Source organism: Paraburkholderia sp. SIMBA_030, assembly GCF_046535245.1.
Classification (GTDB): Bacteria; Pseudomonadota; Gammaproteobacteria; order Burkholderiales; family Burkholderiaceae; genus Paraburkholderia.
The window spans coordinates 56,773-113,506 of record NZ_JAWRXB010000013.1 but is presented as its reverse complement, the minus strand read 5'-3'; the positions used below and the strand labels follow the sequence as shown (position 1 = coordinate 113,506).

The 56,734-nt window shown below is 61.9% G+C and carries 54 protein-coding genes and 4 pseudogenes (1 of these 58 cut by a window edge); 24 read left to right on the top strand and 34 right to left on the bottom strand.

Translation table 11 applies throughout. The features are described 5' to 3' along the window. Positions 1-999: 999 nt before the first annotated feature. Positions 1,000-1,176 (bottom strand): annotated as a pseudogene (locus SB772_RS22750) (succinylglutamate desuccinylase); the annotation flags it as partial. Positions 1,177-1,502: 326 nt separating this feature from the next. On the opposite strand from SB772_RS22750, the gene SB772_RS22745 reads away from it, so the two are divergent. Next, positions 1,503-2,030, top strand: coding sequence for a phasin family protein (locus SB772_RS22745; protein ID WP_410835457.1), 528 nt, complete (start codon positions 1,503-1,505; stop codon positions 2,028-2,030). Between the two features lie 286 nt (positions 2,031-2,316). Here the strand turns inward: SB772_RS22745 and SB772_RS22740 are convergent, their stop codons facing one another. Together SB772_RS22740 and SB772_RS22735 are read right to left on the bottom strand one after the other, a co-directional pair. Continuing rightward, positions 2,317-2,589, bottom strand: a complete 273-nt coding sequence (locus SB772_RS22740; protein ID WP_410835456.1) for a helix-turn-helix domain-containing protein — start codon at positions 2,587-2,589, stop codon at positions 2,317-2,319. 511 nt (positions 2,590-3,100) lie between these two features. Next, a complete protein-coding gene (locus tag SB772_RS22735) occupies positions 3,101-3,481 on the bottom strand; it encodes a response regulator (RefSeq protein ID WP_410835455.1) in 381 nt (126 codons plus the stop codon). A gap of 266 nt (positions 3,482-3,747) precedes the next feature. Between SB772_RS22735 and SB772_RS22730 the strand changes: the two genes are divergently transcribed. After that, entirely contained in the window at positions 3,748-4,059 is a 312-nt protein-coding gene (locus SB772_RS22730) for a hypothetical protein (RefSeq protein ID WP_410835454.1), read from the top strand. 317 nt (positions 4,060-4,376) lie between these two features. On the opposite strand, the gene SB772_RS22725 is transcribed toward SB772_RS22730, so the two are convergent. After that, a complete protein-coding gene (locus SB772_RS22725; protein WP_410835453.1) occupies positions 4,377-6,005 on the bottom strand; it encodes an acyl-CoA synthetase in 1,629 nt (542 codons plus the stop codon). A gap of 2 nt (positions 6,006-6,007) precedes the next feature. After that, entirely contained in the window at positions 6,008-6,715 is a 708-nt protein-coding gene (locus SB772_RS22720; RefSeq protein WP_410835452.1) for an ABC transporter ATP-binding protein, read from the bottom strand. Positions 6,716-6,775: 60 nt separating this feature from the next. Between SB772_RS22720 and SB772_RS22715 the strand changes: the two are divergent. Then, positions 6,776-7,642, top strand: a pseudogene (locus SB772_RS22715) (LysR family transcriptional regulator); the annotation flags it as partial. 136 nt (positions 7,643-7,778) lie between these two features. Here the strand turns inward: SB772_RS22715 and SB772_RS22710 are convergent. From SB772_RS22710 to SB772_RS22680, 7 genes and pseudogenes are all read right to left on the bottom strand, one after another. Then, positions 7,779-7,955: pseudogene (locus SB772_RS22710) on the bottom strand (rubredoxin); the annotation flags it as partial. Between the two features lie 141 nt (positions 7,956-8,096). Beyond that, positions 8,097-8,447: a hypothetical protein gene (locus SB772_RS22705; RefSeq protein ID WP_410835451.1), complete on the bottom strand. Its 351-nt coding sequence runs from the start codon at positions 8,445-8,447 to the stop codon at positions 8,097-8,099. 53 nt (positions 8,448-8,500) lie between these two features. Continuing rightward, entirely contained in the window at positions 8,501-9,727 is a 1,227-nt protein-coding gene (locus SB772_RS22700) for a Rieske 2Fe-2S domain-containing protein (RefSeq protein ID WP_410835450.1), read from the bottom strand. 189 nt (positions 9,728-9,916) lie between these two features. Further along, the gene (locus SB772_RS22695; protein ID WP_410835449.1) at positions 9,917-11,368 is read right to left on the bottom strand and encodes a glycosyltransferase family 2 protein; all 1,452 of its coding nucleotides are present in this window, start codon (positions 11,366-11,368) and stop codon (positions 9,917-9,919) included. 59 nt (positions 11,369-11,427) lie between these two features. Further along, positions 11,428-12,027, bottom strand: coding sequence for a cytochrome b (locus SB772_RS22690; RefSeq protein ID WP_410835448.1), 600 nt, complete (start codon positions 12,025-12,027; stop codon positions 11,428-11,430). Between the two features lie 325 nt (positions 12,028-12,352). After that, positions 12,353-12,952 carry a uracil-DNA glycosylase family protein gene (locus SB772_RS22685; protein WP_410835447.1) on the bottom strand — a complete coding sequence of 200 codons (600 nt, stop codon included), beginning with the start codon at positions 12,950-12,952 and terminating at the stop codon, positions 12,353-12,355. A gap of 15 nt (positions 12,953-12,967) precedes the next feature. Then, on the bottom strand, positions 12,968-13,510 hold the full coding sequence (locus SB772_RS22680) for a DUF488 family protein (RefSeq protein WP_410835446.1): 543 nt from the start codon (positions 13,508-13,510) through the stop codon (positions 12,968-12,970). Between SB772_RS22680 and SB772_RS22675 the strand changes: the two genes are divergently transcribed. The 4 genes from SB772_RS22675 (at position 13,481) to SB772_RS22660 (ending at position 16,630) form a co-directional block, all read left to right on the top strand. After that, entirely contained in the window at positions 13,481-13,729 is a 249-nt protein-coding gene (locus SB772_RS22675; protein WP_410835445.1) for a hypothetical protein, read from the top strand. The two genes, SB772_RS22680 and SB772_RS22675, sit on opposite strands and share 30 nt — an antisense overlap. 194 nt (positions 13,730-13,923) lie before the next feature. Further along, positions 13,924-14,988, top strand: a complete 1,065-nt coding sequence (locus SB772_RS22670) for a DMT family transporter (RefSeq protein WP_410835444.1) — start codon at positions 13,924-13,926, stop codon at positions 14,986-14,988. Between the two features lie 164 nt (positions 14,989-15,152). Next, positions 15,153-15,359: a DUF3562 domain-containing protein gene (locus SB772_RS22665; protein ID WP_410835443.1), complete on the top strand. Its 207-nt coding sequence runs from the start codon at positions 15,153-15,155 to the stop codon at positions 15,357-15,359. 167 nt (positions 15,360-15,526) lie between these two features. Next, complete coding sequence (locus SB772_RS22660) at positions 15,527-16,630, top strand: NAD(P)/FAD-dependent oxidoreductase (RefSeq protein WP_410835442.1); 1,104 nt, start codon at positions 15,527-15,529, stop codon at positions 16,628-16,630. 30 nt (positions 16,631-16,660) lie between these two features. Here SB772_RS22660 and SB772_RS22655 read toward each other — a convergent pair whose 3' ends face one another. Then, positions 16,661-18,151 carry a PLP-dependent aminotransferase family protein gene (locus SB772_RS22655; RefSeq protein ID WP_410835441.1) on the bottom strand — a complete coding sequence of 497 codons (1,491 nt, stop codon included), beginning with the start codon at positions 18,149-18,151 and terminating at the stop codon, positions 16,661-16,663. Positions 18,152-18,338: 187 nt separating this feature from the next. Between SB772_RS22655 and SB772_RS22650 the strand changes: the two genes are divergently transcribed. After that, positions 18,339-18,800: a GNAT family N-acetyltransferase gene (locus tag SB772_RS22650; RefSeq protein WP_410835440.1), complete on the top strand. Its 462-nt coding sequence runs from the start codon at positions 18,339-18,341 to the stop codon at positions 18,798-18,800. 90 nt (positions 18,801-18,890) lie between these two features. Here SB772_RS22650 and SB772_RS22645 read toward each other — a convergent pair whose 3' ends face one another. From SB772_RS22645 to SB772_RS22580, 14 genes are read right to left on the bottom strand one after another with little or no spacing between them, the layout of a single operon-like run. Further along, complete coding sequence (locus tag SB772_RS22645; protein ID WP_410835439.1) at positions 18,891-20,294, bottom strand: MFS transporter; 1,404 nt, start codon at positions 20,292-20,294, stop codon at positions 18,891-18,893. Between the two features lie 25 nt (positions 20,295-20,319). Then, entirely contained in the window at positions 20,320-21,585 is a 1,266-nt protein-coding gene (locus SB772_RS22640) for an NAD(P)/FAD-dependent oxidoreductase (RefSeq protein WP_410835438.1), read from the bottom strand. Beyond that, the gene (locus SB772_RS22635; protein WP_410835437.1) at positions 21,578-22,543 is read right to left on the bottom strand and encodes a VOC family protein; all 966 of its coding nucleotides are present in this window, start codon (positions 22,541-22,543) and stop codon (positions 21,578-21,580) included. The genes SB772_RS22640 and SB772_RS22635 overlap by 8 nt, the downstream gene beginning before the upstream one ends. A gap of 14 nt (positions 22,544-22,557) precedes the next feature. After that, the gene (locus tag SB772_RS22630; protein ID WP_410835436.1) at positions 22,558-24,048 is read right to left on the bottom strand and encodes an aldehyde dehydrogenase; all 1,491 of its coding nucleotides are present in this window, start codon (positions 24,046-24,048) and stop codon (positions 22,558-22,560) included. Positions 24,049-24,092: 44 nt separating this feature from the next. Beyond that, on the bottom strand, positions 24,093-24,923 hold the full coding sequence (locus SB772_RS22625; protein WP_410835435.1) for an aspartate dehydrogenase: 831 nt from the start codon (positions 24,921-24,923) through the stop codon (positions 24,093-24,095). Further along, complete coding sequence (locus SB772_RS22620; RefSeq protein ID WP_410835434.1) at positions 24,916-26,574, bottom strand: thiamine pyrophosphate-binding protein; 1,659 nt, start codon at positions 26,572-26,574, stop codon at positions 24,916-24,918. The genes SB772_RS22625 and SB772_RS22620 overlap by 8 nt, the downstream gene beginning before the upstream one ends. Further along, positions 26,567-27,364, bottom strand: a complete 798-nt coding sequence (locus SB772_RS22615) for an SDR family oxidoreductase (RefSeq protein ID WP_410835433.1) — start codon at positions 27,362-27,364, stop codon at positions 26,567-26,569. Before SB772_RS22615 ends, SB772_RS22620 begins: the two co-directional genes overlap by 8 nt. After that, positions 27,364-28,236 (bottom strand): IclR family transcriptional regulator, encoded by an 873-nt coding sequence (locus tag SB772_RS22610; protein ID WP_410835432.1) that lies wholly within the window; start codon positions 28,234-28,236, stop codon positions 27,364-27,366. Before SB772_RS22610 ends, SB772_RS22615 begins: the two co-directional genes overlap by 1 nt. Next, a complete protein-coding gene (locus SB772_RS22605) occupies positions 28,237-29,127 on the bottom strand; it encodes an alpha/beta fold hydrolase (protein WP_410835431.1) in 891 nt (296 codons plus the stop codon). It abuts the gene before it with no gap. Positions 29,128-29,163: 36 nt separating this feature from the next. After that, positions 29,164-29,691 (bottom strand): cupin domain-containing protein, encoded by a 528-nt coding sequence (locus tag SB772_RS22600; RefSeq protein ID WP_410835430.1) that lies wholly within the window; start codon positions 29,689-29,691, stop codon positions 29,164-29,166. Positions 29,692-29,717: 26 nt separating this feature from the next. Continuing rightward, on the bottom strand, positions 29,718-30,494 hold the full coding sequence (locus SB772_RS22595) for an SDR family oxidoreductase (protein WP_410835429.1): 777 nt from the start codon (positions 30,492-30,494) through the stop codon (positions 29,718-29,720). Next, a complete protein-coding gene (locus tag SB772_RS22590) occupies positions 30,487-31,575 on the bottom strand; it encodes a Rieske 2Fe-2S domain-containing protein (RefSeq protein ID WP_410835428.1) in 1,089 nt (362 codons plus the stop codon). The genes SB772_RS22595 and SB772_RS22590 overlap by 8 nt, the downstream gene beginning before the upstream one ends. 49 nt (positions 31,576-31,624) lie before the next feature. Then, positions 31,625-31,936: a recombinase-like helix-turn-helix domain-containing protein gene (locus tag SB772_RS22585; protein ID WP_410835427.1), complete on the bottom strand. Its 312-nt coding sequence runs from the start codon at positions 31,934-31,936 to the stop codon at positions 31,625-31,627. A gap of 1 nt (position 31,937) precedes the next feature. Further along, positions 31,938-32,252 carry a non-heme iron oxygenase ferredoxin subunit gene (locus SB772_RS22580; RefSeq protein ID WP_341317331.1) on the bottom strand — a complete coding sequence of 105 codons (315 nt, stop codon included), beginning with the start codon at positions 32,250-32,252 and terminating at the stop codon, positions 31,938-31,940. Between the two features lie 441 nt (positions 32,253-32,693). Between SB772_RS22580 and SB772_RS22575 the strand changes: the two genes are divergently transcribed. After that, a complete protein-coding gene (locus SB772_RS22575; RefSeq protein ID WP_410835426.1) occupies positions 32,694-33,767 on the top strand; it encodes a porin in 1,074 nt (357 codons plus the stop codon). A gap of 79 nt (positions 33,768-33,846) precedes the next feature. Here SB772_RS22575 and SB772_RS22570 read toward each other — a convergent pair whose 3' ends face one another. Further along, entirely contained in the window at positions 33,847-34,818 is a 972-nt protein-coding gene (locus SB772_RS22570; RefSeq protein WP_410835425.1) for an IclR family transcriptional regulator, read from the bottom strand. Between the two features lie 236 nt (positions 34,819-35,054). Between SB772_RS22570 and SB772_RS22565 the strand changes: the two genes are divergently transcribed. The 7 genes from SB772_RS22565 (at position 35,055) to SB772_RS22535 (ending at position 40,609) form a co-directional block, all read left to right on the top strand. After that, positions 35,055-35,342, top strand: a complete 288-nt coding sequence (locus tag SB772_RS22565; protein ID WP_410835424.1) for a hypothetical protein — start codon at positions 35,055-35,057, stop codon at positions 35,340-35,342. Positions 35,343-35,453: 111 nt separating this feature from the next. Further along, positions 35,454-37,142, top strand: a complete 1,689-nt coding sequence (locus SB772_RS22560) for an acid phosphatase (protein ID WP_410835423.1) — start codon at positions 35,454-35,456, stop codon at positions 37,140-37,142. Between the two features lie 156 nt (positions 37,143-37,298). Further along, positions 37,299-37,658, top strand: a complete 360-nt coding sequence (locus SB772_RS22555) for a DUF3564 domain-containing protein (protein WP_410835422.1) — start codon at positions 37,299-37,301, stop codon at positions 37,656-37,658. Between the two features lie 337 nt (positions 37,659-37,995). Then, the gene (locus SB772_RS22550; protein ID WP_410835421.1) at positions 37,996-38,745 is read left to right on the top strand and encodes a DNA/RNA non-specific endonuclease; all 750 of its coding nucleotides are present in this window, start codon (positions 37,996-37,998) and stop codon (positions 38,743-38,745) included. After that, positions 38,738-38,998, top strand: a complete 261-nt coding sequence (locus tag SB772_RS22545; RefSeq protein ID WP_341317324.1) for a hypothetical protein — start codon at positions 38,738-38,740, stop codon at positions 38,996-38,998. Before SB772_RS22550 ends, SB772_RS22545 begins: the two co-directional genes overlap by 8 nt. A 328-nt stretch (positions 38,999-39,326) precedes the next feature. Beyond that, the gene (locus SB772_RS22540; RefSeq protein ID WP_410835420.1) at positions 39,327-39,704 is read left to right on the top strand and encodes a hypothetical protein; all 378 of its coding nucleotides are present in this window, start codon (positions 39,327-39,329) and stop codon (positions 39,702-39,704) included. Between the two features lie 365 nt (positions 39,705-40,069). Further along, entirely contained in the window at positions 40,070-40,609 is a 540-nt protein-coding gene (locus tag SB772_RS22535) for a DUF962 domain-containing protein (protein ID WP_410835419.1), read from the top strand. A gap of 36 nt (positions 40,610-40,645) precedes the next feature. Here the strand turns inward: SB772_RS22535 and rarD are convergent, their stop codons facing one another. Further along, the gene (gene rarD, locus SB772_RS22530) at positions 40,646-41,542 is read right to left on the bottom strand and encodes an EamA family transporter RarD (protein WP_410835418.1); all 897 of its coding nucleotides are present in this window, start codon (positions 41,540-41,542) and stop codon (positions 40,646-40,648) included. Positions 41,543-42,025: 483 nt separating this feature from the next. Here rarD and egtD point away from each other — a divergent pair, with 483 nt between their 5' ends. Beyond that, the gene (gene egtD / locus SB772_RS22525) at positions 42,026-43,006 is read left to right on the top strand and encodes an L-histidine N(alpha)-methyltransferase (protein WP_410835417.1); all 981 of its coding nucleotides are present in this window, start codon (positions 42,026-42,028) and stop codon (positions 43,004-43,006) included. Positions 43,007-43,109: 103 nt separating this feature from the next. Here egtD and SB772_RS22520 read toward each other — a convergent pair whose 3' ends face one another. Then, entirely contained in the window at positions 43,110-43,403 is a 294-nt protein-coding gene (locus SB772_RS22520; protein WP_410835416.1) for an acylphosphatase, read from the bottom strand. Positions 43,404-43,648: 245 nt separating this feature from the next. Here SB772_RS22520 and hpnA point away from each other — a divergent pair, with 245 nt between their 5' ends. After that, complete coding sequence (gene hpnA / locus SB772_RS22515) at positions 43,649-44,659, top strand: hopanoid-associated sugar epimerase (protein WP_410835415.1); 1,011 nt, start codon at positions 43,649-43,651, stop codon at positions 44,657-44,659. A gap of 137 nt (positions 44,660-44,796) precedes the next feature. Next, a complete protein-coding gene (locus SB772_RS22510; RefSeq protein WP_410835414.1) occupies positions 44,797-45,348 on the top strand; it encodes a hypothetical protein in 552 nt (183 codons plus the stop codon). Between the two features lie 96 nt (positions 45,349-45,444). Here the strand turns inward: SB772_RS22510 and SB772_RS22505 are convergent, their stop codons facing one another. Together SB772_RS22505 and SB772_RS22500 are read right to left on the bottom strand one after the other, a co-directional pair. After that, positions 45,445-46,617 carry a glycosyltransferase gene (locus SB772_RS22505; RefSeq protein ID WP_410835413.1) on the bottom strand — a complete coding sequence of 391 codons (1,173 nt, stop codon included), beginning with the start codon at positions 46,615-46,617 and terminating at the stop codon, positions 45,445-45,447. Between the two features lie 95 nt (positions 46,618-46,712). After that, positions 46,713-46,865 (bottom strand): annotated as a pseudogene (locus tag SB772_RS22500) (squalene/phytoene synthase family protein); the annotation flags it as partial. Between the two features lie 333 nt (positions 46,866-47,198). Here SB772_RS22500 and ispH point away from each other — a divergent pair. Continuing rightward, positions 47,199-48,143 (top strand): 4-hydroxy-3-methylbut-2-enyl diphosphate reductase, encoded by a 945-nt coding sequence (ispH, locus tag SB772_RS22495; protein ID WP_410835412.1) that lies wholly within the window; start codon positions 47,199-47,201, stop codon positions 48,141-48,143. Between the two features lie 10 nt (positions 48,144-48,153). Then, positions 48,154-49,305, top strand: a complete 1,152-nt coding sequence (gene hpnH / locus SB772_RS22490) for an adenosyl-hopene transferase HpnH (RefSeq protein WP_410835411.1) — start codon at positions 48,154-48,156, stop codon at positions 49,303-49,305. 145 nt (positions 49,306-49,450) lie between these two features. Here the strand turns inward: hpnH and SB772_RS22485 are convergent, their stop codons facing one another. Then, on the bottom strand, positions 49,451-50,056 hold the full coding sequence (locus SB772_RS22485; protein ID WP_410835410.1) for a phospholipid-binding protein MlaC: 606 nt from the start codon (positions 50,054-50,056) through the stop codon (positions 49,451-49,453). Between the two features lie 204 nt (positions 50,057-50,260). Between SB772_RS22485 and SB772_RS22480 the strand changes: the two genes are divergently transcribed. Both SB772_RS22480 and SB772_RS22475 read left to right on the top strand, forming a co-directional pair. Next, complete coding sequence (locus SB772_RS22480; protein ID WP_410835409.1) at positions 50,261-52,876, top strand: MMPL family transporter; 2,616 nt, start codon at positions 50,261-50,263, stop codon at positions 52,874-52,876. Positions 52,877-52,878: 2 nt separating this feature from the next. Next, positions 52,879-53,766 (top strand): VacJ family lipoprotein, encoded by an 888-nt coding sequence (locus SB772_RS22475; RefSeq protein WP_410835408.1) that lies wholly within the window; start codon positions 52,879-52,881, stop codon positions 53,764-53,766. Positions 53,767-54,059: 293 nt separating this feature from the next. Here SB772_RS22475 and SB772_RS22470 read toward each other — a convergent pair whose 3' ends face one another. Then, positions 54,060-54,188: a hypothetical protein gene (locus SB772_RS22470; RefSeq protein WP_410835407.1), complete on the bottom strand. Its 129-nt coding sequence runs from the start codon at positions 54,186-54,188 to the stop codon at positions 54,060-54,062. A gap of 291 nt (positions 54,189-54,479) precedes the next feature. Between SB772_RS22470 and SB772_RS22465 the strand changes: the two genes are divergently transcribed. Next, positions 54,480-56,734 carry the 5' portion of an RHS repeat domain-containing protein gene (locus tag SB772_RS22465; protein ID WP_410835588.1) on the top strand. Its footprint extends 79 nt past the window's final position, so the window shows 2,255 of its 2,334 coding nt (coding positions 1-2,255); it begins with the start codon at positions 54,480-54,482; the stop codon falls past the right edge of the window.

The window sequence follows — 56,734 nt, the reverse complement described above, 5'->3', positions numbered from 1 at the left end:
TCGTCATATTCCAGGCGAAGTGTAAGATCGTAGAATGGTTTGGTGTCAGGGCCATGCTGCGTGATCGCAGTAAGAGCCGGCCCGACCGGTCATAGCTCAACGTTCGGATGAACCCCGTCTTGGTAACCTCTGAGAGCAGAACACCTTGCGTAGAGTACGTCTCGGTGGCTTCTGTCACTAGGTCAGTGAGCGTCCAGCCCGCACCATTCTGCGTCAGTGCAAGGCCGCTAAAGCTCTTCGTTCGCCAAGAGTCATTCACCCAGCTGAACGTTAGCGGCTCCCGTTTGCGCGGTATGCAATGACGTTGCCGGAACCACCCGCTGCTCCATGCCGCCCGGTGTATTGCTCGTTACATCAAGGCGGCAGGTCTTCGTACCTGGCGTTGCGCCGGACTTTGAGTAGAGCGTGAAGCAATCGTCCGCGCTCGCCCCGAATGCGCAAAGCAATAACATGAACGCGACTAGTAGACGGGTAAGGCTACCCGTTGGCCGACGAGACGGATTTTTTGTTTTCGTGAATCTCCCTGCTGTAGCACATCGTTAGAAATGCGTAATAATTCGATACTGGACGAAGGAGCTGAAAACCAGAATAAGAGAATTCTGAAATGCACAGGTATGCAACACATCTTCACAAATGCGTGCGATCAGGAAAATTCTCGCAGGACCGGTGTTTGATCTGCGCGTCGATACCGCCTGTGAAGTCAGAAGATTGATTGACGCCTGAGCCGAGCAACATTTGCCCGAAGCCCAAGGGCGAAGTGTCATCGCGTTGGATGGATTTCGCATCATGCCTAGACCGACCGGCCAAAGCTAAATGGATGCCGACTGACTCTCGTCTCGTCGGCACATAAAAAGCGCGAATTGCTCACGCCTTGTTCTTGCTGCGGTGTGATGGCCGCAAGTGGTCGTTAGTGTCGTGCTGCAATCGCTTGCGTGCCTGCGTTTGACTCGCCTGCGAGGCACACAGACAACAAGCGCCGCGTAGGCAAAAACAAAAAACTCATGCCCCCAACAAAACCCCAGTCCGAAACCCCCGCGCACCAGTCAAACGCCCCAACGGCGCGCCAGCCGTAACAAACCGAATAGCACGCCGCATATAAAACACACCTTCGGTTTGACTACAGACAGTAGTCGTCTCATCAGTCAATGGATCGACAATATCAAACAGCCCTTGCCCACGCAGAATGGCGGAATTTCACGGCGCCGGCGATTTTTGTATTGTTGCGTGCGTTTTCGTTGGTCAGGATAATACTGTATATATTGTTTATGTTGCCGCCGGCCGGCACCGCAGCACGCGTTTTCGTAGCAACGTTGAGCGGGACCTCGCGGCTAACCGCGCCTGCTGTTACTGAACACGTCGCGTGAGGAGCGGCCCATGCCGGACAAGTGCAAAAAGCTACAACAGAAAAAGAACGCGGATGCTTGGTGGCATTAGCTGCCACGCATCGTTGCATTGCAAGAACCAGAGTCAACAACCCACAGTTCTGACACGGAGGCACACAGATGATTGCACAGGTCCCTGAACAGTTCATTGCGGGACAGAAAGCAGGTGTGGACGCGCTCTTTGGCTTCCTGAATGCCGTCTATCCGGGCGTTGAAAAGCTGGTCGATTTGAATGTACAGGCGGCGAAAGCCTCGCTGGCCGAAAACCATGCGGTCCTGGCCGAGGCCGTATCTGCCAAAGACCCTCAGTCGTTGCTCGAGTTGCAGAGGCGACAGACCACGTTGACGAACGAGAAGGCGCAGGCCTACTGGCGGCACGTCAATGAAGTTGTCACCGAGACCAGAAGTCAGCTACTCGCGCAGAGCCAGAAGCAGGTGAACGAGTACGTTCGTGAAACTCAAGCGCTCGCAGACAATCTCGGCAAAAACGCGCCAATGCAAAGCGGCACGTTTGCTGCATTCTGGTCGAAGAGCTTCGAAGCGATGCGAGATGCGGGAGCCGCGTTCCAGCAGCAGTCCATGGGGGCGAGTAGGGAAGCCGTGGAAGTCATCGACAAGGCCCGCAAGGTCGTCACGGCCAAGGCGTAAAACTCGAGGCCGCACCTTGGAGGATGCCAGCTTTCGAACGGTAACGCTTCGGGTGTGAAAAAGCCGGCGCGAGGTGCGCCGGCTCTCCGACGCCACTTCACTTTTAGCTTCATTGCCCCATCAACCCGGCTGACGAGCCGACGACCGAGCGGACAGAAAAGCACGGGCACAGTCGTACCGGATTGAATCGATGGTCCGCGCGGTGGCGCGTCGGGCACATCCGGCGTATCGCGTACGGACGCACGGCACGCCGACCCTATGCGCCGCCGTTGTCACGTAATGCGGACTAGGCGTCCTGAGTCTGCCCGGTGCAAAGCCAGTGAACGTCGAGATTGAGGTCGGCGGCAAGACGCATGCAGGCGTCCAGTGGCGGCACGGTGATTCCATGTCGCCAGTAGTCCACGTGGTTTTTGCTTACGCCCAGCGCGGTTGCTGCGCGCGCCGAACTCAGGCCGTTCCGTTTGAACGCCCTGTCAAGGCGGGCGGCCAACGCCCGTCTCAGGCGGTCGTTCTCGATGCTACGCTCAAGGTGGCCGCTGGCGGCATCCTGGTTCATCATATTGACATCTCTCAGTACTGTTTTTTAATCGCCGCCGGGCAATTCGCGGCGTCGAGTCACGCTACTTGTCCCTCATGACGGCCTTGTGACTTTGCATGGCAACGGCCAGTCAAGTGGTGGTGAATGCGATGAACGGTTGAGTGCTCCTGACAAAGGGACATCAAGGGAGGCGTTCGTCGCTGATGGATAGGGCTGGTCGTCCCACGCAGGCCCTTCTTCCCTTCCGGAAATCCGGTTTCAGCAATACCTATCGTCCGTTGCACATACAACGTTTTTTAACAGCCGAAATTGCAATGAACAATAGGAACTTGCGGGAAGTGACGCCATGCCAATCAGGCGTCAACTTTTCGATAAGTCCGGACACCACCGCTGGCAATCCAACAATGACATTTGTGGTAGCTACCATCGCCGCGTTGCCTAAAACAACGGCTTGCGCGATAGGGCGTTGAGGTAACTGTCGTCTTGCACGGTTGGATGCAACTATGATGAGGCGCGACGATGTGCTGCGTGTCTAGGCCGCCAGTAGAAAGCTCACATCGCTTCTGCTACGGGCGTCTTCGATGACCTGCATGAGTGCTTCGGAGGAGAACGGCTTCTGCAGACAGACATCGAAAAGCCGGACAACGTCCTCCTGGCTGTCAGCGTCTCCCGTCATGGAAACGACGAAAGGCCCGGGGTGAACCGGCGATTCCTTCAGCGACAGTGCCACAGCGCTGCCTTTGATGCCGGGCAGGTTCTCGTCAAGGAAAGTGAGTTCAAAGGCGCCGGTACGAAGCAGCTTCAGCGCGGTTTCGCCATCATAGGCCACGACAGCCCGGTGGCCGTAGCATTCCAGCAGAAAAGCCAGACTGTCCGCAACAATTTCATTATCGTCAACGACGAGCACGTTCATTCAATGTTCCTATTACGGGAAGTTCGCGGCTCTGCCATGAATGCTTCTTTTGTAATACGTATTATCAAATGGCGTTACCTATCCGTTTGGTCTGCAGACTAATTTTTAATTATAATCGTCCATGCGTTTGGCAGGCATTTAATACCGCTCAGTTCGACCGCTTTTCCCGGGAACGCCCAGCAGAGTGCGTCATGGACTCAAGCTTTATGTTTGCCCGGCCGACGCGAGAATGGCCGCGAGGGCCTGCATGTCAATCGCTTGGAGAGATGGTGGTCAAAGCCCGCAGAAAGCGCAGCATCGTGGTCTGCCCGCGACGCGTCTCCGGTGAGCGCGATGAGCCTTGCCTGCCGGAGACCCGGCCTGCGCCGGAGTTCCGCAGCGAGGGCAAAGCCGTCGACCGGAGGCGTGACTCGAATCGGGTGGACGACGAAGCTACGCACCAGACGGCTGATGAGCAGAGCGACGTTCCCGGCATAGAGCCGGACGAGGACATTCCGGACGAAGAAACGCCTGCCGAACCTTCTCCTGGCGACGTACCGCCAAACGAGGAAGCGCCTCAAGGCGATGCACTTAAATGAAAGCAGTAATGGCCCTACCGACTTGAGGCAAGCTCCTTTCCAGCAACGGCTGCGGTGCCTCCGTACAGAGGCACCGCGGTTATTATTTTGCGCGCCGCGCCCGAGTGATATTTCTGGCGGAGTCGAATGCGAGGGAAGCTCGGCAACGCGGGGGCGGCGAGGACACGCAACGTCACGCAAAATCAAGCACTTGACCGCAGTCATGCGCAGTCGCGCGCACGCCCGCCGCACTGGTGTCTGCCAGAAATCTGCCAGACGTGACACCCGCCGCCCGCGCCGGCGGGCAACGCCGACTGCCCGTCGCCCGGCAGCTACAGTTAGGGAGTTCGCAACTCCCGCCGGATTATCTTTCCTGTTGAGGTCATTGGAAGCGAATCGATGTATTCGACGAGCCGTGGGTACTCGTGTGCAGCCAGACGCATGCGCACGTGGTCCTGCAATTCCCGGGTCAGCTTCGCCGAAGCGGTGAATCCGTCGGCTAGAACAACGAATGCCTTCACCACCTCGGTGCGTGCGGGGTCCGGCACGCCAATAACCGCTACCAGCTTCACGGCCGGATGACCGAGCAAACAGTCCTCAATCGGTCCTGGCCCAATACGGTATCCAGCGCTCGTGATTACGTCGTCGTTGCGACCCACGTAGTGGATGAATCCGTCCCCATCCATGCAACCAAGGTCGCCTGTCAGCAGGTACGCTCCCGCGAACTTCTCGGCGGTAGCCGACGGATTGTTCCAGTAGCCAAGAAACATCACGGGGACCGGCGAACGAACCGCAATGTTTCCAACCGCGGCTGTCGGTACGGGCACGCCCTGGTCGTCCACTATCCGGATGTCATGACCTGGCACGGCCCGCCCGATTGCTCCCGGCCGGGCCGCGAACCAGGCGCCGCAGGAGGACACGACCATATTGCATTCGGTCTGGCCATAGAACTTGTTCATGGTCACGCCCAAAGCTTCCCGGCCCCACCCTAGGAGTTCGACGCCCAACGATTCCCCGCCGCTTGCGACCGAACGCAGATGCAATTGCCAGCGGTCTAAAGGCGCCTTTTCGGCACGCAGCATCTTCAGCGCCGTCGGTGGCAGGAAAACATGCGTGACCCCATGACGGCTCATCAAATCGAAGGCAGACGCCGCATCGAACTTGCTGAAGCGGCGTGAGAGCACCGGCACGCCGTGGTGCAGGGCGGGCAGCAGTACATCGAGCAACCCGCCAATCCATGCCCAGTCGGCTGGAGTCCAGAAAAGGTCGGCTCTCCTGATACTTCCACCGTGTGACATCTCCACGCCGGGCAAATGGCCCAACAGAACGCGGTGGGCATGCAGTGCGCCTTTGGGCTTCCCGGTAGTTCCTGATGTATAGATGATGACCGCCGGGTCATCGGCGCTGGTCTCCACGGGCTCGAAAGCGTCGGACTCTGCATCAATTGCGTCGTCAAAGTTTTCGGTACCCTCAACTGCCGTGACGCCCGAACCGGAATCGGTGACCAGGACGGTCACCAATGCTGGCAGCTTCTGCCTGATGGCGGCAATTTTTGCTGCTCCCCCGCTATCGGTGACGAGCACGCTGGCTCCGCTATCGCGCAGGCGGTACTCCAACGCTTCCTCTCCGAACAATGCGAAGAGCGGAACGGAAATCGCGCCTGCCTTGAAGGCGGCAATATGGGCAAACGCGGTTTGCGGCGACTGGGCGAGGAGGATTGCGACGCGACTTCCTTCCGTGACACCGCGCTTTCGCAGGCAGTTCGCGGTCTGATTGCTTCTGCGCCGGAGTTCGCCGAAGGAGACGCGGGTGATGTGCCCGTTGCCGTGCTCGTGAATCAGCGCCGGCTGCTGCGGGTCGAGCGCCGCCCACTTATCGCACACATCCACCCCAATGTTGTACTTTCCGGGAATGTTCCAGCGAAATTCCTTAACTGCAGATTCGTAACTGGTGTCTGCGCGCAGCATGGTCAAACTCCCAGGTACTGCCGCTGCAGGTCGGCATCGTTGATTAGCTGTTCCGGGTCACAGTCGAACACAACACGACCTTTGTCAACCAGTCGGCAATGCGCGCCCATGCGGGCAACAAACTCCAGATTCTGTTCAACCACAATGACCGCGATGCCCTCGCGTTCATTGATTTTCCGGACAGTCGCAGCTATCTGGTCAACGACTGAAGGTTGTATCCCTTCGGATGGCTCGTCGAGAAGCAGCAACGATGGGCGCGTGATGAGTGCCCGTGCCAGAGCCAGAATCTGTTGCTGGCCGCCGCTTAGCGAATCTCCACGCTCGTCGGCTTTTTCGCGAAGCATCGGAAATCCGGAAAGCAGCCCGTCAACCGCTTCGCGCCAGTCGCTGCGCTTCGTGCCGAACGCCGCCGCTTTCAGGTTGTCGAGCACCGACAAGGATGGAAAGATGTCACGGCCCTGGGGAACGTATGCAATTCCCCGGTGGGCGCGCTTGTGCATTGGCATGTCTCGTATCGAAGAGCCGCCGAAGAGAATCTCGCCTTGCTGCACCGGGATGGCTCCAACGATGGCACGCAAGAGCGTCGTTTTTCCAACTCCGTTTCGCCCAAGGATGGAAATCATCCGCCCCTGCTCGAGCTCCAGGTCGAGACCGTGCAACACAGGCGTCTGCCCGTACCCGGCGCGAAGGTTCTTCAGTTCAAGCAACATGCCCATGTCCTTGTCGCCCCAGATAGATGTCGAGAATCCGCTCGTCGCGTCGCAGTTCTTCAAGCGACCCGGAGCCGCGAACTCGCGCGCATGGAACAAAGCATCGGCTTTGCGTTGTTCGAACGCGTGCATGCGCGTCTGCGTCCCACGATGTCCGCGTTGACGCTATTCGACGAGATCAAGCGTGCGTATATCGGACTCGAGCGCGTCGCCTCGACAGCGGCAAGCCTGCGCGAATTTCAGGGCGGACAGCTCTCGATCATCGCGTTGCCCGCGTTTGCGCATTCGATCCTGCCCGGCGCGTCCAGACGATTCCACGAAGCGAAGCCCGGTGTGAGCCTGTCGATCGCGACGCAGGAGTCGCCGTTTCTCGAAGAGTGGCTGACCGCGCAGCGCTACGATCTCGGCCTGACAGAACACGGCGCACCGCCGGCCGGCACGCTTCTCACGCCGTTGCTCGAAGTGGACGAAGTCTGTGTGCTGCCCGACGCGCATCCGCTGCTCGCGAAGCGCGCGATTGAACTGAAGGATTTCGCGAATCAGCCTTTCATCAGCTTGTCGTCGAACGATCCATATCGGATTCAGGTCGACGAAGCCTTCGCGCAAGCGGGCATCTCACGCCGACAGATGATCGAGACGCCCACCGCCGTTTCCGTTTGCAGTTTCGTACGGCAGGGCCTTGGTTTGGCTATTGTCAATCCGCTCACCGCTCTCGATTTCGTGGGCCGTAATTTGCATATCCGGCCGCTCGCCGTGTCGTTTCCGTTTCGCGTGAGCGTGGTACATCCGGAGCACCGTCCGAGCCATCCGCTGGCCGGCGCGTTCGTCGAGGCGTTGCAGAGCGAGGCGGACGCACTGCGGCTACAGTTGAAGAATCACACTCACGCTCGGCGCACGTCGGGCGCTCGAACGCAGAAACGCGTCTGAACTGGCGCGCACGAAGCTGGACTTCATACGTGGCGACGTTGATGCGTGGAAAGCCACAACAGTTGGGGCGGATTTTCCGGAAGGCGCAGGCTAACGCTGATTTGTCCCCGGCACCAAGCCAAGCCGTCGATCGACCTCAAAACTCGACCAACGCAAAATCGACCTTGCCCACGTCGCACAAAGGGCAACGCCAGTCGGCCGGGACATCCGCCCAGCGTGTGCCGGGCGCGATGCCCTCGTCGGGCAAGCCGGCGGCTTCGTCGTAGACCCAGCCGCAGATCACGCAGACCCACTGCTTGAAGTCGTCCGCCGATGGGTTTTCTACCACTGCGTGCGGCGCATCTGCTCTCTGCAAGGCCGGCGTCTCATCGTACATGGCAAATCGAAATTCGATGGAGCCGGCGGCGAGCGCCGGCGTTAGCGCGGATGCGTGAAACGAAGTCTTGCGGCGGGATTAAACCAGATGGTCCAGCAGGATAGCGGCGATCAGAGCCGCGCCGCCGATGAGGCCCAACAATTGGAGCAATGTGATGGATTTACGCGAAGAAGCGGGAATTTGTTGGGAGATGGGGGATTTGGAAGCAGTCACGTGGCGTTCTTGATTACGGAAAAAACGAAATAGTACATGGGGCGGGAGCTCGCGCATGTCGATTTGCGCAAACCAAAGTGCATTAGCGCCATTATCGCTTCTCGAACCGGCTGGATTCGCTACCCTTCGGAGATGGACAAATTCCTTTATGACCTGGAATAGCCGATGGTCCCGCGCGTTGCACGTGTCGTTATAGCCGGTGCCGGCGGCGCGCAATTCATCGTCGCCGACGATCGTACGATCCTGCGCGGCGTCAAAAAATTCGAATATCAGGTATTCGACAATGGATTGCCGTGACGCGAATCCCAGAACCGAATCACCGACGTATCGCCTGTGCCGCCCCCCACCACGTGGTCCGGCGCGCCGCTCTCCCGCAACAACGCGCGCAGTTCGTTGATAACCGGAAACACTTCGTGATTCCAGTCCGCGCCCTGCTTGTCGTGCGCGCGCTGTTCGGCTTCGACGATCTCGCGGTCTTCCTTGAAAATGCGTTCGGTGAACCACACCAGCAGCGGCCACGCGAGATTCAGCACGCCCGGAATGCCCGGCTTGCGGATCGACAGCAAACCAAACGTGCGGTTGGTGCGCTGCTCGCGATCGAGCGGCACGTAGACGATCCATAACTCCATCACCATCGTCTGATCGGACGTGCGGATTTGCAGCGTCTGATACGGGTAGCCGGTGCGGATCGTCATCACGTCCTTGTCGTTGTCGCCCCCGGTCTTGCGGCTCTGGCCGAATACGATCGCTTCGCCGATCGGCTGCTGGCCAGCCATGCGTGCAAACGTGTAATCGACTTCGACCCAGCCCTCGCCACGCCGGCGAGCCACCGAACGCGCGCGCATCTGTCCCATTTGCCGGCGATGCAGGAACTGATGGTTCATGTCCATCAGGTTCTCGTGCATGAACGAATAGTGGCAGCTCACCGCGCGGCCGAACCGGCGCGTCTTGTACTTCTTGTCCGATACCGAACCGAGAGCCGGCAACGGATGCGCTTCAGCCAGAGCGGCATCGCCGGGAAACACGAAAATCAGGCCTTCGACTTCGCGGCACGGATACGAACGCACGCCGTTCGGCAGACGCTCGCGGCCCAGATACGGCACGTCGATGCACTTGCCGGAGCAGTCGTACGTCCAGCCGTGATAGCAGCAGCGGATCGACTCACCGTCCACCACGCCCTGATGCAACGGCACCTGACGGTGCGCGCAGCGGTCCTCCAATGCGAACACCGCGCCCGATTCCGTGCGCACCAGCACGATCGGTTCGCCCGCGAACGTCACGCCGTGCGCCTTGCCACGTTTTACCTCGTTCGACCACGCCAGCGGATACCAGTAGTCGGGATGAATGCCGACGCGGCGCAGATCGCGCACTGGTGCGTCGTCGGCGGCATGATTGGACGCGTGCGCATTCACAGCTGCATGCGCGGCTGGATCAGCAGCCGGCGGATCAACGAGCACATCGACGGTGTCTTGTTCGAACGGGGGAACAGCCTGCATAGGTGGAGTCTCCGTGCACGAGCGGAAAGAGCGTCACCGCCCTGCAAATAGCGGCCGACGTCGTCGCACAGTCTACTCGAACCAGCAGGGGGTGGGCCCGCCGACCACCCTTATATACCGCTCGCCGCCGCGCCTCGCCGCAATCGCGCCAGGCTGACGCTCTGGCGCGTCGACGATGGCTATCCGCCGCTAACTTTCGTCGCGCGCCACGAGGCCGGAGCGGCGTTGCACGCCCCACGAGCGTCCGCCGCGCAGGAAATGCAGCCAACCGAGCAGTGCGCCGACATGACGCACCAGCTGGAACGTGAACGGCTCGGCGATCGCCGCGAGGACAGCCATCCGCACACTCGAGCCAGTGCGCTCGCCGGTCCAGCGGCGGTACAGGTGGATGCACCACAGATAAAACGCGAGATCGATCGCGGTTTTCAGGCCGATCACGCTGAAAATCGACACGACGATCGCGCCATGCCCGCCGAACAGAAACGCGAGCAGCAGCGCGAACGCAGTCAGTCCGTAGATGGGCTGCATCGTGTCGATCGCCTTGACCGGCAGCATCAGCATGCCGAGCGTGCCGTAGCGCGGATTGCCGGTCATGTCGCGGTTCCAGTACTGCGTCTGCAGGAAGCCCGCGAACCAGCGGCGGCGCTGCCGCAGGAAACTGCTGAGGTGGCCTGGCGCGTCGGTATGCGCATGCGCGTTGCCGACCACGCGCACGTCCCAGTCGAGGCCGTGATCGACCGAATAGCGGCGCAGCCGATGAATCAGTTCGTAGTCTTCCACCAGACATTGCGGATCGAAGCCGCCCACGTCGACCAGCGCGTCACGCCTGAACGACGCGAACGCGCCCGAGATCAGCAGAAGACTGTCGGCGCGCATCCACGCAAAACGGGCGATGAAGTTGCGCATGTACTCGTAGGTCTGAAACCACTGGAATACGCGGCCCGAAACCGACGTGCCGCAGACCGGCACCAGAATGCCCGCCGCCGCGACCAGCTTCGATTCTCCGGCGAAGGCGGCGCGCATCGCGTAGGTGGCGTCGTCGTCGAGCAGCGTGTCGGCGTCGACGGTCATCACCGTGTCGGTCGTCATGACCGTGATCGCGGCGTTCAGTGCGCGCGCCTTGCCCGCGTGCGGCACACGCAGCCAGTAGAGATTCGGGTAAAGCGAGCTCGGCGCGCTCAGTACGCCTTCGGCTGCGGCAATCAGCCCAAAGCGCTCGGTAAGCAGTTCGCCGGTGTGATCGGTGGAACCGTCGTCGGCGATCACGATTTGCGCCGGACCGTGCGTTTGACGCAAAAGCGCGGCGAGCGTGACCGGCAACACCACCGCCTCGTTATGCGACGCGACGATCACGCCCATGCTCGGCAAATCGCGCTGGTCGAATTCAGGTTCGAGCGGCGGCGTGGGACGCATCAGCGGCAGCGTTTTCAACGTGACAAACGCGAGCAGCAAGGTGTCGTACACCACGTACGCAATACCGGTCGACCACGCCACCACGCCTTGCAGAAAGAACGCGCGCGCGAACAGCAACAGCCACAACGCGACGACGCCGGCATGAATCAGCGTGCTCGACAGCGTAGCGGGACGCGGCAGAATGCGCGGCGATGCGAGAGCGAGCGCCTGTTCGAGAGTTTTCTTCAAAATAACGGCTGAGTCGGTCGAGAGTGCGGTTAAAAGATTGGGCGTGTTGGCCGCGGCGCTTACGGCACCATGCGCTTGAAAACCGACTTGCGATCGATCCATTGGTGTTTCAACGCGCCGCCGATATGCATCGCCAGCAACGCATACAGCGCGTAACCGAGCCACGTATGCAACGCGCCGAAGCGGTCGTGCAAGGTCTCCTTGAGCGTCGGATCGAGACTCATCACGTAGCCGACGCGCGGCCACGGAAACAGGTTGAACAGGCGCATGGGGTGCGTCGCTGCGTCTTTCCAGGCCGAATCGTGCAGCCAGCCGGACAGCGGCAGCGCGATCATCAGCAGATACAGCAGGAAATGCGCGACGTGCGCGGCGATCTTTTCCCACGACGGAAATTGGCGCGGTAACGGCGGCGGCTTGTGCGACACGCGCCACAAGATACGCATGAGCGCGAGACCGAGTACCGTGATGCCGATCGATTTGTGCGTATCGATTACCGGACGCACCCAGTCGTCGGGCAATGAGTCCGCGCTCAGGCCGAGCACGACGTTGCCGATCATCAGCAGCGCGATCAGCCAGTGCAGCAGCATCGCCGTGCGGGTGTAGCGCGACGGCAGGAGTGTGCTGGTCGAATCGGCGTGGGTGTCGGCGTGGGTGTTCATCAATGGGTTCCGTCGGCAAGAAGGCGTTTTTTGAAAGCTGTTTGAAATGAGCCATGCCGACGCATCGTTGATTGCTCCGCCGGCATGAGCCAAACGTATTAGTGTGCCGTTTTATTCCGTCAAACGCTTAAGTGGATATTTCGGTTTATTTCGTCGACGCGCGGCGCAACGCCGGGGCGATAGCCCGCCAGCCGCTGATCTGCCGCCGCTGCGGGAACCGCCACGCCGCCCAGGCAGTCAACCGCGTAACGCGCGGCCGGATGCTTATGCGACGCCGAGTCTGGGGACTTGAAAGCGGCGGCGGAGTCAATGAACCTCGGCGGAATCATCCGTTCAGCGCCGCCCGCACCCGCTCCCGCAGCGTCCGCAACATCTCCGCTTCGAACCACGAATTGCGCTTGAACCACGCGATATTGCGCGGCGATGGATGCGGCAACGGCATGACGTTGGGGCCATACTCGCGCCAGCGCAGCAGCGTATCGGTCAAGGTGGGCCCGAACCCGTCGCCCAGACCGAAGCGTTGCGCATATTGGCCGATCAGCAACGTGAGCCGTACGTCGCGCAACTGCGCGAGCAAGGTCTCATGCCAATGCGCGGCACACTCGGGCCGCGGCGGCAAATCCCCGCTTGTACCTTTGCCCGGATAGCAGAAACCCATCGGCACGATCGCGAATTTCGACTTGTCGTAGAAAGTCTCATCCTCGACATCGAGCCAGTTGCGCAGGCGCGCACCGCTCGCATCGCTCCATGGAATGCCCGAAGCATGCACGCGCGCGCCGGGCGCCTGGCCGATGATCAGGATGCGCGCATCCGCGGACGCCACGACGACTGGCCGCGGCGCATGCGGCAGCATCGGCGCGCAGATCGTACAGGCGCGGATCTCGCGCAGCAGCGTATTCAGTGAAGCGGATTTTCTGGCGTTCATGCAATGGCGCGGAGATCAGGACTCGGTTTCCGGTGGATAGATCAACGTGCCGTCGGGTTGCGCTTGCGCGCCCGGCGTCATCGTTGCGGGGTTGGTGTGGTGCGCATTCATGATGTGCAACACCGTCTCGCCGCGCAGCAACAAATAGTCGGTGATGATACGCCGGTGGCAACGCCACCATACCGCTTCCGAACACATGATCGCGCAACGGCGGCGGTGGCCGAGGTCGAGCAGGCGTGCGAGGCCTTCCTGAAATGCGGCCGTCGTCGCGTAGTCGGCATAGTTGCGAAACGCGGGATGCGTCCAGTAACCGTTCGGCGACGGCGCATCGCCTTTGTGATGGCTGCGGCGGCCACCAAGCTCGCTCAGGTGAAGGTAGTCGATACGCGCAGGCGCGAGCAAGCCCGGCAGCGTATCGCGATTGAATTGCGGATTGGTGCGCGAGCGTGGAATGCTGCGCACGTCTACCAGCATTTCGATCTCCGATGCTTCGAGCAAATGGATGAACTCGCGCAGCGTGCGCGTGGAATGACCGATCGTGAAAAACGGAAGCGTCATCGTGAGTCCACCCGGGTGTTGGCGGCGATGCCGTACGTTTACGCCGCACACGGTGCCTGGTCAACCACAGCGCTGCTGTCGATCGCTTTGTGGCGCAACCGCTGGCGCTTCAACCGACGCATGCCGCAGCAGATCACGCCATCGAGTAGCCGGCCGCCTTCGCAGCTTTATCAGCGCGATGCCGGTCAGGTTTTCCACCATGAGTCGATTCGAGAATAGAAGTCCGGAGTGTGGCGCCCTCGAAGACTATCTGGCGCGGGACAGTTTTCGGTGTTATGGCCGTCGAGCCTGCAGTTGTCGCCGAAACTGCGGGCCTTCGTGGATTTTCTGTCGGCGCGGTTATTTGCCGAGGCGCCGGCGGGCGGATAGCGCTATCGTGTCGGCAACGCTCGCTTCGACCGGATTTCCAATTCATGTCTACCCGCTTTAACGCAGCTTTCACCGCGTTGCTCGCCGCCGCGCTGTTCGGCGCAACCACGCCGCTCGCCAAGGCGCTGCTCGGTTCGTTGTCGCCGTTTTTACTCGCCGGCCTGTTCTACCTCGGCAGCGGCACCGGCCTTGCCGTCGTGATCCTGATGCGCCGGCTGCAAAGCCATGCCCGCGGGCGGCAAGTCAGCCACGACCGCTTCCCTTTACGCGAAGTCCCATGGCTCGCCGGCGCGATCGCGGCTGGCGGCGTCGCCGGTCCGGCGCTGTTGATGCTCGGTTTGCAAACGACGCCCGCAGCCACCGGTTCGCTGCTGCTGAATCTCGAAGGCGTATTCACCGCGCTGATCGCATGGGTCGTGTTTCGCGAGAACGTCGACATGCAGGTGTTCCTCGGCATGGCCGCGATCGTCGCGGGCGGGGTCGTGTTGTCGTGGCAGCCGGGCGCCGCCGGCCTGCCGCCCGGCACCCTGCTGCTGGCTGCCGCGTGTGCCTGCTGGGCCATCGACAACAATCTCACACGCAAAGTATCGGCTAACGATGCCATGTTCATTGCGTGCGTCAAAGGGCTCGTGGCCGGTTCGGTGAATGTCGCGCTCGCGCTCACCCTCGGCGCCGCATGGCCGAAGGCCGCAACCATCGCGCTTGCCATGCTGACGGGTTTCGCCGGCTATGGCGTGAGCCTCGTGCTGTTCGTCGTCGCGTTGCGCAATCTCGGCACCGCGCGCACCGGCGCTTATTTCTCGGTCGCGCCGCTATTCGGCGTGACCTTGTCGTGGGTACTGTGGCCCGAACTGCCGCCACTCATGTTCTGGGTCGCGGCGGCGTTGATGACGCTGGGCGTCTGGCTGCACATCCGCGAACGTCATGAACATCCGCACACTCATGACGCGCTGGACCACACGCATCGTCATCGCCACGACGCGCATCATCAGCACGAACACGATTTTGCGTGGGATGGCAAAGAGCCGCACACCCACCCGCATCGCCATGCACCAATAACGCACGCGCACGCGCATTTCCCTGATATTCATCATCGACATACACATTGATTTCTCGCATGATGCCTCGACGCGGGAACGTGCGGTACCGCAAGACAAAAATCTCTGTGGCCCAGATCATGCGATAGACCGATTCAATTGGCATCAACGCGAATCACGTCCTCTAATGAAACTCCCGTCATCCGCGGTTCATCTTGCCTACTCCGGAGAGATTCATGCCCCACCAGCCCGAGCCCAATGTCGACGAAGTGGTGAAAAACATCGCGGAAGAAACCGATACGCCCACCGAAACAGTCTTGAAGATGTACGCCGATACGTTGGCCGACTATCGAACCGACGCGCGCGTCTTCGATTACGTGCCGCTTTTCGCGGCGAAAAAAGTCCGCGACCAGCTGCGGCATTCGTCTAATCGAAAACATTGATACGCTGGCGCGCGGAGACCACCGGCTGCTTTACACCCTGCTTTCAATCGCTCTGCGCGAGGCGCAAGCCTCGCTGGTTTGCGCAAGCTGATTCGCACAAACACGCACCGACTTAATTTTCACGCTGCTAGACTCTGAACCCAATGCACCGATTTGGGGGAGCAGTTATGCGGGTGACAATCGTAGGCGCGGGTATCGCGGGCTTGAGCACGGCATGGGCGCTCGCGAAGCTGGGACATGACGTTACACTGATCGAGCAAGGCGCGATTCCCAATCCGCTGGCCGCATCGGGCGACCGGCACCGGATGATCCGTCGCGCATATGGCGACGCCGACGGCTACGCGCACACCATCGCTGAAGCGTTCGATAGTTGGGATCTGCTGTGGAACGACCTGGGCGTTTCGCACTATGCCAACTGCGGCGTGCTCGGCATTTCGCAATACGCGGGCGACGGTGCCGAAATGTTCCGCGCCGGCCTCGACCGGATGGAATTCGAATACGAGCGGCTCGACGCACGCGAAGCGGCCGAACGATATCCGTTTCTCGACCCCGCTACCTTTCGCTACGCTTACCTCGACCATGACGGCGGCGCGCTTTTCAGCGAACGCATAGCACGCGATGTCAAAGCGTGGCTCAGGATGAGCGGCGCCGAGATTCGCATGCATGCAAAAGCGCTCGCCGTCGATCCGGCTACGGCGTCCGTGCGACTCGAAGACGGCAGCACCGTTCGCGGCGACAAGCTCGTGGTCACCGCGGGCGCCTGGACCTTGCAGTTGTTCCCCGCCCTCGCTGAAAAGCTGATGACTTATCGCAACACGGTCGCCTATATGGAGCCGCCCGCGGACTTGCGGGACGCGTGGGCGAACGCGCCGGCGATTGTCGATATCGGCGGCGCCAGCGCCGGTTACGTGCTGCCGCCGCTCGACGGCGTCGGTCTGAAGTTCGGCGCGGGCGTGCACAAGACGCTTGCCGCCGACCCCGACGCCAATCGCGTTGCCGCGCCCGGCGAAGGCGACAGGTTGCGCCGGCTATTCTCGCCGCCGTTCGGCCGCATCGACGAATATACGGTCACCGAAGTCAAGACTTGCGCGTACACGTTCACCGCGGATAGCCGTTTCTTTTCGCAGCGTATCGGCAATACGCTGGTCGTCTCGGCATGCTCGGGCCATGGCTATAAATTCGGCGCGGCGGTCGGGCAGCGTATCGCGCAAGCGCTGCATTCGGACGACGACGCCATGCTCGCGCGCTGGCTCAGAGCGGAAATGGCATAGCGACCGCTCGTCACAACGAACAACGCCGCGCTAGCGCCGCGTACGTTCGCGATCCAGTCCACGCACCACGGCAGCGAGGCGCGCCACCAGTGCATCGGCTTCGTCCGGCTTGATGCCCGCGTAGCCGAGCATAAAGCCGTTGTAGTGCGCGGCCTCATTTGCGCGCGGTTGGCAGAACGCGCTGAGCGCCGCGATATGCAAGCCGTGCGCGCGCGTGGCCGCGCTCACGTCCTGATCGCGCAGCGGCGCGTCGAGCCGCACCGTCAGATGCATGCCGCCGCGATCGGACGAGATCGTCACCAGATCGCCCATGTGCCGCTCGATCGCGTCGACCAACGCCGCGCGGCGTTGCTGATAGAGCCGCCGCATGCGCCGCAGATGCCGCGCATATTTCCCGCTATCGATGAAATCCGCCAACGCGATCTGTTCCGCCACGCGACCCTGCCGGGCGATCTCGCTGAGCGCCTCGTCCACCTCGGCGACCAGATGCGCCGGCACGATCATGAAGCCCATTCGCAGCGCTGGAAACATCGTCTTGCTGAAGGTGCCGAGGTAGATCACCGGCGTATCGGCCGCGAGCCCCTGGATCGACGGCAACGGCGGACCGCTGTGGCGCAGTTCGCTGTCGTAGTCGTCTTCGATGATCCACGCGCCGCGCGCCACCGCGTTCTCGATGACCGACCAGCGCCGCTCCAGGCTCAACACACTGCCAAGCGGATATTGATGCGACGGCGTGATGTACAGCAGGCGCGGCGGCGTCTGCTGCCAGTGATCCGGTGTAGGCGCGATGCCGGCGGCGTCGACGGGAATCGGCACCAGTCGCAAACCGGCGGCCTGAAACGCGGCCTTCGCGCCGTGATAACCGGGATCTTCGACCCACACGCGATCGCCGGGATCGGCCAGCATGCATGCGCACAGATCGAGGCTCGCCTGGGTGCCCGCGGTGATGAACACCTGTTCAGGCGAACAACGCACACCGCGCGACACGCGCACATATTCGGCAATCGAGCGGCGTAAGGCGGGATGTCCGGAATTGTTGCCGTAGCCGAGTTCGCCCGGTTCGACCGAGCGCCACGCGCGTTCCATCGAAGCGCGCCATTGCCCGAGCGGAAATTCATCGAGGGCGGGCACGCCGGGACGAAACGGCGTGGGGTCGTCCGGGCTGCTGCGCTCGCGCGGCAACCCGGTGACACGATGCGACAGACGGTTCGCAGGTGCGTGTACGCCGCCGCTGGCCGTGGTGATCGACGCACCCGCGCCGCTCACCATGCTAACGAAGGAGCCATGCCGGCTCGTGGTGATGAAGCCTTCTTCGGTCAGCCGTTCGTAGGCGTACAGCACCGAATTTCGCGCGATGGCGAGTTGCTCGGCGAGCGCACGCGTCGGCACGAGCTTACTGCCGTGGCGGATGACGCCATCGAGAATCGCGCGGCGCAGGGCCTCGTATAGCACATCCTGCTGGCTCAGCTTGCGGCCGCGTGGCGCCCGCCCGACGTTCGACATCAACAGACCGTAGTCCAAGTTCGTGGCTCCAAATTCTGACTGCCTTGTGGAGCTAACAATGGTGCCACAAATTTCTTATGCTGACGGCTGTCGGCAAAGAAGACCGCGAGCAGGCATTGAGCGCAGCCCTCTACATATGCTCGACTCAGCCGTAACGGCGCGAACCGCTCGCCCACAACCTATAACCAGACAAGGAGCCGCAGTCATGTCCGAATCGATTCAAATCCGCCCCGTCAGACCCGCCGACTTCGACGCATGGCTGCCACTGTGGGACGCCTATAACGCGTTCTACGGCCGCTCGGGCGAAACCGCATTGCCGCGCGAGATCACGCAGATCACGTGGGGGCGTTTCTTCGACGGCTACGAGCCGATGCATGCGATGGTCGCCGAGCGCGACGGCAAATTGCTCGGCCTCGTGCACTTCCTGTATCACCGTCACACGACGATGGCGGGCCCGACCTGCTATCTGCAAGATCTGTACACGCTGGAATCGGAGCGCGGCAAGGGCGTCGGTCGGGCGCTGATCGAGGCAGTGTATGCGCGGGCCAAGGCCGACGGTTCGCAGCGCGTCTATTGGCAGACGCATGAAACGAATCAGACAGCGATGCGGCTCTATGACAGCGTTGCTGAACGCTCGGGCTTCGTGGTGTATCGCAAGGCGCTGTGACGCTGCTGCAAAAACGAAGGGTGCATCACCCAGTGCGCCCTTCGCCTTCATGCTACTGCTTCACTTCTACATCCACCACCCACCCAACCCTCAAGCCTCGAGTTGTTCCAGCACCTTGCCTTTGGTCTCGATGCCGAGCAAGTGCACCGTGATCGCTGCCAGCAACGGCACCGCCGCGAGGATATAGAAGGCGACCTGCAGATTGCCGCCGATCATCGTCTTCGACACGATAGCCGGTGCGAAGATGGCCGCCACCTTCAGCCACGCGCCGCCGACACCGCAGCCCATCGCGCGGATGCTGGTCGGATACAACTCCGGCGTATACACGTATGCCGTGATGAAACCGCAAGCGAGGAAGCCGAGCGAGAATGCGCAGCACGTCGCGACCACATACACCGATGAAGCGTGGAACACGCCGGCCAGCAACAACGACAGCGCGCACAACGTGAACGACAGACAAATGATCGGCTTGCGTCCCACCTTATCGACCAGCAACGCGCAGGTCAGCGAACCCACCACGCCGAGCACCGAAGCGGCCACCGCCAGATTCAGCGCCAGTTGCAGCGGCGCGTGATAAACCGTGCGATAGATCGTCGGCAGCCAGGTCGACAGACCGTATTGAATGAAGCCGCAGGTGATCCACAACATCGCCACGGCCAGCGTGCGCTTCAGATACGCCGGGCCGAACAGGTCGCCCATGCGGCGTTTCGGATGACGATTGGCCATCGCTTCGAATTCGGCGGAATGCGCCACCGGCGGCAGCGGACCTTTCGCGGCACGCTCGAACGCGTGCACGGCGGCATCGGCGTCGGCCATCCGTTCGCGCTCGGCGAGCCAGCGCGGCGATTCCGGCACCAGCTTGCGCAGCACGAAGAACAGGATCAACGGCATGCCGCCGATGAAGTACATCGCTTGCCAGCCGAAGCGCGGCACGATCCACGCGCCCAACGCGTTCGACGCGAGCAGGCCGACCGGAAAAACGATCTCATACAGCAGCACGAAACGGCCACGGCCATGCGCACGGCTGATCTCGTTGATGTACGTCGCGGCCACCGGCAATTCACCGCCGAGCCCCAAGCCCTGAATCACGCGCAACACGACAAACGCGGCGAACGTCGGCGCAAAACCGCACGCGATGCTGGTAATGCCGATGATCCCCGAGCTCAATGCAATCGCCCTGACACGGCCGTTGCGTTCCGCGTACCACGGGAACACGAACGCGCCGATCAACTGGCCGACCGAGCCGGAGCCGATCAGAAAGCCGATTTCCCACGGCGTCAGATGCCACTTCGCGATCAGGATCGGCAGTGTGGCCGCGATCGCGATCACGTCGAAGCCGTCGAAGAACGTCGCGAGACCGATCAGTATGCGCGCGCGCACCTGCATCGCATTCTTCGGCAAGCGCTCGAGACGCGCGATGATCGAGCCCCGGGTCACAGGGCCTGAGACACCGGCGCTGCTGCGGTCCCCCATGGTGTTGTCGATGGTTCTCATGCCGTGGTGCCGTCCGTAGGTGTGGTTAGGCAAGCGCCGTTGAGGCGTCGGTCAGTGTGGCAAGGTCGATGGTCCGGCCTTGGTTCATCCACTTGCGCGACAGTTTCAGTTCGCGTGGATTGTTGATGGCGATTACGCCGCGAATCGTGTTGTCTTCCAGATAGAAGAGCGTGGCGCGTTTGCCCCGCAGATCGCCGCGTACGGCGAGCTGCGCATCGGCCGGAATGTCGCCGAGGATTTGCAGATTGACGTCGTATTGATCGGACCAGAACCACGGAATATCCGCGTACGGTTCGAAGATGCCGAGCAACGCTTTTGCCGTGCCGATCGCCTGGTTCTGCGCGTTGGCCCAGGATTCGAGCCGTACGCGGCGCCTGAGCCACGCGCTCGGATGATTCGCGACGTCGCCACAGGCGAAAATGCGCGGGTCTTCGGTCGCGCCGAAATGGTCGACGACGATGCCGTCCTGCACCTCGAGGCCGGCGGCTTCAGCCAGTGCGGTGTGCGGCGTGAGGCCGATCCCGGCGACGGCGAAGTCGGCGTCGAGTGTCGAGCCGTCAGCAAAGGTCGCGCGGATGCGCTCGGCGTCGTTCGGGCGATCCGCGAGCGATACCAGCGACGCCTTCAAGCGCACGTCCACACCGTTCGCGCGATGCAGATCGAGCAGGAAATCCGACACCATCGGCGGCAAGGAGCGGGCGCACAGACGCGACGCGCCTTCCACGACCGACGCTTCTACGCCGAGCTTGCGCGCGGTCGCCGCGACTTCGAGGCCGATCCAGCCGCCGCCGATCACCAGCACACGCTTACTCCTGCGCAGCCGTTCGCCGAGCGCGACGGCTTCGTCGAGCGTGCGCAGATAGGCGATGTGCGAGGTCTTCACCAGCGCGTCCGGCAGACGGCGCGCCGCGCCGCCCGTGGCGATCACGAGGCGGTCGTATTGCACTTCGCGGCCCGATTGCGTGCGCACGATGCGTTGCTCGCGATCGATCGACGTCGCGTAATCCGGCTGCCATGTTTCGACGTTCAGCGCCTCGAAATCGTCGCGCGTCACCAGACGCACGGTTTCGATATCGGCTTCCCCGGCCAGCACGGCCTTCGACAACGGCGGGCGCTCGTACGGCAGATGAATCTCATCGGCGATCATCACGAGGCGGCCATCGAAGCCTTCCTTGCGCAATGTCTTCACGACCCAACCCGCCGCCTGGCCGCCGCCGATCACAACGATCGTGCGCGGCGCTTCGAGTCCGGCGTGCGCGGCTTGCGCCTTTGCAGCAGCAGCGTCAGTCATTTTTGCGCTCCGTCATGAACTTGCCTTCCGGCGCCTTCGCGTTTTTCTGGCGACGCGTATTGCCGTCGATGCCGCCGTCGATCGCCCATTCGGCGAACACGGTCGGACCCGGCTCGAAATCGCGCGGCTTCCATTCGGGCGTGAGCTGGTCCTCGTCGGCGTAGTACTCGATCAGGCCGCCGGCCGGATTCTGGAAGTACCAGAAATACGCCGACGACACCGGATGACGTCCCGGACCAAGTTGCGTATCCCAGCCGCAACGGCTGACGTGCATGCCGCCGCCGAACACTTCATGGATATCCCGCACGGTGAACGCGACGTGGTTCAGGCCGCGTTTGCCGCCAGGGAGTGCCAGCAGGAAGATGTCGTGGTGGCCGCCATGCGGCGCGCAACGCATGAATGCGCCGCGGCCCGGATAACGGTCCGATATCTCGAAGCCGAGCAGTTCCTGATAGAACTTCTCCTGTTCCGCGAGGCGATTCGTGAAGAACACCACGTGGCCCACTTCGACCGGTTCGGCGCGTTCGTAAATCGGCGACGGTTGATCGACGCGCAGTGTTTGGCCCCACACGTTCGACGGCGAACCGTGAATATCGAGCGCACGCTTGCGAGTCACTTCGACGCGAATCGCCATGCCGTTCGGATCGATACAGCCGAGCGCGTCGTCGGTTTCGAAGTGACCCGGCTGGCCGGCGAAATGGCCACGCAGTTCGTCGAGTTCGGCTTTCGTCGCGACGCCCCACGTCACTTCACGCAGCGTCGGACCTTCTTCGAAGGCGGGCGGCAGCGACGGATCGTTCACATCGACGGCGAGAATCGTGCAGCCGTTCAGCGTTTCGAAGCGCGCGTGCCTGTCGTCGTGCCCGATTTCTTTGAGGCCCCAGTCCGCGAAAAACCGCCGGCAAGTCGCGAGATCCGTCACGCCGTAAATAATCTGTTCAATGCCGAGAATCGTCATAACGTGCCTCTTGCCTAGTTCGCCCACGCCAGCGGCGCGTCGTTCAAGCCCCAGTAGAGGCTCTTCTGCTGCATGTATTCGCGGATGCCGAGACGGCCCTTCTCGCGTCCCATGCCGCTCTCTTTCCAGCCGCTGAACGGCGTCGAGATCGAGAACAGCTTGTAGGTGTTGATCCAGACGGTGCCGGCTTCGAGTGCCCGGGCGATCCGGTAGGCGCGTTTGTAGTCGCGTGTCCAGATGCCGGCGGCGAGGCCGAACACGCTGTTGTTCGCTTCTTTCAGCAGCGCGGCTTCGTCGTCGAACGGCATCGCGACCAGCACCGGACCGAAGATTTCTTCCTGGCAGATGCGCGCGTCGTTCGTGAGACCTTCGAGGATCGTCGGCTGGAAATAGGTCCCTTGTTCGCGGCCGTCGCCGACCGGACGTTCGCCGCCGCACAGCAGGCGGCCGCCTTCTTCCAGGCCCAACGCGACGTAACGTTCGACGGTTTCGCGATGCGCCGCGGTGATCAGGGGCCCCATCTGAGTTTCCGCCCGCGACGGATCGCCGACGCGCAGCTTGCGTGCGCCTTCCGCGAGACGCTTCATGAACGCGTCGTAAATCGAGCGCTGCACGAACAGGCGCGACCCCGCGATGCACGCTTCGCCCGACGAACTGAAAATGCCGTACAGCACGCCGTTCACCGCGTGATCGAGGTCGGCGTCATCGAACACGATGGTCGGCGATTTGCCGCCGAGTTCCAGCGACACCGGCATCAGCTTGTCCGCTGCAATGCGCGCGATGCCGCGGCCCACTTCGGTGCCGCCCGTGAACGACACTTTCTTGACCAGCGGATGACGCACCAGCACGTCGCCGATCACCGAACCCTTGCCCGGCAGCACGCTCAGTACACCTTTCGGCACGCCGGCTTCTTCGCAGATGCGCGCAAGCGCCAACGAAACCAGCGGGGTGACCTCCGCGGGTTTCAACACCACCGCGTTGCCACCTGCCAATGCCGGCGCCAGCTTCTGCGCGTCCGAGGCAATCGGCGAGTTCCACGGCGTGATCGCCGCGATCACGCCGATCGGCTCGTGAATGCTCATCGTCAGATAGTCGCCGCGCGAAGGCGTCACTTCTTCGTCGAGCGTTTCGAGGCACGCGGCGAAGTAGCGGAACGTGTTCGCCGCGCTCGCCACCAGTACGCGCGTTTCGCCGATCGGCTTGCCGTTGTCGCGGCGCTGCAATTGCGCAAGCGCTTCGTGACGCGCCATGATCAGATCGGCGATGCGGTACAGAATCAGCGCGCGTTGATGCGGCTTGAGGCCGGACCAATCGGCTTTGCGCCATGCGATATCCGCGGCTTCCACCGCTTCGCGGGCGTCGTCGGCGTTGGCCGTCGAGATTTCCATGTTGACCGACTGATCAGCCGGATACAGGCTTTTGTACGGGTTGCCACGCCCTTGCCGCCATTCGCCGCCGATGAAAATATCGCCGGTGGGCACGAGGCTGGTATCGAAGTAAGTCATGTCGGTCGTTCCGGAGTGCTTCAAACTGGCTTCAACTTGAGGACTTAAATCACGCAGCGTGCCGCGCGATTGCGTAGCGCACGGATCGCGCTATACGCGGTCAGTGCGGACGTCTTGGGGTTGTCCGGCAGCGGTTTGCCGCACATCTCCAGCGACATCTCGCCGAATGCGCCGCGCGCCACGATTCGATGCACGTTGCGCGTCACGTTCGGGTCGGCGATCAGGCGCACTGTGGTCTGATCCAGACCAAGGCCGGCAAAAGCGATCGTCGCGGCAACGTTGGCGTTCTTCGGATACAGCCGTGCGGCCTCGCGCGCGCTGCCTTCGAAAATCACGGTTTCCTCTGTCAGCGTGTTCAGGTTGCAGACCTGTTCCGCTGGCGTGCCGAGCCAGCCCGTAGGCGGCTTACGGCCCGTGTACAGCACTTCGTCGAGACCGCCGAGCTTCGCCGCAGCCAGTGCGTCCACGCCGCCAATTGCGCCGGACAGCAGCGTCAACGTCGCGTCGCCTTCATCGGCCGCTGCGGACAGCGCGTCGAGCAACATCATGTCGGACAGCGCGCCGATCGACGCCACCGCGCAATCCGTGCCAGCTTTCAGCAACGGCACCACGTGATCCACCAGCGCGCTGTGTCCCGCACATTCGAGCGCGAAATGCGGCTTGCTGCTCAACGCCGCCACCGACGACACCACGTCCACCGATCCGCCCACCACTTCGCGCACCGAAGCCGTATGGCGTTCCGGCACGATCACGTGCGACACGCGCACGGCCGGATCGGCCACCACCGAGCGGTACACCGCCTGGCCGATCGCGCCGAAGCCGATCATCGCGACGTCGACCGGCGCGTGATGCCCGGCGTAATCGCCATTACGCATGTTCCGGCTCCTGTTCCTTGACCGGCGGGCCCGCGAACGCGGTGGCGAACGAGCCGACCGACAGCATGTCCACTTCGACCAGCACCGGCCCCGTCTTCGCCATGCCTTCGCGGATGATCTGTTCCGCCTGGTCAAGCGATTTGATGCGGTAGTGAGTCAGCTTCAGGCTCTCGCAGAACTGCGCGAAATCCGGCTGATGCAGATCGACGTAGCAGCGGCGGCCACCGTATTGCGCGTCCTGAATGTTGCGGATCACGCCGTAGCACTGGTCGTTCATCAGCACGATCATCACGTTGGCGTTTTCCTGCACGGCGGTGGCGAGTTCGCCGACGTTGACCATCAGGCCGCCGTCGCCGACGAGGCACACGGTCTTCGCGGCGTTGCCCGCGAGCGCCGCGCCGATGCCCATCTGCATGCCCTGGCCGATGCCGCCGCCGAGTGCATGGACACCCGCACGCGGCGAGAAAATCTTCAGCATGCGGTTGCCCCACGTGCTGTTCGAGATCGTGACGTCGCGAACCCAGTTGTAGTCGCGGCCCACCGCCTGTTGCAGCGCGTCGACGAGGCGCTTGTATGGGCCGAGGCCCTTGCCCACATCGGCGACGGCGCTCTCGCGCGCGGCGGCCAGATCCTGTGCGAACGAAGGATCGACTTTCAGGCGGCCTTCGAGCAGCGTCGCCAGTTCTTCGAGCACCGCCGACGCATCACCGTGCACGAACATTTCGTTGCGATAGCCGCGGTTGTCGGCGAGCGCGTCGGCGTCGATGCGATACAGCGGTTGCGGCAGCGCCAGCTTGTACTTCAGCGTTTCATTGCCACGCAGACGCGAACCGACCACCAGCAGCGCATCGCACGTCTTGTAGAAGCTTTCGACTGCGGCATGCACGTTGAACGCGCCGAGCGTCGCCGGATGATCTTCCGGCAGCACGCCACGGCCCTGCACGCTGGTCACCACGCCGAAGCCCAACGCCACCAGACGCTCGACCGCCGCACGCGCATGGCGCGCACCGCCGCCCAGCCACAGCAGCGGGCGCTTCGCCTTCGCCAGTTGATCGGCGAGGTGCGCGACACGCTTGCTGCAATGCGTGAGCGTGGTCACGTGTGGTGCGTCCAGGTCGGCGGGCCATTCGATTTCGGCGGCTTGAATGTCGATCGGAATTTCGACACTGACCGGACCGCTCGGCGCGGTTTGCGCGACGCGCACGGCTTCGCGGATCGTCGGCAATGCGGTTTCGACGGAACGCACGCGGAACGCGGCCTTCGAAATCGACGACAGCATCGACAATTGGTCCGGCGCTTCGTGGATATACGCGAGGTCCTGATCGAGGTATTCGGTTTCGATCTGGCCGGTGACGTGCAGCAGTGCGGTGCCGGCGGTCAGTGCTTCGACCATCGCGCCCGCTGCGTTGCCCGCTGCGGTGCCGGTGCTGGTGAACGCGACGCCGAGACCACCGGACACGCGCGCGAGGCCGTCGGCCATGTTCACCGCGCCGGCTTCGCCGCGCGCGCCGACGTAGCGGATCTTGCCGCGGTTATGGATCGCGTCGAGGATCGGCATGTTGTGGATCGAGATCACGCCGAATGCGGTTTGAACGCCGCATTGTTCGAGAAAGGCGGCGATCAGCTCGCCAACGGTGGTTTTGTCAGACATGTCGTGCAACGCCTCCAGAAACATCGATGTGACTGCCCGTCGTATAGGACGACAGCGTCGTAGCCAGGTAAAAGAGCGCTTGAGCGGCTTCTTCGGGGCGACCGAAGCGGCCTAGCGGAATGTTTTTCTTACGCGCCAGTTCGGCGGTCCAGTCTTCCCAGTTCTGGCCCGGCTGCGCTTGCGTGGCGAAACGGCGGCGCCACTGCCCCGACTCGACGATGCCGATCAGAATCGAATTCACGCGAATGCGTTGCGGCGCGAGTTCGATCGCGAGCGACTTGACGAGGCTGAGCACGCCGGCGCGCGCCGATGAGGTCGCGACCATGTGCGGCTCCGGTTGCAGCGCGAGCAGCGAGTTCACGCAGACCACCGCCGGGTTGGCTGCATCGCGCAGCATCGGCAGGAACGCGCGGGTCGGGCGGATCACGCTGAAATACTTGAGGTCGAGTTCTTCGCGCCAGGCGTCGTCGGTGGTGTCGGCGAACGTGGAGACGCGGCCCTGGCCGGCGTTGTTCACCAGCATGTCGGTGCGGCCGAAGCGCGCTTGCACGGCTTGCGCGAATGCCGCGACGTCGGCGGCGTCAAGCACGTCGCAGGCATGCACCAACAATTGCGCATCGGGGAACTGCGCGTTCAGCGCGGCTTGCGCTTGCGCAAGACGTTCGGTGTCGCGGCCGCAGATCGCGACCGATGCGCCTGCACGCAGAAACAGTTCGGCGGTCGCGAGGCCGATGCCGGACGAGCCGCCCGTCACCACCGCTACCAGCCCGGTCAAGTCGATTTGAATCATCAGAGCCCCAATGCCTTCATGTATTTCGTGCCCGCGTTCGGGCTACCCTTCGCCCGATAATTGAGCCGCTGCGAGAGTTCGTCGGCGGCCCGGCGGACCTTGTCGATCAGACCGCTGTCGAGCAGCGACGCGTCGATCTCGTGGCGTGGAATCGTCGTGGTGATCACGGCGACGATGCGGCCCGTGTCGTTGCGCACCGGCGCGCTGACCACCGAAATGCCGCGTTCGAACGACGACTCGCTGATCGCGAAGCCGCGCCGTGCGTCGTCGCGAATCCGTTCGTATAGCTCATCGATCGTGGCGGGCGTTTGCTTCGTGAAGCGTTCGAGTTCCGGTTCGGGATAGAGCTTCTTCAACTCGTCGAGCGTCATGTCGCCCATCAGCACCTGGCCGTGGGTCGTCGCGTGGGCAGGCAGGCGCGTGCCGACGTTCACTTTCACCGAGCTGAAAATCGGCGCGTGACTTTGCGCCTTGGCGACGAACACGACGTCGCGCCCGTCGCGAATCACGATGTGGGTCGTCAAGCCGGTGTCGTCGCGCAGCGCTTCGATGATCGGCAAGCCGAGGTCGGTCAATTCGAGCGAACTCAGATATTCGAAACCGAGTCGCAGCACCGCGACGCCGAGGCGATAGTTGCGGTCCTTGTCGGCACGCTCGAGAAAGCCGAGCGATTCGAGTGTTTGCAGCAGACGGAATACCGTCGTGCGGGGAATCTTCAGGCGCCTGGACAATTCCGGTGCGCCGAGAACCGGCTCGCGCGGCGAGAACTCCGTGAGAATCTTCAAACCGCGTTCGAGACCCGGCACCCGGTAACTGGTGTCGTTGCGGTCGTCGTCCGCGTCGCGCTCGGCGCTAAACGTGTCGGGCGTCATTCATTGGCTCCGTTGTCCGTCGCTGGTGCGGCAGAACGTGTCGATGATCGCGGTGTACGCGGCGGGTGCTTCGATATAACCGGCGTGCCCCGCGTGTGGCAGGACCTGCAATGTGGTGCCCGCTGCCAGTGCGATTCGCTCGCAGGCATCGGGGGTGGTAACGATGTCGTCGGCGCCGACCGCCACGTTGATGCGGCCTCTGTAACGCGTGAGGTCGGCGGCGAGATCGGCGTTGGCGAGCAGATGCGTCGCCTGGGCGTAGCCGTGCGGGATCACGCGCGACATGTTCCAGCGCACCAAGGCGCGGGCTTCGTCGCTTGCGTGAGCGGACAACATATTGGTGCTGCGCTGTTCGGCGAGGCCAAGCGGGCCGAGTTCTTCCAGCATGGCAAGACGCTGGTCGCGTTTCGTTTCGCGCACTTGCGCCGACGCCGCGCCATAACCGCCGGCGGGCGACAACAGCAGCAGGCCGGCCACACGTTGCGGATGCGCGGCGGCAAACGCGCCGGCGATGATCGCGCCGAGCGAATGGCCGAGCAGCACACAGCGTTCGATGCCGAGTGCGTCGAGCCATTCCTTCAGCACGGTTGCGTAGTCGCTTGCGGCGGGTGATTCGGCCGCAACCGGCGTGGATGCGCCATAACCCGGCGCATCCCACGCGAGCACGCGGCGCGTTGCGCCGAGCACTTCGAATTGCTGCACCCACGAAGCCGCGCCCGAACCGATACCGTGCAACAACACCAGCGGCAACGCAACGCTGTCGGCGCTATCCACTTCGCGATAGCTCACGGCGCATTGCGATGGCAGCCGGATCTGCTGCGCCGGAAAACGCGCAAGATGCGCTTCGAGCACGGCGTTTTGATCGGCGGTGACGGACGGGACTGCGGACATGAGTTCTCTTCTCACAGTGAGCGGTAGTGCGGGCGCTTAGCGCTTAAGCTTCGCCAGCGGCGAATCCGGCGGATACGTCGGCGTGATCGGCTTCGGTGAACCGAGCATCACGCACATCAACGCGTCCTCTTCACCGATGTTCACTTCCGTGCGATACACGCCCGGCGGCACCGAAATCAGATCGCGTTCGCCGAGCACCGCTTCCCAAGTTTCGCCGTCCTTCTCGCAGATCACTTTCATCTTGCCGCGCAGCACGAAGAAAATTTCTTCGACGTCCATATGAATATGGCTTGGCCCGATGTTGCCGGCTGGGATCACCATCGTCGAGAACGTAAAGCCGCCTGCGGGTACCGTGTTCGCGTCCTTCGCGACGCCCGTGCCGCCCGTGCCGACATAGCGCATTTGCGCGCGGCGGTATTGCGGGTCGTAGTCGGCCTGGAACTTCAGCGCGTCCCAGTCATAGCGACGCGTTTCCAGGCGCGCGACGCGGCTGTCCAGCCATTGGGCAAAGCTCGCGTCCGCGGGTTGGTCCCACGACTTGCGTTCGATTTCGGCGTCCGTCATCTCTTTCTCCTTACGATTCGACAAGATCAATTCATCACGAAGCCGCCGTTGACCGGCAGCAACTGGCCGGTCACGAAACGCGCGGCATCGGACAATAGGAACAGCACCGGCCCGGTGACGTCGTCGGGCACTTGTGCGCGCGTCAGCGCGCGGCCTTGCAGGTAATACTGATGACGCTCGGCGGGCACGTACGCGGTGGCCTCGACTTCGGTCAGGCCCGGCGCGATTGCGTTGACGGTTACGTTGTGCGCGCCGAACTCGCGTGCCAGCGAACGCGTCATCGAGATCACCGCGCCCTTGCTCGCTACGTACGCGAGCAGCTTCGGCGCGCCCCACATCGCCGTATCCGAGGCGATGTTGACGATGCTGCCGCGGCCCGAGTCGCGCAGGTACGGCAGCGCCGCGGTGCTCATGAGCCACGTGCCGCGCACGTTGACGTTCATCACGGCGTCCCACGTCTCGACCGACAGCTCGTCGGCAAACCTGCCACCGGAGTTGGTGATCGCCGCGTTGTTGATCAGTGCGTCCAGACCGCCGAGCTGCGCTGCGGCCTGATCGGCAAATGGCTTGATGCTGGCGGGGTCGGCGAGATCGAGCGGCAGATACGTGATCGCATGGCCTTGCTCGGCGAGCAATGCCGCCAACGCGCGGCCTTCGTCGTGCAGCACGTCGCCGAACACCACTTGCGCGCCGGCTTGCGCCAGCGCGCGGACGAATGCCGCGCCGAGACCGCGCGCGCCGCCCGTCACGACGACGCGCCGGCCTTTGAGTGCCGACAATGCCAGTGGCGCTTCGTTATGCATGGCTGTGGCCTGCTGCTTCGGTGTGAGCGCTTGCAGCCTGAGCGCGATGCGCGTCCAGTTCAGCGAAATGCTGTTGCGCGCGCTGACGGAACATGCGGCGCACACGCGTCATGCCGACGTCGTGCTGATAAAGAAATTCGTGTTCGCGTGCATTCGGCGCCATGCTTTCGAGCACGTAACGGTCTTGCTCGAGCACGACCCAGTGCAGCCCTTCCAGGCGGTTGCGGTACATGAAGCGCCATGCGTCGCGCTGCCAGCCCGACACCTTGCGGGTGCGCCAGAAGTAAACCTGGCAGTTATTTTCGTCGACCGGCGTGGCAAAGCCGATGATCCCGAAGTTGCCACCCGGGCCGAACTTCTTCTTGTACGGAATCGCGAGACGCATCCACAGCGCGCCGGTTTCGCCGAGTTCGACCCAGTCGAAGTTCACATCGCGCTGGCCGACCTTTTCGAACATCAGGCCCGTTTCGGTCTTGCGCACGCGCATGTCGGCCTGCTTGTCGCCTTCGGCCATCGAGTGCGAGGTCGCGTGCAGATACGCGCCGTGCATCGGATCCATCACGTTGTCGATCGCGTACTGGTAATTGCACTTCCAGTTCGACATGCACAGGAAGTTCGCGTACGCCTCGCCGACCAGTTCTTCCGGCAGCACGAGCGGTGTGGGTTCTTTGTGCGCTTCGTCGCCGAACCACAGGAAGATCGCGCCGGCGTGCTCTTCGACCGGATACGACTTCACGCACTTCTGGCCTTCCAGCGGACAGTTCGACACAGCCGGCACTTTGGTGACCGTGCCGCCACCGTCGATTTCAATGCCGTGATACCAGCACGCGACGCTGCCGCCAAGGTTCCAGCCGAGCGACAGACGCGCGCCGCGATGCGGGCAGCGGTCTTCGAGCGCGCGGACTTTGCCGTCCTTGTCGCGCCACAGCACGATCTGGTCGCCGAGGCGCGTGATGCCGACCGGCGCGTCGCCGACTTGCCAGCTCGGCGAGACCGGATACCAGTAGTTGCGCAGACCGCGGTCCAGATAGGACCGAATCGGGTCGGCCGCGCCTTGAGTCGTTGTATTGGGGGACGTCATGAAGAGACTCCGGATACGGATGCGATGGAACGTGGTCGGGAAAGCACGCTTAGTCGGCGAGCAGACGGAATTCGGCGGCGAGGCGTTCGGCGTCCCACGCATTGCCCTCGGGTGTGCGGAAACCCACGCCATTCAAGCCGTCGACGACTTCCTGCAACTCCATCGCGCCGGCTTCGAAGACTTTTTCGAGCGCATCGCCGAAGTCGTTTTCGTACTGGGTCGGCTCGGCCTTACGCGTTTGCCAGATGAAGTTTTCGGTCTCGCCCGGCTTTTCGATCACGCCTTTGCCGGCGACGTTGTTCGGCTGCGGCGCGAGCCACGGCTTCAGGAAGGGATTGAAGTTCACGGCTACCTCTCGCATGTCATTCCACCTTGATCTGGATTTCTTCGCCGGCGAGACGTACCGAGTACATCTTCAGGTCGCGGCCACCCGGCTCTTTCAGGCATTTGCCGGTCGGGATATGGAACACGGCTTCGTGCAGCGGACATTCGACGGTGTCGCCGTCGACAAAGCCCTGCGTCAGCAACGCGTACGCATGGGGGCAGACGTTTTCCAGCGCGTACAGCGCATCGCCCACCTTGTAGATGCCGATTTCGGTGCCGTCGAGCTTGAACTCGATCGGCGCGTCCTCGGACAGGTCGCCGGCATGGCCGGCGCAGCGCCATTGTTCAGTCATTTCTCGCCTATCTCCTGGAGCCTTATGTTCCATATAAGGAACATCAGTTCGTGTATGGATAATTATAGGATTGGCTTTGGCGAGAAGAAATAAAAATCGAGATAGCTAGGGGAAAACACCGAGTGTGGCACCCACAACACAGCGTCGCGCGGACTGACGTGAGTGGCCGCGCTGGCCTCAGAGCCTTTCCAGGCATGGGTTTTCGGCCTATTTTCAGACAAATGCCGATGCGCTCATGCGGGTTTGTACGGGGTCCGAAAATTTATTTTGACCGCTTCCAGACTCACTATAATTTTCCATAGGCGATACAAGCGCCCATAGATGGAACATAAAGCGTGGCAGTTTTGGCGCATAAACCCAAAGCTGCATCAACCCACAGTACGGATCAGGGATGACGGAATCGCGAAGGCGCTAACCGTCGTGTGATCAGGAGAACCAACGGTGAAGCACATCATCGCAGCCGGCGTAGCGGCAATCTGCGCAACGACAGGCGCCTGGGCGCAGAGCAGCGTGACGCTATACGGCAGCCTGGATGCCGGTGTCGCGTACATCAGCAATGCGGGTGGCCATTCGAAGTGGATCGAGGAACAGGGCAACATGCAGCCGGACCGCTGGGGCCTGAAGGGTGTCGAGGATCTGGGCGGCGGTTTGAAGACGGTCTTCCAGCTGGAGAACGGTTTTTATACGAACACCGGTAACTTCGCCAAAGCCGGCACGCTGTTCAATCGCCAGGCTTTTGTCGGACTGAGTTCGGACCAGATCGGCACGCTGACATTCGGCCATCAGACGCCGTTCAGCTTCGACGTGCTGGGTCCGTTGAGCACGGCCTATCTGGCTGCGAGCTGGTACGCGTTCCACCCGGGCAATATCGACGAACTCGCCGACACCGGCGTGGTGCCGTTCGACAACTCGATGAAATTCCGCTCAGCGAGTTTCGGCGGCTTCTCGTTCGGCGCGATGATGGGGCTCGGCAACACGACCAACTTCTCGACCGGCAAGACGCTGAGCTTTGCGCTGAGCTATGCGAACGGTCCGTTCAAGGCCGGCGCGACGTACGCGAACGAGCATGACCGCACGCCGTCGATCGTGACAACGGGCATCACCAGCTTCCAGGGCGTCGCGGCCGCGAACTACACGGCGAGCAAAGTCGAGAACATGGGCGCGGGCGCGTCATACCAGTTCGGCAAGCTGCTGGTGCATGGCTTGTACACGCGCGTGAAGCTCGAATCGTCGGGACATTCGGACACGTATCAGAGCTACGACGTCGGCGCGAATTACCAGTTCACGCCGTTCAACAGCGTGGCCGGCGGCGCCGCGACGACCACGCTGGCCGGCCATCGCTGGACGCAGTTCGAGATCGGCGATATCTACGCGCTCTCGAAGTCGACGCAGTTGTACGTGAATGCGCTCTACGAGCGCGCGGGCTCCAACACGAACGCCGCGTTCTTTACTGCGGGTGTGTCGAGTGGCCGGAACCAGACGATTCTCCTGACCGGCATCCACCACTCGTTCTGATGCGAATAATGTCGATGGTGTAAAGCAAACGGCCCGGCTGTTTTCACAGCCGGGCCGTTGAACATGGGCAAACGCGGAATCAGTTCGCCGCAACGGGTTTGCGGCGCGCTTGGGCCGCGGTCGGATCATCCGGCCGCGGGCGATAGCTGAGCCGTTCGGACAATTCGAGCGCCGCCTGGCACACCGCGATGACGAGCGGTTCGCGTTCCCCCGCTTCGCCGATATCGGAACGTGGAATGGTGACGGTCAGCGCGGCGACGATCCTGCCGCTTTGGTCGCGTACCGGCGCGCTCACCACCGAAATCCCTCGCTCGAACGACGCTTCGCTCAACGCGTAGCCGAGCGCCGCACTTTCGCGCACTCTGCCGTACAGCTCTTCGACAGTCGCCGGCGTGCGCTCGGTGAAGCGTTCGAGTTGCGGTTCGGGATACAACTGACGCAATTCCTCGAAGCTCAAATCGCCCATCAGCACCTGCCCATGCACGGTGGCATGCGCCGGCAAACGCGTGCCGACATGCACTTTCACCGAACTGAACATCGGCTCATGGGTCTGCGCCTTGGCGACGAACACCACATCACGCTGATCGCGAATCAGCAGATGCGTGCTCAGGCCGGTCGCATCGCGCAAGCGTTCGAGAATCGGTGTGCCGACGTCGGTGAGTTCGAGCGAACTCAGGTATTCGAAACCGAGCCGCAGCACCGCGACACTCAGGCGGAAGTAGCGGTCGCCATTGACACGCTCGAGAAAGCCGAGTGCTTCGAGCGTCTGCAATAAACGGAAAGTAGTGGTGCGCGGAATGCCGATGCGCTTCGACAATTCGGGCGCGCCGAGTACCGGCTCGCGCGCGCTGAATTCGGCGAGGATGCGCAGGCCGCGCTCCAGGCCCGGCACGAGGTAGGTCGATCCGCCGGTGCTCTCTTCGTCGGCGGAATCGGTGGAATCAGCGCTGTCCGCCTGGGGCGGCGCCGCTTCGTCTCGAGGAGCGGGCGCTGCCGCACCGCGCGGCCTCGCTTGCTTGCGCCCCGCTCCTGTCTGGTCTTCTTTTGCCATCTTGGCTGCCGTTTCTGCTGTTCATCGTTTACAGATCAGCATGATAGCGCGAAGCATGGGGCGGCCATTTATCTGGCGGGCGGCGCAGCGGGCATCGCGAGCGCTCATTTGCGGCTGCTGGCAGCGCAGTTTGTGCACCGCCACCCTTTCGCGCGGTGCTATCCTTTGATGCGGTTCGTAGCGCCGGGCCATTGCGCCGCGCTTTCGCTCCTCGCTCGCGTCCGGAGGGCACGCTCATGTCCGATTCCATCCAGATTCAGGTCGACGACTCGCATCTTTATCCGGGCTGTGCGGTGCGCATCGCGCACCTGCCCGAGCCGGACCGCGCGGCCGCCGCGATAGTCGAATTCGCCGACGGCTCAGGCGCACACGCCACCTGCCATCGCCGCGCGCCCGACGAACTCGAATTGACTGTCGACGGCTACGCCACCCAAAGACGCCATCCCGTCGACGCCAGGCATTGGCTCCTGCTGGCCGTTGACGCAACGCACAACAGTTGGCGCGTCAAGCGGCGTCTGCCTTAAGCTGGCCCGGCCGGGCCAGTCCGAACCTCAAACCGTCGTCGCGCGCACGTCGCCGCGAGCAGCGCTTTGACGCCCGCTTTGACATCCGTCACACAAACTGCGAAAACACCGATGACCGATAACGACGCCACCCTGCCGCCCAATCCCGACGACGCTCCTGACGATCCCGAGCGCCGCCGCGTCCTGACGGGCCTCGCAGCGGTTGGCATGGGACTCGCGCTCGCCGGCTGCCACACGGCTGAGCAGAGCGCGGCGAACGGCGCCGCGCCGCGCAGTGCCGCCGACTTGCGACTCGACGCCGCGCTGCGCGACCAGGTCCGCCATATCGTGGTGATCTACGCCGAGAACCGCAGCTTCGCCAACCTGTACGGCGATTTTCCCGGCGTCCAGTACCCACTCGATGCAGTGACAGCCGAGCGTTACCTGCAGTTCGACCGCGACGGCAAGATACCGCTGCCGCAGTTGCCGAAGATCTGGGGCGGCCTCGTGCCGCAGGCGCAGGAAGTAGACGGCAAGCGCTACATGATTGGTGAACGCGATATCGGCAGCTTGCACAACCGGCCGTTCCACATCACCGACGCGCAGGGCACGCCGCTGCCGAACGGCGTCATTACGCGCGACTTGGTGCATCGTTTCTATCAGAACCAGATGCAGATCAACGCCGGGCGCAACGATCAGTTCGCCGCATGGAGCGATTCCGGCGGCCTGGTGATGGGCCACTACCGCAATTCCGCCGACACGCTGCGTCTATGGAATCTCGCGCGGCAGTACACGCTATGCGACAACTTCTTCATGGCGGCCTTCGGCGGCTCGTGGCTGAACCACATCTTTCTGATCTCGGCGCAGGCGCCGTTCTACCCGGACGTGCTTAACAGTCCGGCGAAGAAGCTGGTGTCGGTGGTGGAAGGCGACGACCTGACCGGCACGCGCCTCAAGCTAGCGGCGAATTCGCCCGCGTCCGCGCTCGACGGTCCGCCGAAATACGTCAACGACGGCTTGTTCACCGCCGACGGCTACGCCGTCAACACGATGGCGCCGCCCTATCAGCCGAGCAACGTGCGCGCGGCGCCAGGCGGCGATCCGGCGCTCGCCGATCCATCGAATCCGCGCGTGCTGCCGCCACAAAAGCTCGCGACGATCGGCGACCGTATGACGGACAAGGGTGTCGATTGGGCGTGGTACAGCGGCGCGTGGCAATACGCACTCGAACATCAGGACACCGGTGCCGTCCCCGACTTCCAGTATCACCACCAGCCGTTCAACTACTTCGCCAATTACGCGCCGGGCACTGCGGCGCGCCGCAAATATCTGCGCGATGCGGGCCTGGGCAGCGAAGCGTCGACCAATCGCCTGCTCGCCGATATCGATGCGGGGCGCCTGCCGTCCGTCACGTTCTACAAACCGCAGGGCGATCTCAACATGCATGCGGGTTATGCCGACGTCGAATCAGGCGACCGGCATATCGCGCACGTCGTCGAGCATATTCAGCGCAGTGCGCAGTGGGCTAACACTGTGGTGATCGTCACCGTCGACGAGAACGGCGGCTGGTGGGATCCTGTCGCGCCGCCCAAGGGCGATCGCTGGGGGCCGGGATCGCGGATTCCGGCAATTGTAATTTCGCCGCTGGCGAAGAGAGGGTATGTCGATCATACGGTGTACGATACTAACTCGATCCTGCGATTTATCAGCCGCGTGTATGGGCTGGCGCCGCTTGATGGGGTTGTGGCGAGAGATCGCGCTTTTGCGGAGAATGGCCTGGCGCCGCTTGGCGATTTGACTAATGCGCTTGATCTTGCCTGAGCACACCGCCGCGACCATCACATGGACGCCGCTATCGTACAGCCACATGCATCGCGTCGAGTTTTTTCGTGCCGGATCGTCGTAGCTTTGGCTTGCATAACGCGCGTCGCGGCATAGACTGATAGAGCCATACTTCGCAATTTGTACGGAACTGCCATGCGCCTGACCATCCTTATCAACGGTTCCGATCCCACCGTTAGCCACGATTACGCTGTGCTATGGCTCGACACTGAAGAGCACAGGTGGTCGAGAGAAGCGCATCAAGGGATCGATCTGCCCCCGTGGGGTGAATTACACGACAAAGACGGCGTCACCACGCTCTGCGCGCCGAGCGCGGACGCGCCGCTGTGCACACTGCGTGGATTACACGTGGACCGCAAACAGCAAGTAAGCGCAGCGCAAGGCGCCGCCGCATGGACAGCCGTGCCGACGCGCATGCAAACAAGCGGCTTCTGGCGCCTGCAAGCCGTCGACCGGCAAACGACCCACGCCGAACACAGCGTGTTCGGGAATTAACTTCCCGCGCTCTTTCTTGTCGCGCGAACGACCGTACGAATCGGACGGCGCCGCCTGAGCGCAGGCGGGCTTGTACGCCCGATTTGCAGCCAGTTCAACCGCTCTCGCACTTTTGCCGACGTTTAAGCCGTTCTTAAGTTTGCGTGCGTAGAGTTGGAAATCCACGCATTAGGGTCGCTGCAAGGCGGCCCATTTTTTTGTCCAAAGCGGTTCCGGTTGTCCTGGGTGCTCCGCGCAAATCCCCTCACAATTTCCGCTGTGTTTTCGTGCGTTCCACGTCGCTCGAAGCGGGCTTGCAACGCTATACTTGCGCCCCCATCCCTCGACCGATTGACTCATGAAGAAGTGGTTCGCCTGTCTGTTGTTTGCCGTCGCCGCTCACGCGAGCGCGGCGCCCTCCTGCACCCAGTTCACACCGAATGCGCAATGGCCGGTGCTGAGCAATCAGAAGATGGCGCCGAAAACGCGCATGCTTTGCTACTCCGATTTCGCCGTTCTGCATTCCGGTATCACGCATGGTCCACTATGGTCCGCCGAGCATCTGACGCGCGATCATATCGAAGCCGCCAAAGACATGGTGCGCACCAACAAGTTCTTCGAAGATGCGCGCCTGCCCGACGGCGAAGGTGCGACGCTGGCGGACTATAAACGCAGCGGTTTCGATCGTGGTCATATGAGCCCGGCCGGCAATCGCTGGAACCCGGAAGCGATGGCACAATCGTTTTCGCTCGCCAACGTTGTCCCGCAAAACCGCGAGAACAATCAGCGCCTGTGGGCGCGCATCGAAACCTCGGTGCGCAAAATTGCAAGGTCGTACGACGAGACTTACGTAGTCACCGGGCCGATTTTCAACGGCCAGCAATTGCAGACCATCGGGCCGACGCGCGTGTTTGTGCCGACGCAATTATTCAAGGTCGTCTACGTGCCGTCGAAGCGGATGGCGTTTGCGGTGGTGGTGGACAATGTCTCGACCAACCGTTACGACATCAAGACGATTCACGAACTCGAAACGGCGAGCGGTATGCGTTTTCCGGGCATTCCGGAGACCCTCAAAGATCAGCGACCGGGAGGACTGAAAGGTGTTTAAACCCTATTCGAACGATGACGACGTGCTCAACATTCAGGGCGATGCGCTCACCGTGAGCAACGGTACCACCCGCGTCGTGCTGAACGGAACACTGGAGCTCACGCAGGACCAGCGCGGACTCAAGGCGGCGCTCGCGCTCAAGGAAGCGGTGGATGCGATCGTCGCTGCATTGCAAGCCCAGACCAATCTGCCCGCCAAGGTAAAGGACGAGCCGGATGCGAAACCGGGGGTGGTGCAGAACCCGTTTCAATAACGCTTTAGCGAACCGCCGTAGTGCGAAGGCGCGGGATTTTTTCGCCGCCTTCGCCGTGCGCCGCCGGCTTAGCCTTTGCCGATCGACTCTAGTCACCTTCCGGATAAGCAATCCTTATCATATCGATCTCCAGAGCACCGCAAGCACCCTCTTTATTTCGATTGCGCACTGTCCTGGCAGTCGCCGATGCATCCCGACTTGTTTCAACCGTTACGTTTTGTCACCAGAGCACCGTCAACTCCTGTCTTCCGGTCAACGTTAAACCGGCAGCGCTGAAAAATCTCAGCCGCCACACAAGATTCAGCCGGTTAAACCAAGGAGTTAAACCATGAAGACGCTTTTCGCCGCTCTCGCTTCCGCTCTGCTCGTGTCGACCGCTTTCGCACAAACCGCCGCACCGTCGACCACGCAGCCGCAGCAACCCGCGCAAACGCAACCCGCTGGCCAGGCAAATCTGAAGGCAAGCACGGCTGTGCAAACCGGCGCCGCCGAGACCGGCACGGCCACGACGAAAGCCACGACGAAAGCGCATGTGAAAAAAGCTTCCACCGCTCACACCGCGAAGAAGCCGGTCCATAAAACCAGCAAGAAGAAAGACGCTGTCGAAGCGGGCGCGGACAAAACCAAAACGGGCAGCGCGAACGAGGCCAGCAATGCGCCGGTTAAAGCCGACGGCGCAAAAACCGACACGACCAAAACGCAATAACACGTGTCCGGTTTTCGGCACGCACCGGCGAGGCATGTGTAGTTAATCAAAGCCGAACCGTGCCGTTCAGGGAGGGCGAGTCTTATGACTCGCCTTTTTTTATGCGCTTTTTTATCCATCGTTTCTTCTCGCCGTGCACAGCGCGCATCGTTTTTTCACTCGGTGCTTTAATTTTTTCACTGCATTTGCTCAGAGACGTCTACTCTCTATTCAGAGTTGCGAGTGCGCTGAGTTTCTGCACATCGGCAATTTCGATTTCAGCGTAACGCAGCTTCAACACGCCTTGCGTTTCGAACTGCTTAGAACCGATGGTTTCAAATTCCGCTGCCCGCGATTATGTTGACTTTGATTAAGGAGAGGCATCCATGAGAACGCTGACCGAACAGCTGACGCAATACGCGGCCTACCATCGTGACCGGCGCAATATCGCCACGCATTTCATCGGCATTCCGATGATCGTACTGGCGCTGGCGGTGCTGTTGAGCCGGCCCGCGTTCATTTTCGGCGCACTGCCGTTTTCGCTATCGCCCGCGTGGGTATTGTTCGTAGCGGCAACGCTCTATTACTTCGTGCTCGACGTGCCGCTCGGCGCGTTGATGGCGGTCGTGTCGGTGTTGTGCGTCGCGTGCGGTCAGTGGCTGGCCGCGCATTCGACGCTCACCTGGCTGGCCTCGGGCATCGGTCTGTTCGTGGTCGGCTGGGTGTTTCAGTTCATCGGCCACGTCGCATTCGAGCATCGCAAGCCGGCCTTTGTCGACGACGTGATCGGGCTTCTGATCGGCCCGCTGTTCGTGCTGGCCGAAGCATTGTTCGGTTTCGGCTGGCGGCCTGCGCTGCGCGAAGCGATCGAAGCGCAAGTCGGCCCAACGCGTATCAACCCGGATCGTGCGGCGGCACATCGCTGAACACGCGCGTGCCCGTGCCGCATTCAGCCCGCACGCTCAGCGCGGCGCGAGGCGTACGAGCCGCACGCTATGCAACGCGGTCAGCGCGACCGCGATCCAGATCGGTATGTAAGTGGCCAACTGCTGCGCGCCAAGCGTTTCGCCGAGCAAGGTCACCGAGACCACCACCAGCAACACGGGCTCGACATAGCCGAGAATGCCGAACAGCGCGACCGGCAACAGGCGGCTCGCCTTTAGATATGAAGCCAGCGCGACGGTGCTGAGCGCGCCAAGGCCCGGCAACAGCAGGCACCACATGTCGAGACGGCCGGCGATCTTCGTCAGCGAGCCGCCGCTGATGACGAGCATGATCGCCACCGGCAGCAGCACCGACATCTCCACGGTGAACATCGCCAGCGAATCCTGGTTGATTTTGCGGCGCAGCACGAAATACGGCGGATAGCCGAGTGCGACGAGCAAGGTCGGCCATGAGAACGCGCCTGTCACCCAAAGTTCATGCACGACACCCAATGCGGCGCAGACGACGGCCAGCCACTGCAAGCCGTCGAGCCGCTCGTGATAGTAGAAGCGTCCGACCAGCACCATCACCAGCGGCAACAGGAAATAGCCGAGCGACACTTCGAGCATCCGGCCGTGCAGCGGCGCCCATAGAAACACCCACAGTTGCAAACCGAGCAGCACCGCGCCGACGATCATCGAGAGGCCAAGCACCGGCTCGCGGAACATGCGGGCAATCAATTGCCGGAATATCGGCAAGCGTTGGCGCAGAACGATCAGCAATAACGCGCCCGGTACGGTCCACACGATGCGCCAGGCGAAGATGTCGAGGCCGCTGAGCGGCGCGAGAAGTTTCACGTAACCCGACAGCAACGCAAATAGCGTGGAAGCGCCCACTGACAACGCGATCCCGCGCTTTGGGTCATACTGGTTCACCGGGTAGCCTGCGGCAGAATCGGGAACGTGTGCAGCGCAGCATGCAACGGTGTGGCCGAGGTTGTTGTCATCAAGTTTGGTTGTTCCTACCGTGCGGCAAGTCAATCAAGCACTGCGCGAGCACTGCGATTTTTTGTCGATATTCGATGCAAGCCGGCATTCTAGACGGGTTATCCGGTGACAGCACACGTACGTTTTCCGCGGCGTGCCGCATTTTTTCCGTGCGCATCGCGCGCCGATGCACTAGAACATAACTTCACGCGCAGCTAGCAACGCTGAAGTCGTCACGCCGAACCTCGTTGCACAAGCGCGAATCTTGCTGCGAGTCTTGCAGCATCGATCCTTCGGTCCGGGAATAAACGCCATCGCGTCACGGCGAATCCGGTCCGCTTCTCTCTGCGCAGCGCGCATCAAGTGCTTTCATCGCACATGCCGCCGCCCGGTCAGCACCGACGACCACCGAATGTGACTACTGGAGCCAGCATGACCCAGCCAGCCCTCTCGTACGACGTATCACCCGACCTACGCTCCGCCTTTGCCGCCGCCGTCCGCGCCGGACTCACCCACGCACCGCAGAAGGAACTGCCGTCGAAATATCTGTATGACGAAGTCGGCTCGGCGCTGTTCGAGGTGATCACCGTGCTGCCCGAATACGGCGTGACGCGCGCCGAAGAGCGCTTGTTGGCGAAGCACGCCGCAGACATCGTCGCGCATCTGCCGCATGACGTCACCGTCGCCGAACTCGGCAGCGGCAGCGGCCGCAAAACGCGGCGCATTCTGGAAGCGCTGTGTAAAAAGCGCCCCACTTCATACTGTCCGATTGAAATTTCGCGCAGCGCATTGCAGTTGTGCAGGCGCGAGCTCGGCGACATCGAACGGATTTCGATTGTCGGTTACGAGCGCGATTATCTGGCGGGCCTCGCCGAAGTCAGCAAGAACCGCGCATCGGACGAACGCTTACTTGTACTGTTTCTCGGCAGCACCATCGGCAATTTCGGGCGGCTTGCGGCCACGCGCTTTCTGCGCGACATCCGCAACATGCTCGCACCCGGCGACGCGTTGCTGCTCGGCACCGACCTGATCAAGCCCACGCCGGTGCTGGTCGCGGCTTACGACGATTCGATCGGCGTGACCGCGTCGTTCAATCTGAACCTGCTGGCGCGAGTCAATCGCGAACTTGACGGCGACTTTCCGCTCGACGCGTTCGAACACGTCGCGCGTTTCAATCCGGATGCGCGCAGCATCGAAATGCATCTGCGCGCGAAACGCGACGTCACAGCCCACGTGGGCGCCGCGCAACTGACGGTCACGCTGAAGGAAGGCGAAACGATCTGGACCGAGAGCAGCCACAAATATCGCACCGAAGAAGTGCCCGCGATCGCGGACGACGCCGGCTTCGCTTGCAGCCATCAATGGATCGAAGGGGAATGGGGCTTTGCGGAGAGCCTGCTGATCGCGCGTTGAATTGATCGACTCAGCGACCGGCGCAGTCATCTACGCAAAAACGGCAAGGCGGCGCGACATCAGTGTGATGCCGCGCCGCCTTGCCGTTCCATTACGCGCGTCCTCAGTGCTGCTCGAAACGCTCGTAACGCTTTTCCGTCAAGCGCTCTTCGCCGGCGACCTCGGTCACCCGCGCAGCCGGCGGCCCGTGACGCAGCCATGACAGCATCCGGTCGACCTGGTTGGCCGGTCCTTGCAAGATGGCTTCGACTGAACCGTCGTCGAGATTCGCCACCCATCCCTTGATTCCGAGCGCGTGCGCCTGCCGCACGGTCGCGTGGCGAAAGCCGACGCCCTGCACCATGCCGCGCACCCGCACGTAATACGTTTCGATCCGCGAATCCAGATCCGGGGCCATGCCGTCTTCTCCTTGTCGACCGGAGTTAGCGCTTTAGCGCTTACTCCGGTCCCATGCAACGCTGTCGACCGGAGTTAGCGCTTTAGCGCTTACTCTGGTCCCATGCAACGCAATCTTTCAAGCCGGCATTTTAGTCGCGTCGCGGCGAGATTGCTCGGCGGCTTGCTCGCCAACTTGCGCGAGGCCACACGCAGCGCGCGCGCCACGTACAATCCGTCGACTGTCACGCAGGAAATGGGAAGAGAATGACCGAACAGAATCGCGATCTCGTGCTTGTGACCGGCGCATCCGGCTTCGTCGGCTCGTCGGTGGCGCGCATCGCGCAGCAGAAAGGTTTCAAGGTGCGCGTGCTGGTGCGCGCCACCAGTCCGCGTCAAAACGTCGAGGCGCTGGATGCGGAAATCGTCGTCGGCGATATGCGCGACGAAGCGTCGATGCGCATCGCGCTGCGCGGTGTGCGCTATCTGCTGCACGTCGCCGCCGATTATCGCCTGTGGGCGCCGGACCCGAGCGAAATCGAACGCTCGAACCTCGAAGGCACCGAGGCCACGATGCGCGCGGCGTTGAAAGAAGGCGTCGAACGCATCGTCTACACGAGCAGCGTGGCCACGCTGAAGGTCACCAGTTCCGGCCAATCCGCCGACGAAACCTCGCCGCTCAAAGCCGATCAGGCGATCGGCGTCTATAAGCGCAGCAAGGTGCTGGCCGAACGCGCGGTGGAACGGATGATCGCCGAAGAGGGCCTGCCTGCGGTGATCGTGAATCCGTCCACGCCGATCGGTCCGCGCGACGTTAAACCGACACCGACCGGACGCATCATCGTCGAAGCGGCGCTCGGCAAGATACCCGCGTTCGTCGATACGGGTCTGAATCTCGTGCACGTGGACGACGTGGCCGCCGGCCATTTTCTCGCGCTCGAACGCGGCAAGATCGGCGAGCGCTATATTCTCGGCGGCGAAAATTTGCCGCTCCAGGCGATGCTCGCGGATATCGCCGCGCTGACCGGCCGCAAAGCGCCGACGCTGAGTTTGCCGCGCTGGCCGCTCTACCCGTTGGCGGTAGGCGCTGAAGCGGTCGCGAAGATCACGAAGCGCGAACCGTTCGTCACCGTCGACGGCTTGAGGATGTCGAAGAACAAGATGTACTTCACGTCGGCGAAGGCAGAGCGCGAGCTCGGCTATCGCACGCGGCCGTATCGCGAAGGCCTGAGCGATGCGCTCGAATGGTTCAGGCAGGCGGGCTATCTGAAGCCCTGACGCTTGCATGAAAATCAGGCCGGGCCACACGATCCGGCGCGGCCTGCACGCATTTTGTTACAACGTCACTTTGTTTGCGACAGGTAAAAGCCTACGCGCAGCAGGTAAAATCGTGGGTCTTACCAGAGAAACCTCGCATGAATCTTCATGAACAGCTCGGCGCGCTGGAAATGGGCGTCGATCAGCTCATCCAGGCTGTCGTGGCCCCGCAGGCCGAAAACATCCCCGAGACATCCGCAGAAACTGCCGCGCCGCAAGCGCCGGTGGATCACGTCACCACGCTGGAATCCGTAGCGGACGGCGCTGCACCTGAAGCACCGGCAGCAAAAACGTCGGTGCCAGCCGAACAGCCGGCCGCGCACATCCAGCCGACGCTCGAAATCAACCGCCCCGCTCAGAACGAGATCACGATGACGATCGGCGGCCAGACAGTCGCATTGCGTGCCGAGCAGATCGGGCAACTGATCGAGGAATTGTCGAACGCGCGCGCGTCGATGACGCCGGAGCCGCCTCCGGGCATTCCGCCCGGCTGGCGCTTCGTCTCGACGAAGAACCCGGTCATGGCGGTGCAGAAACAGTCGAATGGCGACCGTCTGCTGGTCATGCGCCACACCGGCCACGGCTGGGTGCCGTTCACCTTCTCGCCCGACATGGTGATTCAGCTGTATATGCTGCTCACCAAGGGGTGAGATGAAAAAGCGGCGCTCGAGAGCGCCGCTTTCCTTTGTCATCCGGCAAATCCGCGTCATACGTCATTGCGCATTCGCGCGCTTCAGTGCACCTCTTCAGCGCTCCTGCACCGGCGCCTGCACGCGCGCCTTCCATTGACCGCCCTTGCCGCGCCAGTACCGCACTGCCGACGCAAACGTCGCCCCCACATAGAACAGCGCGACCAGCGGCAGAAACGGTGCCCACAACGGCGAGCGGCGGTAGTAGCGCAGCATCGGCGCATAGGCGCAGCACATCGCCGCCCAGGCCAGCCACGCGGGCCAGCCGGTCGGACCGAGCAGCAGCGCGGCGACGGGCGGCATCAGATAGATGATCGCCATGCCCGCCAGGGTGCCCACCAGCAGCAACGGCGAGTAATGCAGTTGCGTGAATGCGGTGCGCGCGATCATGTTCCAGATCTCGCGCCAGCTATCGTATGGACGCAGCGACACGCTGCGCGCCGCCACATCCAGTCGAATCGGATGACGCCCGATGCCGCGATGCTTGATACGCACGGCGAGGCTGCAATCGTCGATCAGTTCCGCACGGATCGACTCGATGCCGCCGGCTTCTTCGAGCGCGCTGCGGCGGACCAGCATGCAGCCGCCCGCCGCCGCAGCCGTGCGATTGCGCGGGTTGTTGACCCACGCGAACGGGTACAGCTTGGCGAAGAAAAACACGAAGGCCGGAATCAGCGCCTTTTCCCAGAACGAATCGCAACGCAGACGGACCATCAGCGAGACGAGGTCGCGCTGTTCCGCCTCTGCCCGGGCGACGAGCTGGGAGACAGCGTCGGCGGGATGGCCGATGTCGGCGTCGGTCAATAACAGGAAATCGGCAGGCAGATCGAGCGTGCGTACCGCCTCGATGCCTTGCGACTGCGCCCATACCTTGCCGGACCAGCCCGGCGGCAGCGGCTTCGCGCTCAGCACCGTCAGACGGTCCGCGCATTGCAGTTGCAAGGCCGCGGCGCGGGCGGCGTCGGCGGTGCCGTCGGTGCTGTGGTCGTCGATGACGATCACGTGGAATTCGCCGGGATAGTCCTGCTGAAGCAAGGTGGTGACAGCCTCGGCGATCACATCGACTTCATTGCGCGCCGGCACGACCGCCGCGACCGCCGGCCATGTTTCGCGCGGCTCGAGTGTCAGCGGCACGGCAGGACGCGCCCGCCAGAAACCGCCACGCGCGAACAGCAACACGCACCAGATCAACAACGACAGACACGAAAGAAGAAACAGAACCACCGCCATTAAGCATTACCCTCGATTGGACGCGCCTGCGCGCCGACGCGCCGCGACAGCCACATAGCCATGGTGCGCGCCGCCACGCACCAGTCAAAACTGCTCAGCACAGGCCGCTCGGCCGGGCTCCAGTCGCCTTCGTCGACGATGTCGCCGGCAGTGCGGGCAACGTGATAGATAATGCCGGCTGGCGCGCGCAGCGCCTTTGGCAGCAACACGCTCGCGACCGGAAAATTTTCGTAGTGATCGACGTCCATCCAGCGAGCCTCGGTTTCATTCTGTATTGCGGCGGCAAACGTGTGCCACAGGACCCGTAGTTTAAGGGTTCCGATAAACCGGTGCAGCGTGTAATCATTGCTGCGCGAGACGCGGATGCCCCGCCCGACGGCGAGCCGGCGGCTGCGGCGCCGGCCCAACACCTGGGCGGCGCGCCAAAGCAAATCGGCCGCGATAGCGTTAGAATGCGCGTTTGGTTTTGCTGTACCGGCCCTTACGCCGGACTCAAAACATCAACTAAATATGAGGTCGCGGCGATAAAGTCATTTTTACCGACTTCTTCGAAACCCGCGTCAGTCGGAGTTCGCCAACTTATGCGAGTCATCCTTGCTCAACCCCGCGGCTTTTGTGCGGGTGTTGTTCGTGCGATCGAGATTGTCGATCGCGCGTTACAGCAACACGGCGCGCCCGTGTACGTGCGCCACGAGATTGTCCACAACCGCCATGTGGTCGACAATCTTCGCCAAAAGGGTGCGCGCTTTGTCGAAGAGCTCGATGAAGTACCGCAAGGCGCCGTGGCGATTTTCAGCGCTCACGGTGTTGCGCAAACGGTCGAGCGCGACGCGGAACAGCGCGGGCTCGACGTGCTCGACGCGACCTGCCCGCTGGTCACCAAGGTTCATGTGCAGGGCCGCCAATATGTGGCCGGGGGGCGCACGCTGATCCTGATCGGCCACGCCGGGCACCCGGAAGTCGAAGGCACGATCGGGCAGATTCCCGGCACGGTGCTGCTGGTGCAGAGCGAAGCCGAAGTTGCGCGTCTGGATCTGCCCCTCGATACTCCGCTTGCGTACGTCACGCAGACCACCTTGTCGGTCGACGACACTCGCGGCATTATCGATGCCTTGTTGCGCCGCTTCACCGACATCGTCGGTCCCGACACGCGCGACATCTGCTACGCGACGCAAAACCGTCAGGCGGCGGTTCGCGAGCTGAGCAAGCAGGTCGATGTGCTGCTGGTGGTGGGCGCAACCAACAGTTCGAACTCGAACCGGCTGCGCGAGATCGGCAGCGAAAGCGGCGTCGCGAGTTATCTCGTCGCCGACGGTTCGGAAGTGAAGCCGGAGTGGTTTGCGAACGTGCAAACCGTCGGCATCACGGCGGGCGCTTCGGCGCCGGAAGAAATGGTGAAGAACGTAATCGATGCGCTGCGCGCATTGGGGTCCGTCGGGGTCACGACGATGGCGGGCCGCGAAGAAAAAGTCGAATTCAAGTTGCCATCGAAACTGATGCAACCACTCGCTGCACGCGAAGTTTAAGGAGGACGTCTTGTCTATTCCGCTGCTACAGAAAGTCCGGGTTGGCTCATACATCATGCGTCAGCATCTGTCAGGCAACAAACGGTACCCGCTCGCGTTGATGCTGGAGCCGCTGTTCCGCTGCAATCTTGCCTGCAATGGCTGCGGCAAGATCGATTATCCGGATCCCATCCTGAACCAGCGTCTGTCGCTCGAAGAGTGCCTTGGCGCGGTCGACGAATGCGGCGCGCCGGTGGTGTCGATTGCAGGCGGCGAGCCGCTGCTGCACAAGGAAATGCCGCAGATCGTGAAGGGCATCATCGCGCGCAAGAAGTTCGTGTACCTCTGCACGAATGCGCTGCTGATGGAAAAGAAGATGGACGATTACGAGCCGAATCCGTACTTCGTCTGGTCGGTTCACCTGGATGGCGACCAGCAGGCGCACGATCACTCGGTGTCGCAGGAAGGCGTGTACGACAAGGCTGTCGCCGCGATCAAGGAAGCGAAGCGCCGTGGTTTCCGCGTGAACATCAACTGCACGCTGTTCAACGACGCGGTGCCGGAACGTGTTGCAGCGTTCTTCGACACGCTGGGCCCGATGGGCGTGGACGGCATCACCGTCTCGCCGGGTTATGCGTATGAGCGCGCGCCGGATCAGCAGCACTTCCTGAACCGCGACAAGACCAAGCATCTGTTCCGCGAGATTTTCAAGCGCGGCAACAACGGCAAGAACTGGTCATTCAGCCAGTCGGCAATGTTCCTGGATTTCCTGGCCGGCAATCAGACGTACGAGTGCACGCCGTGGGGTAATCCGGCACGTACCGTGTTCGGTTGGCAGAAGCCGTGCTATCTGGTCGGCGAAGGCTATGTGAAGACCTTCAAGGAACTGATGGAAACCACGGACTGGGATAACTACGGTACCGGTAACTATGAGAAGTGCGCCGACTGCATGGTGCACTGTGGGTTTGAAGCTACCGCGGTGATGGATACGGTTGCGCATCCGTTGAAGGCTTTGAAGGTGAGCCTTCGGGGGCCTAAGACTTCGGGTGCTTTTACCAAGGATATTCCTTTGGATAAGCAGCGTCCCGCAGAGTATGTCTTTTCTCGACACGTCGAGATCAAGCTGGATGAAATCCAGCGGGCTGGTAAGGGCAAGAAGGTGCAGACGGCTTCTGCACACTAAGATTGGGTTTTTGGGGCGGTTTTGCATGCCCCTTACCCTGCAGGTTTTTGAAAGCGCGGTGGCTTTGTTGCTATCGCGCTTTTTTGTTGGTCTTTTTTGCCTGCGCAGCGCAGGCAAAAACCCACCCAACCGCTACGCGCAAAATCTACCCTGCGCTGCGCGCATTATGAGCGGTCAAAAACTTGATCAGCCCATCAACCCCGCCTTTTGAAAGCTGGTCGGCAAACTGCGTTTGATAGACCTGAATCAGCCAGGCCCCCATCATATTGATGTCGTAAACCTTCCAGCCGGAGGCACTCTTAGTCAGCCGATAATCGATGGAATCATCGCCGCCATTACTAATAACGTGCGACTGCACCACCACATCCTTGGCGCCGGCAGGCACACTAACCGGTAAGAACTTGAACTTCACATCCTGATCCCGCAACTGCGACAGCGAAGAAGCATACGTCCGCACGAGCAGGATCTGAAACTGCTCATACAACTGCTTCTGCTGCTCGGGCGTGGCAGTACTCCATGCCTTGCCTACAGCGATCCGCGTGGTCCGCTGAAAATCCGTCGCGGGCACGAATCGTGTTTCCACCAGTTCGGTGATCTTGTTCATATCGCCGCCGCGCGCCTGCGGATCGGCCTTCATTGCGGCAACAGTGCCTTCAACGGCACTCTTCACCACCGCATCAGGCGCGCTTTGCGCGTACGCCGCCGTGGACATCACAGCCGCGGCCAGAAAAGCAGTCAAATAACGTTTCATACGCTCGTCAACACCTGAGAAGTAAGCCCCGGCAAGCCAACAAGCCGGCTGCGAAAGCAGGATAGACCAGTATACCGAGATTGCGTTCCCACCCTGGCCCTTTAAGCCCGGCGGCACCCTTGCCGCCGAATACGAGCCGGCTCTGTATACTTGTGCACTTTCGTCAAAAACACCATCCGTGATAAGAAGGCCCCCTCCGCCTACATGCTGAAGTCATCTATCGTCCGTTTCGTCGCCTATTCGGTGCGCCATCCGATAAGCGTCATCGTCCTCTCGCTCGTGCTCGCGGTCCTGAGCAGCTTTTACGTCGTCCATCACTTCAAGATCAACACGGATATCAGCCGTCTCGTCGAGACCGACAAGGAATGGTCGTCGCTCGGCGACGCCCTGGACACGGCCTTCCCCCAGCGCGGTCAAACCGTGCTGGTCGTGGTCGAAGCCCGTGCCCCGGAATTCGCCGACGCCGCCGCTAACGCGCTCACCGCCGCGCTGAAAGCCGACCCGAAGGAGTTCGTCGCGGTTACGCAACCGGCCGGCGGCCCGTTCTTCGAACACAACGGCCTGTTGTTTCCGTCGACCAATGAAGTCCTGTCGACCACCTCGCAGTTCGTCCAGTCCCGGCCGCTGGTCAACGCCCTCGCCCACGATCCGAGCTTGACCGGCCTCGCTGGCACGCTCACCACGAGCCTGCTGCTGCCGTTGCAAATCGGTCAGGTGAAGCTCGCCGACATGAGCCATCTGCTGTCGCAAAGCGCGACCGTGCTCGATCGCGTGCTGGCTGGACAGCCGGCGGCGTTTTCATGGCGCGCGCTGGTCGACACGAGCACCGCCACCGATCCGGCGCGCGCGTTTGTTACCGTGCAGCCCGTCCTGAACTACGACGCCCTCGAGGCGGGCGCAAGCGCGTCGAAGGCCATCCGCGACACCGCCGCATCGCTGCACCTCGATACACGCTACGGCGCAACCGTCCGTCTGACCGGCGAGCAGCCGCTTGCCGACGAGGAATTCGCCTCGGTCCAGGACGGTGCGGTGCTCAACGGCATCGGCACCTTTATCGTCGTGCTGGTGATCTTGTGGCTGGCGCTGCGCTCGGGCCGCATGATCCTCGCTGTGTTCATCACGCTGTTCGTCGGCCTCGCGATCACCGCCGCGCTCGGCTTGATGATGGTCGGCGCGCTCAACATGATTTCGGTCGCGTTCATGGTGCTGTTCGTCGGGCTCGGCGTCGATTTCGGCGTGCAGTTCGGCGTCAAATACCGCGAGGAACGCAATCGCGACGACCGCCTCTCCGCCGCGCTCGTCCACACCGCGCACAGCATCGGCGTGCCGCTCACGCTCGCGGCGGTCGCGGTCGCGGAAAGCTTCTTCTCGTTCCTGCCGACGGCTTATCTCGGCGTGTCGGAGTTGGGCAAGATCGCCGGCGTCGGCATGTTCGTCGCGTACTTCACCAACATGACGCTGCTGCCGGCGCTGCTGAAAGTCTTCAACCCGCCGGGCGAAGCCGTGTCGCCAGGTTTCCCGCGACTCGCGCCCGTCGACGATTTCCTCGATCAACACCGCAAGCCCGTGCTGATTGCGACGCTTATCGTCGTGATCGGCGCAACGCCGTTGCTCACGCATTTGCGCTTCGACTTCAACCCGCTGCATCTGAAGGACCCGCACACGGAATCGATGGCGACGCTGCTGTCGCTGAAGGATTCGCCGGAAGCGGCGGTCAACAATGTGCAAGCGCTGGCGCCGTCGCTGGCGGACGCGGACCGCATGGCCGAGCGTCTGCGAACATTGCCGGAAGTGGGCCGCGTGACTACGCTCGACACTTTCGTTCCGACTGAGCAGCAGCAAAAACTGATGCTGGTCGCGAGCGCCGCGCAGCAACTGTTGCCCGCGCTGACGCAGCAGCCCGCGCAGCAAGCCACGGACGCGGTGCGCGTCGCCGCGTTGAAACGCGCGTCGAACCAGCTCGCGCTCGCCGCCGACGATCACCCGGGCCCCGGCGCCGCCGAAGCCAGGCATCTGTCGGCGACGCTGCAAAAGCTGGCCGCCGCGGACGCCGCCACGCGCGAGCGCGCCGAAACCGCGATGTCGGAACCGCTGCGAATCGCGCTGAAGCAACTGGCGGATCTGCTGCAACCGACCGAAATCACCCGCGACAACCTGCCCAAGGAGATCTCCGGGAGCTGGGTTTCCAAGGATGGCCGCGCGCTCGTCGACATCGCGCCGAAGGTCAAGCCCGGCACCGATCCCAATGACGACGCGATGCTCGCCCGCTTCGCGCACGCGGTGAAGAAGGCCGAACCGGGCGCGATCGGCGGGCCGATTTCGATCCTGCATTCGGCCGACACCATCATCAAGGCGTTCATACAAGCGGCCGGCTACGCGCTGCTGACCATTGCGATTCTGCTGTGGATTGCGCTGCGCCGGATCGGCGACGTGCTGCGCACGCTGGTTCCGCTGCTGGTGTCGGCGCTGGTGACACTGGAATTGTGCGTGGTATTCGGCATGCCGCTGAACTTCGCGAATATCATCGCGTTGCCGCTGATGCTGGGCGTCGGCGTAGCATTCAAGATTTACTTTGTCATGGCGTGGCGCAACGGTCAGACTGGCCTCTTGCAGTCGAGCCTCACGCACGCCGTGCTGTTCAGCGCGGCGACCACGGCGACAGCGTTCGGCAGCCTCTGGCTGTCGCATCATCCGGGGACCTCCAGCATGGGACGCCTGCTGGCGCTCTCGCTGTTTTGCACGCTGATCGGCGCGGTGGTGTTCCAACCCGTACTGATGGGCAAACCGCGGCCACGTCGCGCGAAGAAAAAAGGAATTTAAGCATGAAGCTGCGAACCACCGCGCTGGCGCTCGTCGCCACCGGTCTGATCTCTGGCTGTGCGACCGGTCCCGACCGCAAGCCTGGCGACCCGTTCGAACCGGTGAACCGGGTCATGTTCAACATCAACGACGGCGTCGACCGCTATGTCGCTGTTCCGGTCGCGAAGGGTTATCAAAAGGTCACGCCGCAGCCGTTGCGCACGGCGGTGAGCAACTTCTTCTCGAATCTCGGCGACCTGACCAACGCCGCGAACAACCTGTTGCAGTTGAAGATCACAGACGCGACCGAAGACTTCGTTCGCTTCGCGTTCAACTCGACCTTCGGCCTGGGCGGCCTGCTTGATTGGGCGACACCGGCCGGCCTGCCGAAGCACCACCAGGACTTCGGCCTGACGCTCGGCCACTGGGGCATCCCATCGGGCCCGTACCTCGTCTTACCGCTGTTCGGCCCGAGCACGGTACGCGACAGCATGGGTCTGGTGGTGGACGTGAAGTTCAACCCGTTGAACTACATCGAACCGGCGGAGCGCAATCCGCTGTACGTGTTGCAGTTCGTGAGCGTGCGCTCGGACCTGCTGGGCGCGACGGACCTGCTGCAACAAGCCGCGCTCGACAAATATTCATTCGTGCGCGATGCCTACACGCAACAGCGCAAAGCGCGTCTGCGCGGCACCAGCGACGGCGCGGCGCCGCCGCCGAACTACGAAGATCAGGATGACTCGGGGGCATCCACGGCGCCCGCCAAGGGCGCCTCGGGCAGCGCGCCAATCGGGCTGCCGAACTACACCGACCCGGGTGCCGCCGCGGAGGCGCCGAACGCGGCCTCCGGAAGCGCCAAGGGTGCGCCGGCGGGGATCAAGCAACCGGAGACAACACCGGCCGTCCAGTAGGACTTGGGTAACCCCGCCCAGCTTGCGAAGCGCCGCCGGAAGAATGACCGACTTGTCACTAGGGTCAAATGTGCGACGACATAGATCAGGTGGCGGCCACTCCGGTGTCATTACAGAAATACCCGCTTAGCACCTGCGGTGTAAAACCGCTTTCTTTCGCTTTCCTTGCGGCGGCGGACAAAGAAAAGTAGGTGCCGCCCCGACGCATCAACGCAACCGGCCGCGCGATATACGCGCGCGCCGGGCCCAAGCACAACACGCTATTCTTCACCGCTCATTTCAACTCCCGCACGTCAATCCCCCAGAGGCGCATCCAGTTCTACGGCCGCCCCCACGTCAATCTGCGAATCGTTGATCGTGTCGTGGTCGACGATGACCCGCATGGCGTTATCGCCTTCGTCGCAGACGGTCACATTCGTCATTTGTCTCCTGAGTACTGTCCGAATCGAACAGTTATGGCGCGGGATTGCGCACCGAATTCATTATGAATTTCTGATATCGCCAGTCGGGTAGACCTGGGAGATCACTCTCCCAGGTCTACCCGACTGGTCCGATGTCAACGCAATCGGATTTTTTCGGAATTGTCGGATTTCAAAATATTTCAATCTCCTTAAAAGTGCTTACGCCTCTCTTGGCTAATTGAACAATTAAAGGAAGTTTTGAATTTTCAGGGCGGCTTAGCTGGGGTCGTACGCCGCCTGCTGCCCGCATTCATGCTGCTACTGGCTGCGCCCAGCGCGAACGCCGAAAGTGGAGACGGCATCTGCGCGGGACTCTATGTGAGGTCGGGAGCGATACAGGGAACCTCGACATGTTACGCAAACGCGTGGGGCAACACCTCGATCAACATGAGCAACCACTACTGTGTCAATGAGCCGACGAGAATCAAAAGATGGTGTGGAACGGCACCTGATGACACCGACATGGATAACAGTTGTCCGGTGGCTGATCCGGTCTACGCTAGCTCAGGGGCTACGACAGTTTCCGAAGTTGACTTCCTTAGCGGTGACGACAGGCCACTTGTATTCCGCCGAACCTATCGCGCGCGTCCAGTAACGCGACCCGATTCGGGTTTCGGATCGCTATGGTTTCACAACTGGCAACGGCAATTGAATCTGGTGAACCTGAATCGGATCCCGTCTCAAGTTATTGCTTACCGGGAGAATGGCAATCCTGTCACGTTCAGCAAGGTAGCGGGTGAGTGGCGTCCCGTAGATGGCACACCGCTAGCTCTTGCGCAAGGTACGTCGTCATGGACACTCAAGGACCTGACTTCCGACAGCAACGAGACCTACACAGCACAAGGTGCACTTCTGTCCGTCACTGAACATGACGGCCGGGTCTCTACACTTACCTACAGTGACAACAATACCCCTGGCACCGTAGCGCCAGCACCCGGCTTGCTGGTGCCGATTGCCGACCATGCGCCCGGAACTAACCCCTTTGTCGATATCACCATTCGTCTGTCCTACGACGCGAAATGGGGCATAACGCAGATGGAGGATTCGACGGGAAATGTTACGCGATACGGCTATGACGCATTTAACAACCTTATATCGGTAGCGTGGCCAGATGGCAATGTCCGTCGGTATGCCTATGAAGACGCGCGCTTTACCAGTGCATTGACAGGTGTCATTGATGAGACCGGTTCACGCATTGTAACGTGGACGTATGACGCAACCGGGCGCGCCACTTCGGCAACGCATCCGGACACTACGCGCAATGTTGCTTTTGCATATGGCAACAACGTGACGACTGTTACCAACAGTCAGCGCTCGACGACCGTGAACTTTTCCCCCATCAGCGGCGCATTGCGCCTCACGGGAAACGACGCCGGCTATAGCATGGGTTGGGATGCAGCAGGCAACCTGATTTCCGAAATCGCTCCGTATGGAAAGAATATCCAGTACGAGTACGACCAGTTAAATCGCCCCATAAAGGCAACCTCTCGGACCAAATGGGGCACAGCGATAACAACGGTGCGCTACGCCGATTCAACGAGCCTGCGCCCATATATGGTTGCATCACCGGGTTGGATGCGCGCATATGTCTATGACAGTAACGGAAATCCCACTGGTATCAGCGAACAGCCCACTGCTGACGCAACAGGTGCGGATGGATTCGGAGCGAAGGTTGCTGATGGACTCGTTCGAACCTATGGACTGTCCTACGACTCATCAAACTCGTTACTGTACGCTGAGATGTATGAAAGCGGAGTCCAAACCGGCTCGTGGGGCATTACCCGTGATGCCTATGGAAATCTGCGAACCATCCACGAAAGAAAGACGGGGAATGTGTACGGAGTCATGCTCCGTGACAAGGCGCACAGAGCCATTAGGATTACCGGTCCTGGTTTTGATGCGAATCCTGTCTACGACAGTCGCGGACGCGTCGCGAGTTTCCTGCTTTGGGAGCCCGCAAGTCCTCTAAACGGAAACGTTCAACGTTACCTGAAGGTCGATTACAACTACTCACCTAACGGGACAATTGTCAGCCGGACCGGAACCGTATCGACCAATCTTGGTCCTGATGTAGCGATCGATAGCGATGAGATTGATAAGTGGCTGGGCAACTACGAATCGGGCGTGATCCCGGTCGGCCCACCGGCCAATCTCCTGGGGTGGGTAAAAGGCTTGCGGTTTGTGCCGGAGTCAGGGCTCGAGCCTGTCTGCCCTGAGTGTGTGCTTTATGCTGGAGCACGCGCGGCATGGCTGATATTTCAGCTTGCCAGAGACCCGATGTGGTCGGCGAAGAACGGGATTCAACAGGCGACCGAGGCAAAGCAATGCAAGCCTACGGGTGCCAATAGTGCTGAAGGAATTGTATTCAAGCGGGAACATTACATAGAGCGCGCGAAGAAAGATAATCTGGATCTGGATAAAGCCGAGGGTATGGTCGCCGACGAGGTGGCTAAGATTCGTTCCGAAATGTCTCCCGGCGAGCGTAACATTGGACGAATCGAAGTCGA

Excerpts from the sequence above, each read along its gene's own strand:
- SB772_RS22585 (WP_410835427.1), bottom strand. The coding sequence starts at position 31,936 with ATGCGAGAGGTAGCCGTGAACTTCAATCCCTTCCTGAAGCCGTGGCTC.
- SB772_RS22560 (WP_410835423.1), top strand. The coding sequence starts at position 35,454 with ATGACCGATAACGACGCCACCCTGCCGCCCAATCCCGACGACGCTCCT.
- SB772_RS22580 (WP_341317331.1), bottom strand. The coding sequence starts at position 32,252 with ATGACTGAACAATGGCGCTGCGCCGGCCATGCCGGCGACCTGTCCGAG.
- SB772_RS22510 (WP_410835414.1), top strand. The coding sequence starts at position 44,797 with ATGAATCTTCATGAACAGCTCGGCGCGCTGGAAATGGGCGTCGATCAG.
- SB772_RS22640 (WP_410835438.1), bottom strand. The coding sequence starts at position 21,585 with ATGACTGACGCTGCTGCTGCAAAGGCGCAAGCCGCGCACGCCGGACTC.
- SB772_RS22735 (WP_410835455.1), bottom strand. The coding sequence starts at position 3,481 with ATGAACGTGCTCGTCGTTGACGATAATGAAATTGTTGCGGACAGTCTG.
- SB772_RS22595 (WP_410835429.1), bottom strand. The coding sequence starts at position 30,494 with ATGCATAACGAAGCGCCACTGGCATTGTCGGCACTCAAAGGCCGGCGC.
- SB772_RS22625 (WP_410835435.1), bottom strand. The coding sequence starts at position 24,923 with ATGCGTAATGGCGATTACGCCGGGCATCACGCGCCGGTCGACGTCGCG.
- SB772_RS22570 (WP_410835425.1), bottom strand. The coding sequence starts at position 34,818 with ATGGCAAAAGAAGACCAGACAGGAGCGGGGCGCAAGCAAGCGAGGCCG.
- SB772_RS22480 (WP_410835409.1), top strand. The coding sequence starts at position 50,261 with ATGCTGAAGTCATCTATCGTCCGTTTCGTCGCCTATTCGGTGCGCCAT.
- SB772_RS22670 (WP_410835444.1), top strand. The coding sequence starts at position 13,924 with ATGTCTACCCGCTTTAACGCAGCTTTCACCGCGTTGCTCGCCGCCGCG.
- SB772_RS22615 (WP_410835433.1), bottom strand. The coding sequence starts at position 27,364 with ATGATTCAAATCGACTTGACCGGGCTGGTAGCGGTGGTGACGGGCGGC.
- SB772_RS22485 (WP_410835410.1), bottom strand. The coding sequence starts at position 50,056 with ATGAAACGTTATTTGACTGCTTTTCTGGCCGCGGCTGTGATGTCCACG.
- SB772_RS22675 (WP_410835445.1), top strand. The coding sequence starts at position 13,481 with ATGACCGATCGTGAAAAACGGAAGCGTCATCGTGAGTCCACCCGGGTG.
- SB772_RS22650 (WP_410835440.1), top strand. The coding sequence starts at position 18,339 with ATGTCCGAATCGATTCAAATCCGCCCCGTCAGACCCGCCGACTTCGAC.
- SB772_RS22740 (WP_410835456.1), bottom strand. The coding sequence starts at position 2,589 with ATGATGAACCAGGATGCCGCCAGCGGCCACCTTGAGCGTAGCATCGAG.
- egtD (WP_410835417.1), top strand. The coding sequence starts at position 42,026 with ATGACCCAGCCAGCCCTCTCGTACGACGTATCACCCGACCTACGCTCC.
- SB772_RS22610 (WP_410835432.1), bottom strand. The coding sequence starts at position 28,236 with ATGACGCCCGACACGTTTAGCGCCGAGCGCGACGCGGACGACGACCGC.
- SB772_RS22660 (WP_410835442.1), top strand. The coding sequence starts at position 15,527 with ATGCGGGTGACAATCGTAGGCGCGGGTATCGCGGGCTTGAGCACGGCA.
- ispH (WP_410835412.1), top strand. The coding sequence starts at position 47,199 with ATGCGAGTCATCCTTGCTCAACCCCGCGGCTTTTGTGCGGGTGTTGTT.
- SB772_RS22535 (WP_410835419.1), top strand. The coding sequence starts at position 40,070 with ATGAGAACGCTGACCGAACAGCTGACGCAATACGCGGCCTACCATCGT.
- SB772_RS22685 (WP_410835447.1), bottom strand. The coding sequence starts at position 12,952 with ATGAACGCCAGAAAATCCGCTTCACTGAATACGCTGCTGCGCGAGATC.
- SB772_RS22720 (WP_410835452.1), bottom strand. The coding sequence starts at position 6,715 with ATGTTGCTTGAACTGAAGAACCTTCGCGCCGGGTACGGGCAGACGCCT.
- SB772_RS22470 (WP_410835407.1), bottom strand. The coding sequence starts at position 54,188 with ATGACGAATGTGACCGTCTGCGACGAAGGCGATAACGCCATGCGGGTC.
- SB772_RS22680 (WP_410835446.1), bottom strand. The coding sequence starts at position 13,510 with ATGACGCTTCCGTTTTTCACGATCGGTCATTCCACGCGCACGCTGCGC.
- SB772_RS22555 (WP_410835422.1), top strand. The coding sequence starts at position 37,299 with ATGCGCCTGACCATCCTTATCAACGGTTCCGATCCCACCGTTAGCCAC.
- SB772_RS22645 (WP_410835439.1), bottom strand. The coding sequence starts at position 20,294 with ATGAGAACCATCGACAACACCATGGGGGACCGCAGCAGCGCCGGTGTC.
- SB772_RS22540 (WP_410835420.1), top strand. The coding sequence starts at position 39,327 with ATGAAGACGCTTTTCGCCGCTCTCGCTTCCGCTCTGCTCGTGTCGACC.
- SB772_RS22630 (WP_410835436.1), bottom strand. The coding sequence starts at position 24,048 with ATGACTTACTTCGATACCAGCCTCGTGCCCACCGGCGATATTTTCATC.
- SB772_RS22550 (WP_410835421.1), top strand. The coding sequence starts at position 37,996 with ATGAAGAAGTGGTTCGCCTGTCTGTTGTTTGCCGTCGCCGCTCACGCG.
- SB772_RS22700 (WP_410835450.1), bottom strand. The coding sequence starts at position 9,727 with ATGCAGGCTGTTCCCCCGTTCGAACAAGACACCGTCGATGTGCTCGTT.
- SB772_RS22590 (WP_410835428.1), bottom strand. The coding sequence starts at position 31,575 with ATGACGTCCCCCAATACAACGACTCAAGGCGCGGCCGACCCGATTCGG.
- SB772_RS22605 (WP_410835431.1), bottom strand. The coding sequence starts at position 29,127 with ATGTCCGCAGTCCCGTCCGTCACCGCCGATCAAAACGCCGTGCTCGAA.
- SB772_RS22565 (WP_410835424.1), top strand. The coding sequence starts at position 35,055 with ATGTCCGATTCCATCCAGATTCAGGTCGACGACTCGCATCTTTATCCG.
- SB772_RS22505 (WP_410835413.1), bottom strand. The coding sequence starts at position 46,617 with ATGGCGGTGGTTCTGTTTCTTCTTTCGTGTCTGTCGTTGTTGATCTGG.
- hpnA (WP_410835415.1), top strand. The coding sequence starts at position 43,649 with ATGACCGAACAGAATCGCGATCTCGTGCTTGTGACCGGCGCATCCGGC.
- SB772_RS22730 (WP_410835454.1), top strand. The coding sequence starts at position 3,748 with ATGGTGGTCAAAGCCCGCAGAAAGCGCAGCATCGTGGTCTGCCCGCGA.
- SB772_RS22690 (WP_410835448.1), bottom strand. The coding sequence starts at position 12,027 with ATGAACACCCACGCCGACACCCACGCCGATTCGACCAGCACACTCCTG.
- SB772_RS22475 (WP_410835408.1), top strand. The coding sequence starts at position 52,879 with ATGAAGCTGCGAACCACCGCGCTGGCGCTCGTCGCCACCGGTCTGATC.
- SB772_RS22665 (WP_410835443.1), top strand. The coding sequence starts at position 15,153 with ATGCCCCACCAGCCCGAGCCCAATGTCGACGAAGTGGTGAAAAACATC.
- SB772_RS22635 (WP_410835437.1), bottom strand. The coding sequence starts at position 22,543 with ATGACGATTCTCGGCATTGAACAGATTATTTACGGCGTGACGGATCTC.
- SB772_RS22745 (WP_410835457.1), top strand. The coding sequence starts at position 1,503 with ATGATTGCACAGGTCCCTGAACAGTTCATTGCGGGACAGAAAGCAGGT.
- SB772_RS22620 (WP_410835434.1), bottom strand. The coding sequence starts at position 26,574 with ATGTCTGACAAAACCACCGTTGGCGAGCTGATCGCCGCCTTTCTCGAA.
- SB772_RS22600 (WP_410835430.1), bottom strand. The coding sequence starts at position 29,691 with ATGACGGACGCCGAAATCGAACGCAAGTCGTGGGACCAACCCGCGGAC.
- SB772_RS22520 (WP_410835416.1), bottom strand. The coding sequence starts at position 43,403 with ATGGCCCCGGATCTGGATTCGCGGATCGAAACGTATTACGTGCGGGTG.
- SB772_RS22725 (WP_410835453.1), bottom strand. The coding sequence starts at position 6,005 with ATGCTGCGCGCAGACACCAGTTACGAATCTGCAGTTAAGGAATTTCGC.